The 57,671-nt window shown below is 53.6% G+C and carries 44 protein-coding genes and 1 tRNA gene (2 of these 45 cut by a window edge); 33 read left to right on the top strand and 12 right to left on the bottom strand.

What is annotated here, in order from left to right; genetic code table 11:
* The 3 genes from ACZ5EH_RS00460 to ACZ5EH_RS00450 all read left to right on the top strand — a co-directional run.
* A protein-coding gene (locus ACZ5EH_RS00460; protein ID WP_464276175.1) for a FadR/GntR family transcriptional regulator crosses the window boundary here: on the top strand, positions 1-286 show its 3' end. The gene continues 446 nt to the left of window position 1, outside the view; 286 of the gene's 732 nt are visible here — the last part of the coding sequence; its start codon lies off the left edge, out of view; the stop codon is at positions 284-286.
* On the top strand, positions 283-1,089 hold the full coding sequence (locus ACZ5EH_RS00455; RefSeq protein WP_464276174.1) for an MBL fold metallo-hydrolase: 807 nt from the start codon (positions 283-285) through the stop codon (positions 1,087-1,089). The genes ACZ5EH_RS00460 and ACZ5EH_RS00455 overlap by 4 nt, the downstream gene beginning before the upstream one ends.
* A 211-nt stretch (positions 1,090-1,300) precedes the next feature.
* Positions 1,301-1,681, top strand: a complete 381-nt coding sequence (locus tag ACZ5EH_RS00450) for an OsmC family protein (protein ID WP_464276173.1) — start codon at positions 1,301-1,303, stop codon at positions 1,679-1,681.
* A gap of 1,358 nt (positions 1,682-3,039) precedes the next feature.
* Here ACZ5EH_RS00450 and ACZ5EH_RS00445 read toward each other — a convergent pair.
* Genes ACZ5EH_RS00445 through ACZ5EH_RS00435 form a run of 3 tightly spaced genes read right to left on the bottom strand, consistent with a single transcriptional unit; the run spans position 3,040 to position 6,558 of the window.
* Positions 3,040-4,476 (bottom strand): sigma-54-dependent transcriptional regulator, encoded by a 1,437-nt coding sequence (locus tag ACZ5EH_RS00445; protein WP_464276172.1) that lies wholly within the window; start codon positions 4,474-4,476, stop codon positions 3,040-3,042.
* Complete coding sequence (locus ACZ5EH_RS00440) at positions 4,461-5,948, bottom strand: ATP-binding protein (protein WP_464276171.1); 1,488 nt, start codon at positions 5,946-5,948, stop codon at positions 4,461-4,463. The genes ACZ5EH_RS00445 and ACZ5EH_RS00440 overlap by 16 nt, the downstream gene beginning before the upstream one ends.
* Positions 5,949-5,970: 22 nt before the next feature.
* A complete protein-coding gene (locus tag ACZ5EH_RS00435; protein ID WP_464276170.1) occupies positions 5,971-6,558 on the bottom strand; it encodes an SPOR domain-containing protein in 588 nt (195 codons plus the stop codon).
* A gap of 247 nt (positions 6,559-6,805) precedes the next feature.
* Here ACZ5EH_RS00435 and ACZ5EH_RS00430 point away from each other — a divergent pair, with 247 nt between their 5' ends.
* From ACZ5EH_RS00430 to ACZ5EH_RS00420, 3 genes are all read left to right on the top strand, one after another.
* Positions 6,806-7,090, top strand: a complete 285-nt coding sequence (locus ACZ5EH_RS00430) for a hypothetical protein (RefSeq protein WP_464276169.1) — start codon at positions 6,806-6,808, stop codon at positions 7,088-7,090.
* Positions 7,091-7,287: 197 nt separating this feature from the next.
* Positions 7,288-8,031, top strand: a complete 744-nt coding sequence (locus tag ACZ5EH_RS00425) for a S1C family serine protease (RefSeq protein WP_464276168.1) — start codon at positions 7,288-7,290, stop codon at positions 8,029-8,031.
* A gap of 10 nt (positions 8,032-8,041) precedes the next feature.
* Positions 8,042-8,857, top strand: coding sequence for a hypothetical protein (locus ACZ5EH_RS00420; RefSeq protein WP_464276167.1), 816 nt, complete (start codon positions 8,042-8,044; stop codon positions 8,855-8,857).
* 75 nt (positions 8,858-8,932) lie between these two features.
* Here the strand turns inward: ACZ5EH_RS00420 and ACZ5EH_RS00415 are convergent, their stop codons facing one another.
* Complete coding sequence (locus ACZ5EH_RS00415) at positions 8,933-9,544, bottom strand: VOC family protein (RefSeq protein WP_464276166.1); 612 nt, start codon at positions 9,542-9,544, stop codon at positions 8,933-8,935.
* 96 nt (positions 9,545-9,640) lie between these two features.
* A complete protein-coding gene (locus tag ACZ5EH_RS00410) occupies positions 9,641-10,600 on the bottom strand; it encodes a bifunctional helix-turn-helix transcriptional regulator/GNAT family N-acetyltransferase (protein WP_464276165.1) in 960 nt (319 codons plus the stop codon).
* Positions 10,601-10,719: 119 nt separating this feature from the next.
* Here ACZ5EH_RS00410 and ACZ5EH_RS00405 point away from each other — a divergent pair, with 119 nt between their 5' ends.
* From ACZ5EH_RS00405 to ACZ5EH_RS00340, 14 genes are all read left to right on the top strand, one after another.
* Entirely contained in the window at positions 10,720-11,733 is a 1,014-nt protein-coding gene (locus ACZ5EH_RS00405) for a polysaccharide deacetylase family protein (RefSeq protein WP_464276164.1), read from the top strand.
* A 12-nt stretch (positions 11,734-11,745) separates the two neighbouring features.
* Positions 11,746-12,909 (top strand): iron-containing alcohol dehydrogenase, encoded by a 1,164-nt coding sequence (locus ACZ5EH_RS00400; RefSeq protein ID WP_464276163.1) that lies wholly within the window; start codon positions 11,746-11,748, stop codon positions 12,907-12,909.
* A 682-nt stretch (positions 12,910-13,591) separates the two neighbouring features.
* Positions 13,592-13,873 (top strand): hypothetical protein, encoded by a 282-nt coding sequence (locus ACZ5EH_RS00395; RefSeq protein WP_464276162.1) that lies wholly within the window; start codon positions 13,592-13,594, stop codon positions 13,871-13,873.
* Positions 13,874-14,012: 139 nt separating this feature from the next.
* A complete protein-coding gene (locus ACZ5EH_RS00390) occupies positions 14,013-14,903 on the top strand; it encodes a phosphate/phosphite/phosphonate ABC transporter substrate-binding protein (protein ID WP_464276161.1) in 891 nt (296 codons plus the stop codon).
* Positions 14,904-14,972: 69 nt separating this feature from the next.
* Positions 14,973-17,951 carry an ATP-binding protein gene (locus tag ACZ5EH_RS00385; protein ID WP_464276160.1) on the top strand — a complete coding sequence of 993 codons (2,979 nt, stop codon included), beginning with the start codon at positions 14,973-14,975 and terminating at the stop codon, positions 17,949-17,951.
* Positions 17,952-18,668: 717 nt separating this feature from the next.
* Positions 18,669-21,020: a type VI secretion system Vgr family protein gene (locus ACZ5EH_RS00380; RefSeq protein ID WP_464276159.1), complete on the top strand. Its 2,352-nt coding sequence runs from the start codon at positions 18,669-18,671 to the stop codon at positions 21,018-21,020.
* 11 nt (positions 21,021-21,031) lie between these two features.
* A complete protein-coding gene (locus ACZ5EH_RS00375) occupies positions 21,032-23,656 on the top strand; it encodes a type VI secretion system Vgr family protein (protein ID WP_464276158.1) in 2,625 nt (874 codons plus the stop codon).
* A 6-nt stretch (positions 23,657-23,662) separates the two neighbouring features.
* A complete protein-coding gene (locus ACZ5EH_RS00370) occupies positions 23,663-25,996 on the top strand; it encodes a type VI secretion system Vgr family protein (protein ID WP_464276157.1) in 2,334 nt (777 codons plus the stop codon).
* Positions 25,997-26,000: 4 nt separating this feature from the next.
* The gene (locus ACZ5EH_RS00365; RefSeq protein WP_464276156.1) at positions 26,001-29,813 is read left to right on the top strand and encodes a DUF2169 family type VI secretion system accessory protein; all 3,813 of its coding nucleotides are present in this window, start codon (positions 26,001-26,003) and stop codon (positions 29,811-29,813) included.
* Entirely contained in the window at positions 29,810-30,874 is a 1,065-nt protein-coding gene (locus ACZ5EH_RS00360) for a pentapeptide repeat-containing protein (RefSeq protein WP_464276155.1), read from the top strand. Before ACZ5EH_RS00365 ends, ACZ5EH_RS00360 begins: the two co-directional genes overlap by 4 nt.
* Before the next feature lie 105 nt (positions 30,875-30,979).
* Complete coding sequence (locus ACZ5EH_RS00355; protein ID WP_464276154.1) at positions 30,980-31,636, top strand: DUF3540 domain-containing protein; 657 nt, start codon at positions 30,980-30,982, stop codon at positions 31,634-31,636.
* A 30-nt stretch (positions 31,637-31,666) separates the two neighbouring features.
* On the top strand, positions 31,667-32,074 hold the full coding sequence (locus tag ACZ5EH_RS00350; RefSeq protein WP_464276153.1) for a DUF4150 domain-containing protein: 408 nt from the start codon (positions 31,667-31,669) through the stop codon (positions 32,072-32,074).
* Positions 32,075-32,123: 49 nt separating this feature from the next.
* Positions 32,124-32,606 (top strand): nuclear transport factor 2 family protein, encoded by a 483-nt coding sequence (locus ACZ5EH_RS00345; protein ID WP_464276152.1) that lies wholly within the window; start codon positions 32,124-32,126, stop codon positions 32,604-32,606.
* Between the two features lie 364 nt (positions 32,607-32,970).
* Positions 32,971-34,881, top strand: coding sequence for a hypothetical protein (locus ACZ5EH_RS00340; RefSeq protein ID WP_464276151.1), 1,911 nt, complete (start codon positions 32,971-32,973; stop codon positions 34,879-34,881).
* Positions 34,882-34,958: 77 nt separating this feature from the next.
* Here the strand turns inward: ACZ5EH_RS00340 and ACZ5EH_RS00335 are convergent.
* A tRNA-Asn gene (locus ACZ5EH_RS00335) sits at positions 34,959-35,034 on the bottom strand.
* 205 nt (positions 35,035-35,239) lie between these two features.
* Here ACZ5EH_RS00335 and lysS point away from each other — a divergent pair.
* The 9 genes from lysS (at position 35,240) to ACZ5EH_RS00290 (ending at position 45,418) form a co-directional block, all read left to right on the top strand.
* The gene (gene lysS, locus ACZ5EH_RS00330) at positions 35,240-36,835 is read left to right on the top strand and encodes a lysine--tRNA ligase (protein WP_464276150.1); all 1,596 of its coding nucleotides are present in this window, start codon (positions 35,240-35,242) and stop codon (positions 36,833-36,835) included.
* Between the two features lie 48 nt (positions 36,836-36,883).
* The gene (locus tag ACZ5EH_RS00325) at positions 36,884-38,110 is read left to right on the top strand and encodes a lipoprotein-releasing ABC transporter permease subunit (RefSeq protein WP_464276149.1); all 1,227 of its coding nucleotides are present in this window, start codon (positions 36,884-36,886) and stop codon (positions 38,108-38,110) included.
* An 84-nt stretch (positions 38,111-38,194) separates the two neighbouring features.
* Positions 38,195-38,884, top strand: coding sequence for an ABC transporter ATP-binding protein (locus ACZ5EH_RS00320; protein WP_464276148.1), 690 nt, complete (start codon positions 38,195-38,197; stop codon positions 38,882-38,884).
* Positions 38,868-41,552: an outer membrane protein assembly factor BamA gene (gene bamA / locus ACZ5EH_RS00315; RefSeq protein ID WP_464276147.1), complete on the top strand. Its 2,685-nt coding sequence runs from the start codon at positions 38,868-38,870 to the stop codon at positions 41,550-41,552. The genes ACZ5EH_RS00320 and bamA overlap by 17 nt, the downstream gene beginning before the upstream one ends.
* A gap of 146 nt (positions 41,553-41,698) precedes the next feature.
* The gene (locus ACZ5EH_RS00310) at positions 41,699-42,211 is read left to right on the top strand and encodes an OmpH/Skp family outer membrane protein (protein WP_464276146.1); all 513 of its coding nucleotides are present in this window, start codon (positions 41,699-41,701) and stop codon (positions 42,209-42,211) included.
* 7 nt (positions 42,212-42,218) lie between these two features.
* On the top strand, positions 42,219-43,253 hold the full coding sequence (lpxD, locus tag ACZ5EH_RS00305; protein WP_464276145.1) for a UDP-3-O-(3-hydroxymyristoyl)glucosamine N-acyltransferase: 1,035 nt from the start codon (positions 42,219-42,221) through the stop codon (positions 43,251-43,253).
* Positions 43,254-43,295: 42 nt separating this feature from the next.
* The gene (fabZ, locus tag ACZ5EH_RS00300) at positions 43,296-43,751 is read left to right on the top strand and encodes a 3-hydroxyacyl-ACP dehydratase FabZ (RefSeq protein ID WP_464276144.1); all 456 of its coding nucleotides are present in this window, start codon (positions 43,296-43,298) and stop codon (positions 43,749-43,751) included.
* Positions 43,748-44,566, top strand: coding sequence for an acyl-ACP--UDP-N-acetylglucosamine O-acyltransferase (gene lpxA, locus ACZ5EH_RS00295; protein WP_464278353.1), 819 nt, complete (start codon positions 43,748-43,750; stop codon positions 44,564-44,566). The genes fabZ and lpxA overlap by 4 nt, the downstream gene beginning before the upstream one ends.
* 18 nt (positions 44,567-44,584) lie before the next feature.
* Positions 44,585-45,418 carry an LpxI family protein gene (locus ACZ5EH_RS00290; protein WP_464276143.1) on the top strand — a complete coding sequence of 278 codons (834 nt, stop codon included), beginning with the start codon at positions 44,585-44,587 and terminating at the stop codon, positions 45,416-45,418.
* A gap of 58 nt (positions 45,419-45,476) precedes the next feature.
* Here the strand turns inward: ACZ5EH_RS00290 and serS are convergent, their stop codons facing one another.
* The gene (gene serS / locus ACZ5EH_RS00285) at positions 45,477-46,751 is read right to left on the bottom strand and encodes a serine--tRNA ligase (RefSeq protein ID WP_464276142.1); all 1,275 of its coding nucleotides are present in this window, start codon (positions 46,749-46,751) and stop codon (positions 45,477-45,479) included.
* A gap of 294 nt (positions 46,752-47,045) precedes the next feature.
* Here serS and ACZ5EH_RS00280 point away from each other — a divergent pair, with 294 nt between their 5' ends.
* Positions 47,046-48,050: a hypothetical protein gene (locus ACZ5EH_RS00280; protein WP_464276141.1), complete on the top strand. Its 1,005-nt coding sequence runs from the start codon at positions 47,046-47,048 to the stop codon at positions 48,048-48,050.
* 48 nt (positions 48,051-48,098) lie between these two features.
* Here the strand turns inward: ACZ5EH_RS00280 and ACZ5EH_RS00275 are convergent, their stop codons facing one another.
* The 5 genes from ACZ5EH_RS00275 to ACZ5EH_RS00255 form a co-directional block, all read right to left on the bottom strand.
* Positions 48,099-49,574: a small ribosomal subunit Rsm22 family protein gene (locus ACZ5EH_RS00275; protein ID WP_464276140.1), complete on the bottom strand. Its 1,476-nt coding sequence runs from the start codon at positions 49,572-49,574 to the stop codon at positions 48,099-48,101.
* Complete coding sequence (locus tag ACZ5EH_RS00270; protein WP_464276139.1) at positions 49,564-51,195, bottom strand: ASKHA domain-containing protein; 1,632 nt, start codon at positions 51,193-51,195, stop codon at positions 49,564-49,566. Before ACZ5EH_RS00270 ends, ACZ5EH_RS00275 begins: the two co-directional genes overlap by 11 nt.
* 9 nt (positions 51,196-51,204) lie before the next feature.
* On the bottom strand, positions 51,205-52,074 hold the full coding sequence (locus tag ACZ5EH_RS00265; protein WP_464276138.1) for an EamA family transporter: 870 nt from the start codon (positions 52,072-52,074) through the stop codon (positions 51,205-51,207).
* Positions 52,075-52,128: 54 nt separating this feature from the next.
* Positions 52,129-52,494 carry a response regulator gene (locus tag ACZ5EH_RS00260; protein WP_464276137.1) on the bottom strand — a complete coding sequence of 122 codons (366 nt, stop codon included), beginning with the start codon at positions 52,492-52,494 and terminating at the stop codon, positions 52,129-52,131.
* A gap of 253 nt (positions 52,495-52,747) precedes the next feature.
* A complete protein-coding gene (locus tag ACZ5EH_RS00255) occupies positions 52,748-55,561 on the bottom strand; it encodes a PAS domain-containing protein (RefSeq protein ID WP_464276136.1) in 2,814 nt (937 codons plus the stop codon).
* Between the two features lie 264 nt (positions 55,562-55,825).
* Between ACZ5EH_RS00255 and ACZ5EH_RS00250 the strand changes: the two genes are divergently transcribed.
* The 3 genes from ACZ5EH_RS00250 to ACZ5EH_RS00240 all read left to right on the top strand — a co-directional run.
* Positions 55,826-56,431: a helix-turn-helix domain-containing protein gene (locus ACZ5EH_RS00250; RefSeq protein ID WP_464276135.1), complete on the top strand. Its 606-nt coding sequence runs from the start codon at positions 55,826-55,828 to the stop codon at positions 56,429-56,431.
* 238 nt (positions 56,432-56,669) lie between these two features.
* The gene (locus ACZ5EH_RS00245) at positions 56,670-56,852 is read left to right on the top strand and encodes a hypothetical protein (protein WP_464276134.1); all 183 of its coding nucleotides are present in this window, start codon (positions 56,670-56,672) and stop codon (positions 56,850-56,852) included.
* A 221-nt stretch (positions 56,853-57,073) separates the two neighbouring features.
* A protein-coding gene (locus tag ACZ5EH_RS00240; RefSeq protein WP_464276133.1) for a DUF3089 domain-containing protein crosses the window boundary here: on the top strand, positions 57,074-57,671 show its 5' portion. It continues 410 nt past the right edge of the window; 598 of the gene's 1,008 nt are visible here — the first part of the coding sequence; it begins with the start codon at positions 57,074-57,076; its stop codon lies beyond the right edge, outside the window.

The following is a 57,671-nucleotide window of genomic DNA, read 5'->3' as shown; positions in this document are numbered from 1 at the left end:
CGCGGATTTGGGCTTTCATATGGCGCTTGCCCGGGCCTGTCATAACACTGTTCTGTTGCGGCTGTTTTCAGAGTTGCACCACCCCATCCGTAGATGGATGGAGGAAAAAGCCAAGCACGACTGGGGCTTTGATCGCGTGCTCGAGGAACATGAGGCGCTTCTCAAGGCGATAGAGGCGCATGATCCTGACGCGGCGCAAATCGCCATCCAGACCCATATCAAGGATGCAGGCAACAAGCTGGTGGCCGCTGTCCTTGGCAATGAGCCGCCGGAGCCAGGTGCGTGAGCCGCCATGTGGACATAACCCTTGTGGCCAACGCCGGGGTCTTGGTTTCCTGCAATGGCGTTGGGCTGCTGGTGGACGGTATGCATCATGAGGAGTGCCATCCTTTCAGCAAGGTTGCAGAAGGTGATTTGCAGCGCATGCAGCAGGGCCAAGCACCGTTCGAAAATCTCGATTACCTGCTGTTCACCCACGAGCATCCGGATCATCTTACACCGCGCCTGGTGCTGGAACATGTGCAGCGCAGAGCGGTGCAAGGGGTATTCTTACCGGACGAGGAGCACGGATCCCCCGCGCTTGGCGCGTTGCTCCATGTTCTATGGGAGCAGGGTATTGCGCACCAGACGTTCTCATTGGAGCCGGGGCGTTCGCGTCGCGTGGGACTCGCCCCTGGCATGACACTGACCGCCATCGGCACGCGCCACATGGGGGCGCAATATAATGATGTCCGCCACGACAGCTTCCTGCTATCGCTTGGTGACATCAACCTCCTGTTTACTGGAGATGGTGATCATGTAGCGGCGTTCTACCAGGACTCTTTGCAGGGTGTCTCGTTAGATGCCGTCTTCGTGAACCCCCTTTTCTATCATAACGACAACGGGCAGCAGATAATAGAGACGGTCTTTCGCCCCCGTCATGTTGTGATATACCATATGCCTTTTTCCAAGGATGACACCCTTAATTTCACCTACATGGTGGGGCGGGATACGGCAAAACATGAACGTTCCGGCATTGAAACCCATGTACTGCAGGAAGAAGGGCAGCAGATTCGATTGCACCCCCGTATGCAGCGCGTGGAGGCATGAGGCCTTCCTGTCGCCCCTGAGACCAGTGTGCAATAGAGGGGGTATCGGGTAGGGGTATTCAATTCTTTGTTCCTTCTCTCACCTCTCAATAGAGATATCCTTTACTTGACCTCCCTACCTTGTCATTCCCTCCCCTTGGTTTTACCATTTCCCCTATCGTGTTTGTTAAGGCGCTGTTTCTCCATAGAAATTTCAACAAAAGAAGACAGATATGATTATTGCGAAAAGTACCGACAAAGGATTTATCACTGAATTCACCGATGGCCAGCATACCGCCCTGGCTGATCCTCCCGCGGATAAAGGCGGCGATGGCGCTGGTTTTAGCCCTTTTGCCTTGATTGAGGCCGCCTTGGCAGGGTGCCTGGTCATTACCATGCGTATGTATGCTAAGAATCACGATATTGAGTTGGACAATGCAGAAGTCTCCGTGACTGTGGAGCCTGGCAGCGATGGCGCCAACTATGTTTGCGTTGCCAAACTTCCAGAGGGGCTGTCTCCGGAACAGAAAAAGCGTTTGCAAGCGGCCATGAAGGGGTGCCCCATCCATGGACTTCTCACCAAGCCTGCGACTTTTGACATGAAAGTCGAATAGATACCAGAACCTTAAAAGGGCGGCTCGCAGACGTTTGTTATGACTGGGGCCGCCCTTTTTTATTGTATGTGTACTGCTGTTTTCTTTGTCTGATGCTGGATTCCCGCCTGCGCGGGAATGACGGGGAGGGATGGCGCTACTTTTCTTATGTGTGGGGCGTTTTCCAGCGCCACCTGTTATGATGTCGCAACATGTGCCCTTGATAATGGATTGGGTGGTAGCTCGCTGTCATCCCCGAGGATTCAGGGATCCAGTATTGTCGTTTAGCGTCGTTTGACGGGGCCCCATGTGCTGCAAACGTCTCTGGATTCCCGCCTGCGCGGGAATGACAGGGAGGTGGGGCGCTACTTTTTTCATGTGTGCGACGGCTTCCAGGGCCACCAGGAAGGGAAGGCACAGGGGGCGCCTCATGCACAATATGCACAATCCTTTGCCAGCACACGCTGTCATCCCCGAGGATTCGGGGATCCAGTATTGTCGTTTAGCGTCGTTTGAAGGTGCCCCATGTGCTGCAAAAGTCTCAGGATTCCCGCCTTCGCGGGAATGACAGGGAGGGGTGGCGCTACTTTTCTTATGTGTGCGGCGGTTTCCAGGGCCACCAGGAAGGGAAGGCACAGGGAGCGCCTCATGCACAATATGCACAATCCTTTGCCAGCACACGCTGTCATCCCCGAGAAATCGGGGATCCAGTATTGTCGTTTAGCGTCGTTTGACGGTGCCCCATGTGCTGCAAAAGTCTCTGGATTCCCGCCTGCGCGGGAATGACGGGGAGGGGTGGCGCTACTTTTCTCATGTGTGCGGCGGTTTCCAGCGCCACCTGTTATGATGTCGCAACATGTGCCCTTGATAATGGATTTGATGGTTGCTCCCTGTCATCCCCGAGAAATCGGGGATCCAGTATTGTCGTTTAGCGTCGTTTGACGGGCTCCCATGTGCTGCAAAAGTTTCTGGATTCCCGCCTGCGCGGGAATGACGGGGAGGGATGGCGCTACTTTTCTTATGTGTGCGGCGTTTTCCAGCGCCACCTGTTATGATGTCGCAACATGTGCCCTTGATAATGGATTTGATGGTAGCTCCCTGTCATCCCCGAGAAATCGGGGATCCAGTATTGTCGTTTAGCGTCGTTTGACGGGCTCCCATGTGCTGCAAACGTCTCTGGATTCCCGCCTTCGCGGGAATGACAGGGAGGGGTGGCGCTACTTTTCTTATAGGTATTGCGGTTTCCAGGGCCACCAGGAAGGGAAGGCACAGGGGGCGCCTCATGCACAATATGCACAATCCTTTGCCAGCACACGCTGTCATCCCCGAGGAATCGGGGATGCAGTATTGTCGTTGTCTTTCAGGAGGATGGAGGAAGGTTACAGTCCGTATTTGTCGATGCGAGCAAGCAGGGTGGGGCGTGATACGCCAAGCAGTTTGGCAGCCCGGGAGCGATTGCCCCCTGTCATATCTAGAGCCTCGCGGATGAGCAAAGATTCAAAGTGCCCCTGCAGTTCTTCATAGGGGCGCGCATGGGTGCCGTGCGCAAGTTCCAAGCGAAGCCAAGCGCTTACGGTTTCATCCACATTTTCACGGGCCTGTTCCGCAGCCACGTCGCTCAGTCCCAATGCCCGGTTCACATCCTCGGGCTCCAAGGGGGCGCCGCGGTTGAAAATCACTGCCTTGTGCATGGTGTTGGCCAGTTCGCGCACGTTTCCTGGCCAATGATAAGCCTCCAAAACCTGTCTGGCTTCAGGCGTAAGGGAGGGCACACCCGATTCAGCCCTGGCTGCATACCGCTTGAGAAAGTGCTCCGCCAGCAGGCTGATGTCGCCTCTTCGTTCGCGCAGTGGGGGCAGTTCCAGAGTCACCACCTCGAGCCGATAGTAAAGGTCCTCACGGAAGCGCCCTTCTTCTACAGCCTTTTGCAGATCACGATTGGTGGCGGCAATGATACGCACATCCACAGGAATGGGCTGACGCCCCCCCAGGCGTTCTATCTGACGTTCCTGCAGCAGGCGCAGCAATTTTGCCTGGATGCCCAGGGGCATGTCTCCAATTTCGTCCAGAAATACCGATCCATGGTTGGCCTGCTCAATTTTTCCCACACGCCGGGAGGAAGCGCCTGTAAAGGCGCCTTTTTCATAACCGAATAATTCGCTCTCCAACAGGGTCTCGGGAATGGCCACGCAGTTGATGACCAGGAAAGGCTTGTTTGCACGCGGGCTGTGCTGGTAAACGGCGCGCGCCACCAGCTCCTTGCCCGTTCCGGATTCGCCAAGGATCAGCACCGTGGCGTCGGTGGGCGCCACCCGCCCGATGGATTTGTAGAGCTCCTGCATGGATGGGCTGCGTCCGATGATGACATCGGTGGCATCCACGGCCACGTCTTCCATGCTTGTGGCGGATTCATCTACGGCGGCGGGGTCCACACTGACTTTGGCGCGCATGAAGCGCCCCGCTTCCAGTGCCTTTTCTATAACTTCAAGAATATCAGGTATGTCGAAAGGCTTGAGAACGTAATCAAAGGCGCCCATCTTCGTGGCTTCGATGGCTGTTTCAGTGGTGCCAAAGGCCGTCATGATGATCACTGGCAGCTTCGGGTCCAGATCGCGGATGTGGTTGAAGGCTTCGAGTCCGGACATGCCTGGCAGCCGAAGGTCCTGGATAACCAGGTCGGGTGATTGGTCACGCACCAGTTCAATGCCTGTTTCCGCATTCGGCGCGGTGAGCATCTCGTGCCCTTCGCTCCCCAGCAGACGGTCGAAGCTGGTCCGCAGTTGTGGATCATCGTCGACGATCAGGATCTTAGCCACGTTTCCTTTTCCTTGCAGGGCAGGCCAAGCACAAAGGTGGCGCCTTCACCTTCCTGGCTGTTCAGGTGCACCCACCCGCCGTGCTCTTCCATGATTCTGGTTACTATGCTCAGTCCCAGGCCGGTGCCGTCTTCCTTGGTGCTGAAAAAGGGCTCCAGGATGTGGTCCCGCACCTTTTGCGGAATGCCGGGTCCATTGTCTCGTATACGCAGGATGCAGACGCGCCCCCATGGTTCTACAAAACCTTCTTCTTCGCTTACCACTATCTCGCCGCCTTTATCGCCCATGGCTTCGCAGGCGTTGAGCAGGATGTTCATGATAGCTTCTTTAAGCCGGTCCGGATCGCCCATGATCTGGGGCAATCGTGCGTGACGTTTGACCGAGACAGCTACGTTGAAGGTCTCGAATCTGTGGCGCAGAAGCTGCAGTGTCATGTCCACCACATCAGAGGGGCTGACTGGCTGCACCTGCAATTTCGGGGGGCGGGAAAATTCGAGGAAGTTGCGCAGGATGGCGTCTATGTGCCGGATTTCCTCGCCAATGACGTCAAAGTCTTCTTTCTGCAGATTGTCCAGCTCCAGCCCTCGCTCCAGGGTGAAAAGCCGCATCTTCACCGAGGTAAGGGGGTTGCGGATGGTGTGGGCCACACCTGCCGCCATCTTGCCCACCACGGCCAGCTTTTCGGTCTGGAGCATCTGCTCCCGGCTCCGGTCAAGCTTGGACTGGACCTTGTCCACGTTTTGCATCAGAGCGTGCATCTTGTCGCTGAGAGCTTGCAGTTCGTCGCCTTCTCTGGCCGGAGTGTCACCTTCGCCATAGGCGAGTTTACGGATAGGGCGTATTATTTCGCGCAAAAAGACAAGCGCCAGAAAAGCGCCTAGGAGCACAGAGCAGGGCAGGGCTGCCAGGGCCAGACTGGAGACCCAGCGGGCTGATTTGCGAAAGCCTTCTTCGCTGGAGATAATGAGGTTTTCGTGCAGTCGCTTGTACGCGTCGCACAGTTCGTAAACCTTGGCGAATTCCTCACGCACCTTGGGGTGCAGTGTAGCGCCTTCGTCACCATTGCCCTGCCGGTAGAGCTCCACCACCTTGTCGCGGGAAAAGGCAAAGTGAAGATAGGAAGACTCGATACGGTTCAACAGCTCGCGACCACGATCACTGGTGGTTGTGTCCCTGGCTTTGTCAAGCAAGGTGCGGAAGCTGATCTTGAGTTCTTCCAGGCGTTCCAGCCAGTCCTGGTTGTGGCTCAGGTAATAGTAGGTGACCAGCCCTTTTTGCTCAGCAAGCGCTGTTTCCAGTTTTTGCGCCACGGTCAGGGCCGCGATTTCTTTGGAAACAGTCTCCGTAAAAAGGGATTGCGTGCGGTGCACATACCACAGCGTCACGGCTGAGCCAGCCATGTTTACGGTAACCAGCATGAGCAAAGTAAAAAAGATTCGTTTACGGATGCTGACGCCGTGAATGAAAAGCATGGGGATATGCTCTTTGTGCAGGCTAGCGGGCTATGACCGTAAGATCTTTCAAACCATGGGATTTGACCAGGGTGCTGCGCTCTCGGCTTGCTTCGTTTGATGTGTCGAATGTGCCGATGAGCACCTGTTGCCATACACCAGCTGATCCGGAGTCCCAGGGTTTGACAACGACCCCCCATATCCCCGTGTCGGCGAGGTAGTCGGCGCGCTTTTGCGCCAGTTCCTTGGAGTGCCATGTGCTGTCAAGCAAGTAATAAGAACGGTCGCCGCTACCGTAATACGAAGCATTTTGCGGGGGCGGATACGGACGATATCCATATACGTATCCCTTGGCCTTCATACAGTCTTCAACTCCGGCGGCATAGGTGTCCTGTTGCAGACGATCGGAAGCCTTGAGCGCAGAGACGCTTTTTTTACAGTGGCTGAGGTCTTCCTCCCAACTGGAGAACGGCTTGTGGGGGTGGTAGTAGCTGAGGTCCTGACGCTGTTTCTGGCAGCCAGCTGTCGCCAGAGCACAAAGAAGAAGCAATGCTAGCAACGCTGCAAAGCGGTTGCCGGTTGAAGCCTTTTTTGTAGGCGTATTTTCAGAGAAAAATCGACTGCGAATCATTCATGCCCCCACTTGAATAAACGGAGTTTCTTGGTGAACTGGTTTGTGGTCCATTTGCCGCTATGTTGGAATAGCCGAAAGGGGCGATGAGAGCAAGCTACCCAGGAAATAACAACAAAACATCTCCTGTTTTTTTTGGAATGAAAGTTGCTAGCGAAACTATAACGGAAGGTAATACTGGCAATAGTGACGGGAAATCGACACTTCAATAACCATCAGGATGATGGTGGACTCAGGAGGCTGGGACATGGCCGCTATAGATATGGCAGACAATGGATGGGCCGTCAGGATACGTGGATGCAACCAGACAGGGCGAGTGGTTCGCATCGTTGTGAACGAGGGCGAACATGGTCGCTGTCAGGTACACGTTCCTGCCCTGGGCGCTGTGGTGGAAGTGGATACGGACGACATCATGTTGCTTGGAGATCGTTCTTTGGAGGTTCATTCCCGAAGGCTGCAAAAAGTGGAGCGTGATGCACAAGCCTATTTGGAGAGAATTTCGGCAGAAAGTTTTGCGCCGGGCCGCGCCTGATGCGCCATTTGAAGCCAGGCCGATACTGAATCCGGAAAATATTCTTGTTGGTGACGCATTTACCGGCGTGTTGGCTTTTTTTGCAGGCTGGTTTACTATACTAATAGTAGTAATGTGTACCGGCCAATCCAGGAGTTTGCGTTCCACTCCGGCCGGGAAGGCAGTACTCCCAATATGCCAAACGGAGGGGGCGAGGTATGAACACTGTTCGTAAATACAGACCCGTATTCTTTGCGTTTATCAGCCTTGTACTGGTGCTTCTCAGCTCCATGCCGGCCATGGCCATAGACGCGCAACAACTTTTTCAAAAAGCAAAAGATTCCGTGGTGGTGGTCTTTTCATTGAATGAAGAAGGCAATCCCACGCGTTTCGGTTCCGGTTTTCTTATCCGGCGTGGCGATAAGGTCGCCACCAACTATCATGTCATAGCAGGCGCGGCGAACATCAAGGTAAAGCTGCCTAACGGCAGTGTCATAGATGCGCGTTCCGTGCTGGCGGAAAGCCCGAAGTATGATCTGGCCATCATTGATATCCCCAACCTGGGCAAGGGCTTGCCCCTTGCAGGAGGGCAGCCGGCTGAAGGTGAAGAGGTCATTGCGATAGGCCATCCCAAGGGGCTGGAGCGTACGCTTTCCACCGGTATTGTCAGTGGTATTCGTATGAAGGGCGACACCGTTGTTTATCAGATAACGGCGCCTATTTCTCCAGGAAGCAGCGGCGGCCCCATTCTCAATGCCTCGGGTGAGGTACTGGGGCTGGCTACGTTTTACGCACAAGGCGGGCAAAACTTGAATTTTGCCATCCCCTCAAACTATATCAATAAACTCCTGGGTTCTTCCTACAAGACCGCAAGGGGTTCAAAGTCTGGTGGTGGCGTTAGTTCCGGAAGCTCTCTGGGCATCCAGAAAAGTGACGGTGGCATCACCATCTTTGCAAAATGAAAAAATGTTCATGAAACGAATCCTGACCTGCAACGCGGCCGTTTTTACGGCCGCGCTTTTTTTGGTGGCGGCGCTTTCTCCGTTATCCTCGGCCGCACAGGGGGGGCCTCAATGGACGCCACGTGTCGAAAGCCTGCTTTCTCTTCCGTATCCTTCCCCGCCAAAGGTGCTGCTGGATGCTTTTCTTGGCATCCCGTACCGCAGTGATGGCGCAGTTAACCTGCAGGGGCGTTTTACTCTTTTTGCCGATCCTGGCGTTGTCTTTGACACCTCTGGGCTGAATTGCAGTGGTTTTGTGCTGGTTGCATACAGGCTGATCATGCAGGCGCCCGTCAGTTTGGAAGCGGCAAAGCAGGACCGCTTGCAAGACAGTGGCCCTGGCGCAGCAAAAGGGCAGGATTGGGATTTTGGTTGGGATTTCATACAAAATCTCACGGAAGGGTATTCACCGCGACTGCTTATACCCCAGGGGGAAACGCCTTTGCCGCAGAGTGGTGTGGATGGCGCCACCCTGAGAGGGTTTGCCCTGCGGGATGCTGCCGCCTGGCGCGCCGCCATCGCACATCTGCGCCCCGGCGAGCTGGTGTTGCTCAGCATGAGTAAGCCGTGGAACAAGAACGGCTACTCACTTTTGCACCATCATGTGGCGTTGCTGTTGCCCACTGCAGACGGCGGGCGCTGGTATTACCACGCTGTAGGCAAGGGGGGCGTTACCCGCACGCCGCTGCATGACCCCGCAGCACTCAAAGGCCTGCTCGACAAATACCCCGCATCCTCACTAGGGGAGCGCAAGGTGCTTATGCTGGTGGTAGACCTGCCGCAGTAAGCTGCATGGCAGCATACGCTACAAAGGGAGGAGCAAGGGCCTGTTTCTATGAAAGACATTTTGCCGCAGGCTCTTTTACTCTTCTTTGGTGCGCATCCCCCGCCAGACGTTGCGGCTTTCGTCCCTGAACTCTTCCCCCTCACCAGGATATATCTGGCGCTCGTCTTCGGGGACGGGAATGGGGTCCGGCCAGTGTTGCGGCCGCGGCCAGGGGCCTTCCAGAGCTAATTTTGCCGGATGTGGATCTATCATGCGGGGGGTGCGTCGCACGTCCACCTCCGGAACGGGGGCGCTGAATTCGATGGGGATGTTGTTTGGGTCAAAGGAGTAGAGTGAATGGATGAATCCATGGTCCACGATCTCCGAAGCCCAGAATCCTGCTCCTTCCAGCCGAGCCTTGAGCTCCCAGAGGTCATTGTCGTCCACCACGCCTAAGGAAACATGGTCAAAGGCCACCGCCCCTTTCACGGGCATGCCATGATCTTTTTCCGGGATGGGGGTGGCGTCGGGCCATTCAAAAAACGCGATCATATCCTGTGGTGAAATAGCGAAAAAATAATGGCGGTAATTGGCGCCGCCGAGTCCTGCAACCATGGGCAGTCCCAACAAATCACGCCAGAATCGGATGGTGGCGTCGATGTCGCCCGTCGCCATGGCAAGATGGTTGATACCTGTATATCGGGGCATGTTTGGCCTCCCTGTGCTTTGTCTGCAGAAGTTCAGGTTGGGCATATCCCATAATGCAAGGGGCGGGAAGGCATTTTCCGAAGTTGTATTTTGCCTTTACGAGATGCTGCCAAGCGCAAGCTCCCAGCATTCCTCTGTCACAGGGCACCCTCCCATGTCTCCGGGTTTTTGCCCTGTCTGGGTAAAGCCGGAGGCTGCGTACAGGGACCGTGCCGGCAGCAACGTGCTGATGGTCCAAAGATAAATTCTATCGTATCCCTGTTCTTTTGCAAAATTCACAGCATTGCCTACCAGCATTTTACCCACTCCCAAACCGCGGGCGTGGGGCTCCACCAGCAACCAGCGCATTTGGGCCTGGTTATCCGGTTGTTCAACAATCGCTACAGAACCCAGCGGCTCGCCCGCACGCTCCGCAATCCAGAGACGGCTACGTGTTTTTGGTCGTTGCAGGTACTCGGCAAGCCCCAGCAGCACATACCCTTCGAAATCAAGGCCAAATCCGCAGGTGTGTCCGTAGTATTCACCGTGGCGCATGATGACCCACCCCATATCCCCTGAGCGAGCTTCCCGCAGGTGCACAGCAGGGCGCGGCGCATCGCTTTGCTGCAGCATTTGTTCTATTTCGCTGAGAGATGCCCGAAATCTGGCAATGCCGCGGGCGTCGAGATGTTGCAACAAGCCGGCGGCCTGCTTGTTTGATGCCTCCTGGAGTGCATTCAGAATTTCGCCCCCTTGCGCCGTAAGGGAGAGTGGGACGGGTCTGCGTCCGCTGCGTTCTTCCTGACGGTTGATAAGCCCGTTTTTACGCAACTTTGCAAGGATGCGTGAAAGCTGCCCCCTGTCCATTTCCAGGATTCGCGTCAGTTCCACTGCGCTCACGCCAGGGGCGCTTGCTATCTCGTATAATACACGCACTTCACTGAGCCCGAGGGAGCTGTCCAAAAGCCCGCGGTTCAAAAGTCCAAGGAGTGTGGTGTAGAAACGGTTGAAACGCCGGAAGTGGGCCACGGCATTGTTTCTCAGTTCAGCCTCGGACGCGAGCGTATTGTCAGCCATAACGCCTCCAGATCTTAGTTTTGTGAACACTATACTTGTTGTGTTGATAGTGTCAATAAAAGGCATAGGCTTGTACAGAGGGCATTGCCTTGTCAGGGGCAAGGCGGTAAGTTGCGGGCATGGAAAAGGATACGAAGAATTCTTCCGGCACCGCCCTTTTACCGGGAGGGGCACTTTGCATTTCCCTTGATTTCGAGCTTTTCTGGGGGGTGCGGGACAAGCGTTCTCTGGATGCCTGGGCCCTGCGCCTGCTCAATGCCAGGGAGGCTGTAAAGCGCATGCTGGATATTTTTGCCGCCTATGGCGTGCAAGCCACCTGGGCGACGGTTGGCGCGCTTATGTGTCGTGGAAAACGCGAATTTTTGGAGTATTCTCCACAGGTTCGTCCGGCGTATGATAACCCGCGACTTTCCCCGTATGGCTCCACGGAATCACTAGGAGAAAGCGAAACAGCGGACCCGTACCACTTTGCTCCTTCTCTTGTGGCGCGCATTCGCGATACGCCGGGGCAGGAAGTGGGGTGCCATACCTATGCCCATTATTATTGCCAGGAGCCTGGCCACAGCGTGGCCGCTTTTTCCGCTGATGTGCAGGCGGCGCAGAATGTTGCGGCGCTCCATGGTCTGAGGCTGCAAAGCCTGGTTTTCCCACGGAACCAGGTGGGGCAGGACTGTCTGGATGTCTGCCTTGCCAACGGCATTTCCGCCTACAGAGGGCGGGCACGGTTCTGGGGTGAAAAGGGCAAAGACGCATGTTCCCGAGCTGCCAGGTTGGCAAATGCCTATTTTCCGTTATCCGGCAGTGGCGCCTGGAGGTTGGAAAATACCGCGGAAATGGCTCCGGTAAATATACGCGCCAGCCATTTCTTGCGCCCCCATGCGCCAGGGCGCGCTTTTTTGGAGCCCGTAAAGCTGAAACGGCTCGAAGTGGCCATGGAGGCTGCATCCCGCAAAGGGCGCGTTTTGCACCTCTGGTGGCACCCCCATAATTTTGGCGACGAGACCGAGGCCAACATGGCCGCATTGCGTACGTTGCTGGAAAAATGGCGCACGCTGCACGAGAAAAAAGGCATGCAATCGCTGCATATGGCCGGATTGGCGGCTCTTGCAAAAGGGAACATTCCCGAAAAGTGACGAGGAGCGCGTATGCAATTCACCTTTGCCACGGCAGGAGAGATTCTTTTTGGCGCTGGAGTGCTGGAACAGGGCGCCATAAAAATGAAGGAACTGGGCAAACGCTATCTCGTGGTGACGGGGGGGGATACCGGTAGAGCCGCCCCTTTGACCCACGCAATGCTGGTTCAAGGTCTGGAAACCGTTCTGTTCAGTGTGGCTGGTGAACCCAGTGTACCCGTGGTGGAGCAAGGCGCACGTGTCGCGCTCACTGCAGGTTGCGACGCAGTTGTCGGATTTGGTGGCGGCAGCGCCATGGACGCGGCCAAGGCCATTGCAGCGAAGATGACGAATGCAGGAGAATTGCTGCAGTATATGGAGGTGATAGGTGACGGTCAGCCATTGGAAAATCCGGCAGCGCCCTGCGTTGCCGTGCCGACCACGGCTGGGACGGGCGCAGAGGTCACGCGTAACGCCGTGCTTGTCTCGCTCACTGACAAGGTGAAGGTCAGCCTGCGGCATAAGAGCATGCTGCCGCGGCTTGCCATTGTCGATCCGGAATTGACGGTGGGCATGCCTCCTTCCGTCACTGCCTCCACGGGGCTGGACGCCCTTACGCAGTTGATGGAGGCGTATGTTTCGCGGAAGGCCACTCCCATCACGGATGGTTTCTGCATGGAAGGGCTTGTGCGCGCGGCGCGCTCATTACCTGTTGCCTGGGAAAACGGCAGTGACCTGGCAGCCCGTGAGGCAATGCACCTGGCGAGCCTGTTTTCCGGTCTGGCGCTGGCCAATGGCGGCTTGGGCGCTGTGCACGGTCTGGCTGCGCCCTTGGGTGGGGCTTTGGGAGCGCCCCATGGCATGATTTGCGCTGCAGTATTGCCCCATGCGCTACGTGCAAACATCAGGGCGTTACAGAAAAACGCTTCTGATTCCTGGAATGTGCGGATTCTTGGCCGTTTTCAGGAGCTGGCAACCATTGTTACGGGCAGTGCATCCGCCACGGCGGAGGATGGAGCAGACTGGGTAGCCGCCTTGTGCTCCCGTTTTGGTGTGAAAGGACTGGGTGAGATGGGGCTATCTGAAGACGAATTGGATGCGATGACTGCGAAAGGGCAGCGCGCAAGCAGCATGAAGGGCAATCCAATTGCACTTTCCGACGCTGCAGTACGTGGAATCCTGGAAAGCTCGCTGTAACTACGGCGAGCACCTTGCCTCTTTCTGCTGTTGGGGGCGTTCTTGCTTTTGGAAGAAGACTGTAGCGTCCTGAAGTTATGGAAGATGGAGGAGGGCGCGGCAGTGATTATTTCACTATATCGTGATAGTGGCCGCGTTTGTGTATTTCTTGGGATTTGTATTTGCGGAAATTGACGTTTGACACGCCGGAACCGCCTCGGCGATGCCGTCTGCGCAGCAACAGCACGATAAGCAATATAACAAGCACTCCTCCCAGGGAATAGAGAATCCATTCCATCATGGTCACGTACCTCTGTTGCACGGGGCGGAATCCACTTTACGTGGAATCCGCCACAACGCATTTGCGTTGTGGGTCATATGCAGCGTCACGGCCGTTGGCCGGCGCCATAGTGGTAACGGGTTTGTAAAGTGTATCTGCGCATCGTCTGGGGGGGGATATAATCCCCTACTTGTCAAAAAGGGGCGAGCCCGGAGTAAAAAGAATGATGCGAGCATACACTTGCGGCCCGACCAGTTCAATGTCTCATTCAGTACAGCGATAGCCGTTGAAAATCCAGCCCGTGAATATTTGCTAATTAAAACGAGCAGAAAGCTTAGCTGGACGTGGAGCAGACAGGCTGAAGATGTCTTGGCCCTGGTATTGAAATAAGATATGATGAGAAAAAAACAAGAGGATTGGATAATGCCGCAACGCAATACGCCACTGCGCGCCATACGTGATAAATGCCTGGAATGTTCCGGAGGGAATAAGCAGGAAGTGCAGGAGTGCGTCATCGCACATTGTCCACTGTATCCGTTTCGCATGGGCGTGGATCCCCAGGCTCAAGGTGTATTGCCCGGGATAGTTGCCTCGGAAGGTGCCGATATTCCAGACGGTCGTGGCAAGGCAGATGCTGGCGACAAAGACGGTGCCAGCGGAGGACCGGCCGGGGCAAAACCGCAAAAACAACATTCCTTGTTTTGATGTACGCCCAGAGAAAAAAAGGGCAGAGATGCCAAACGGTCGCGGAATTTTCACCAAAACGCCATGAAACTCCAGCGCACAAAAAGCATGGCCTGATTTTCATTCAAGGTCAGCTTATGGTAATGAAGGGGAGATCGTGATGCGTTTGCTATCTGAGACAATTCGTACCCAAATTGTTATGCGCCTGCTTTTTGCTTGTGTGTTTGCCTTGCTTCTGGTTTTTGGCCCCGGCAGTCTGCGGGCGGAGCAACAACGCCTGGTGTTTGCCTCTACGCCGTGGAAAGACCCGGCAACTTTGCGTGAAATACATGCGCCTCTCATGGTCTACCTTGCCAGAGTGTTGGATGTGGAAACAGTTTTTCATGTGGCCGCTGACTATGAAGAGCTGTCGGATCGGCTCAATGCCAAGACTGTTGACGTGGGATTCTTTTCTTCCAATGCCTATGTGCAGGCCAGGAAGGCTTTGCCGGAGTTGCAATATTTGGCAAGTATCCGTAAACGCAATGTCTTTGGCGAAATTCAGGATCACTACCGTGGGTATATCGTAACGCGGACAACCTCGCCCATCCGGAAGATCGAAGATCTTAAAGGCGCCACTTTCGGCTACACGGATCCACAATCCGGGTCTGGCTATCTGTACCCGCGGCTGCTTCTCAGGAAAAACGGTTTCGATCCGGATAATGATTTTTCACGGACCTTCATGCTCAAAAAGCACGACAAGGTCATCAAGGCTGTGCTGCAAGGCTCTGTCGATGCTGGTGCTGTCTACGACGATGCCTTTAGAGATGCCGACAGAAAAAATCCCGGCATGTTGCGCATAGTTGCCAAAACTCCGGAAATCCCCTTTGATGCCTATGCTGCAGGGGGACATGTGTCTCAGGAAATGGTTCAGGCCCTGCGCAAGGCGCTGGTGGAATACGAGAATGCTCCTGAGCGGCGAGCGGATTTGCTTGGCAGCCCCCATAGCTTTGCAGTCCGTGACGATTCCTTCTATGATATTGTCCGTGAAGCAAACGAGAGCAAACCCTGATGCCGATTCGTATGCTGCAAGAGCAGCGAGAAACATCAAAATTGAAAAAAAACTGCAGATACTGAGCCCATGAAGCTCGTTCCTCAGATACTCACACTGGTTTTTCTGCCTCTCCTTATCCTAGGGGGGGCATATCTTTTTCAGACCGAATCCCTTTTAGGTGTTCTCGATGACAGCATCCATCAAAGCCTGGAACAAACCCGGCAGGATTTGCTGTTCAAACTCAACGACGCCCTGGAGCAGCAGTCCAAACTGGGAGCGCTGCTGGCCAATGGGCCTGAGGTTGTTCCAGCGCTCAATGTCGGTGATGCGGATGTCCTTTACCAGCGCTCCAACGCTTTTGTCGGCGACAAGATCGATTACGTCTCCTTTATTGACAGAAATGGCGTAGTTATAGCAAGGGGGCACCAAGAGTTCGTTTTCGGTGATGACGTCTCCGGCAATCCAGTTATCAAAGCGGCATTACAAGGAAATACCCTTCAAGGCTTGGGGCGTTTCGACGGCAAACTTTATCTCTACTACGCACAGCCAATACGGCTTTATGAGGAACGCGTACTCGGCGTTCTGGTGCTGGGGCGTTCTCTTGAAATTTTTCTCGATAATTTTGCAGCTTCGAATGCCGATGTGAATGTTGCAGCATGGAGTAATGATAAAAATTATCATACGACCGCGCCTTTGGATGCCCTGGGAAAATGGGACAGACTGGATTTTACCTACCAGGAAGGCGAAAGCGCGGTGCGTTTAGCCGTTTTCAAGAACTATATTGCCCGTCGTGGTCAGCTTGAAGCTTTACGACTGAACACCATTGCCATTTCCGTGGCCCTGATACTGCTCCTGGGGCTTTGTTCCTTTTATTTTGTGCGCAGGCTGATCAAGCCTATCAAGAAACTTGCGTTGACCATGCGTTCATCTTCTGTTGGCGAAGTGGATTTGAAGGGGCTGACTGTCCCTTCCAATGAAGTTGGTGATTTGGCTAAAGCCTTCCAAAACATGATGCTGCAACTGGGTGAAAAGCAGAAATCGCTGGAAAACGCAGAAGCGAAATACCGCAGCATATTCGAAAACTCTTTGGCCGGCATCTACCAGAGTACACTGGCGGGACGCTATATCAGCGCTAATAACGCTTTGGCCAGAATATTGGGCTATGCTACGGCAGACGAACTTCTCCGGGAAATTACAGATATCGGCAGGCAGGTCTACCCCAACCCTGCCGAACGAGAGCATGTGCTCACATTGCTGCTTTCCAGCGGATCCTTGGAAAACTACCCCCAGCAGTACGTATCCAGGGATGGGCAAAAAAAATGGGTCCTGGAAACGTGTTGGGTGGTGCGTGACCATGGCGGGCAGATTCAGCACCTCGAGGGGTCGATCATCGACATGACCGAACTCAAGCGTGCCGAGAAACTTGAGCGGGACAAGGTTGCCGCAGAGGCGGCGAGCATGGCCAAAAGTCAGTTTCTGGCAGCCATGAGTCATGAAATTCGGACCCCCATGAACGCCATTGTGGGCATGGCGGAGCTGCTGAAAGACACTCCCCTGGATGAAGAACAAAAGCAGTATCTGCACATATTTGATGCAGCCAGCGAATCCCTCTTGGGTCTCCTTGGTGATATTTTGGATATTTCCAAAGTTGAAGCAGGGCAGCTGCACCTTGAAAACATTCCTTTCCAGCCTGCGCCACTTGTCGAGGCGGTTTGCAAGGTCTTGGGGCCCAAGGCGGCGGAAAAAGGCCTGGAGCTTCGTGCGGATATTTCGACCTACATTCCTGAATACCTTTCCGGTGATCCCACGAGACTGCGACAGGTGTTACTGAATCTTGTAGGTAACGCCATAAAATTCACACATATTGGTGAAGTGCGCATTGCTGTTGAACCCCACGGAGCCGAGCAACCTCAAGAAGGGGAGCTCTTTTTTATACATTTCAGTGTAAAAGACACAGGAATCGGCATAAAAAGTCAGAATCTGGAGAACATCTTTGAGCGGTTCACCCAGGGTGACCCCTCCATTACCCGCGAATATGGCGGCTCCGGGCTGGGGTTGGCCATCTGCAAACATTTGGTGGAGTTGATGGGAGGCAATCTCTGGGTGGAGAGCCTGGAAGGCCGCGGCAGCGTCTTCCATTTCACAGCAGCGTTCGGCTGCGTCGACAGTGCGTCGCAAATGGATATGGCGATCATGTCTTCCGATGGGGAAAGGCGCAAAGACAGCAGTAGAGTGGCGGGCAGCTTCAATAGCACGTTGGCAATGCCTTCGCAAAAGGAAGAGGAGGGCGATTCCCGCAAGGAAAAGCTCAGAGTGCTGCTTGTTGAAGATTCAGAATATAATGCTTTTGTTGTGATTGCCTACCTGCGCCAGGCCGAATGCAGTGTGGATATTGCCCGCAATGGCGAAGAAGGGGTCGAGCTGTTCAAGCGTAACCGCTACGGGCTTGTGCTCATGGACATCCGCATGCCGGTTCTCGATGGTTTTTCAGCCGCTGAGATGATTCGCGAATACGAGCGGGAGCAAGGCCTTGAGCGCACGCCGATTGTGGCCATGACAGCGCAAGCCTTCATTGAGGATCGGGAGCACAGTCTTGCTTCCGGGTGCGACATACACCTGGCCAAGCCCATACGGAAAAAGGTGCTGTTGGATATCATTTCGCGCTTTACTACCGTCCATGGGAAAGATGACTCCCGCTTGCTGGAAGATGGTGGCGCCGAAGCGACAAGTTGTGCTCCGCTTCGTGATGAACCTCTTGCGGAATACCCTTCTGAAGGTCCCATCGAAGTAGAAGTCGATCCGGATTTTATTGATATCGCCCCCCGCTATCTGCAGGCGACGCGCGATAGTGTGGCGGAATTGCGGAGCATGCTGGGAAATGGTGACATTTCTTCGATTGCGCGCTTGGGGCACCAGATGAAAGGTGAAGGTAAGGCCTATGGATTGGCCCCTGTCAGCGATTTTGGCTCCATGTTGCAACAAGCCGGCTTGACGGGAGACAAGGCCGAGGCCGAAAAAGCCGTAGATGGCTTGGATGATTACTTGTCCAGGGTTGAACTGGTCTGATCCCCCTTCCTTGATGTCTCTCTATTCTCTGAAATAACGCTTTTCTGCGATTTCATTTTGTTTCCAAAGTAGCGTGCTGCGCTGCATCAATGCAATTTTCCTCTGTGTTACAGCGAGTGCTGAAAAGGCATGGCTCTGATTCTGCTCTGTACCTCCATGACATTTCGTAGAAAAACATTCCTGATTTTTTTCAGGATTGATCGTAAATAGTGAAAGACTGATAAAGAAGGATTAAAAAATGCTATTTAGGTTTTACCCAGCATAGTTTGGAGAGGTAGATAACCCTTTTTATTGATTCTTGAAATCTCTAAAACCTTGATGCGGTCGTTGCAGAAAAGTCGAATATTGCGTGATGCGAGCATGGATGCGGGACATCCTCTTTTGAAAACTTAAAGGAAAAAATGCTTGCCCAAAAAATATCTATTTGTTAACAATTGAATAAAAATTAATCATGTTGTTATAATTCGTTGCTTGTCTTGTGTTCTTTGGAAAATTCAAGTTCTGTCTATACTATCAGTATCCAGATGTTTAGTGTTTGCAAGAAAGAGTAAATATTGATCTGCAGAATACTAACGCTGATTGAAAATATAGATGTATGAGGTTTTCCTTTTCCCTGCCTTGTTCTATTTTTGCATTTGTTTTGCTTGAATTGTATTTGAAGCTGTTCTGGCATGGCTGTTTACTATCGACCTGAATCGCAAAGCAAGATCAGACAATATGCAAACTGTTGAATTTGAATTTGCCTGTTTAAAAGATCAGGATGCTACGTTTAGAGTGCTTTCCTTTCACGGTGTGGAAAGTATCGATTCGTGTTTTGCTTTTGATATTTCCCTTACGACAGCGAAATCGGGGTTTGATCCGGATGCCTTGCTTGGAAAAAAGGCATATCTGGAGATTGCTGTGGGAAGCTCCAAGGTCCGTAAATACGGGGTTATCGATGTACTCCATGTTTTGCGGGTTATTGGCGACACGGTATATCTTGATGTTATTTTGGTCCCCCAGCTGCAACGGCTGGGGTTGAGCCATAATTACCGCACGTTCATAGATCAGGAACTCAAAGATGTTCTGACTAATGTACTGCAAGAAAATGATCTGCAGTCTTCTGACTTTGAATTCCGGCTTAACGCTGCCCCCCCGAAAACTCCATATCTCTGTCAATACAATGAAAGCGACATGACGTTTTTTACACGCAGGTTGGAGCATAATGGGCTCTCGTATTTTTTTGAGTATACGGAAAACGGGGACAAATTGGTTGTTGCCGACAGCATTGGCAGCCGGCAGGACGTTGACGGAGATGCTGCTGCCTTGCGTCTGATGTTCGCTCCTGCTGGTTCTACACAAGCGGAGCATGGACCTGGCGTGAATCGCCTGTCGCGCAAGGTTGTCGCTGTTCCTGCAAAGGTGCGTCTGACGGACTGGAATTACGAACGTTTGGATTTGAAACTGGAAGCGGAGCATGATGTTGCAGCAACCGGGTTCGGCGAGGCGTACACCTATGGCGACGCAGCTGCCTCCCTTGGTGATGTAAAGCAGCAGGCGCTTTTCAGGGCGCAAAGCCAAGCCGCAAAAGGGGATCGGCATATTGGCATTTCCACGTCGCCCCTTATCTTGCCTGCGCAAAAATTTTCTTTGCAGCAGCATCCATTGGACGCATGTAACACTGACTATATTCCCTTGCGTGTTGAACACTGGGGTGTTGCAGAAGAGCAGGGTGGAGCAGACGCAGAACCCGCTCAATCCAAGCAGACTGCAGGCTATCGGAATCGTTTTGCAGCTGTTTGCGCCGACCAGCAATACCGCCCCTTGCATGATACCCAGCCGCCCAAGGTTTGTGGAGGGGTGCATGCGTTTGTGGAAGCTGAGGGCGACACTTACGCCCATCTCGATGATGCGGGGCGTTACCACGTCAAGTTCGGTTTTGATGCGGCGTCCCGGGGCAAATGCAAATCGTCTGCCCCTGTACGTATGATGAGCCCGCATGCAGGGGTGGGGTATGGCTTGCACTTTCCGCTATTGGGCGGGGCTGAAGTGCTTATGGGGCACGAGCAGGGTGACCCGGACCGCCCTTTCATTATGGGGGCTCTGCCCAATGTTAAGGCGACGGGGCCGGTGGTGCAAAAGAATACCAGCCAGGCGCATGTGCATACTCCCGGGGGCAATAAGCTGAAATTTGAGGATAAAGAGGGCGCTTCCGGCTTGATGCTGTTTTCCCCCATGGGAGGGGCGGGCATAGGCATTGGCGCTCCTCCCGCTACCTTGGCGAATGCCGATGAAGCTTCAAATTACGATGACGCAGAGCCTCCGCCACAAAATAATGACGCTTCCGGGGACGATAAAGACTCCGGTAAAGACACAAAGGACATGTCCGGCAATTACTTTGACAAAAATGGCTTCAACTTCTGGACATCGCCGGGCCACGAGCTTTCCATTACGGCCAAACACAGCGCCACTGTCATCTGCGGAGTGACTTACAACTGCTATCTGGGACTGAAACTTGCTGTCTCGGCCGGTGTTGTTGTTCCTTCCTTTTCGTTGGTGACAGGCAACGATGTCTCCATTTTTGCCGGCAGTAAAACCGAGTTCAACACCATCAAGGTGCACAACATCATAGGAAAGAAGGTTGCCTGCGCGACAAGGACACGCATCAAAGGTGTCTGGGATTCTTTGAGGGACAACCTCAAATCCGCTTCCGAAAATGAAGATGGCACGGTTGGTGATGAAGAGGGTGTTGTCGATAAGCAGACCGATGTCAGGGGAGAGGAATCCGAAGGCACGGGCGATGAGAACTCAGTGAAAAAGTCGGAAAAAAACCTTGTGGAAAACAAAGATAGCGTAGAAGGCCAGGTGGAAGAGGCGAACGAGTCTGAAAGGCAAATTGTCATAGAAATATCTGAGGGCAATGGGGAAGATACCCAACTGACAGACAGTGAAGATGACATGGGTGAGTCCCGTAACAGAGAAACCGGCAATGAAATTCATGTTTTTGGCGAGGATACTGACACCCATGAAAATTTTGACGCAATCAAGGGCAACACCGCCAAAGTTGCTGGAGAAAACGGGACTATTTGAGGGACTACCTTATGCCGGACGCCTCGGAAACAACCATGCGCTTTACCTTGGACGGTTTTGCTGACGATACGTTTCACGTTGTGCGATTCAACGGTACGGAAAAGTGCAGCAAATTGTTTACGTTTGAAATTCTGCTGGCCGCACAGGACGCCACACTCGACCTTGCCAAAGCGCTTGCCGCCAAGGCTACCTTGAAGGTGCGCCCCCCGAGTTCCAATGGGCAGAAAGCGGAAGAAGCGGTTTTCCAAGGGGTATTGGCAAGTGCGGAGAGCCTGCAAGGCGCGGGGCTTTACACCCTCTACCGCGTGGTCATGATGCCGCGCTTGCAGCGCCTGTTGCTGGCCACGAACAACAGGATATTTTTGGAGAAAGACCTCACCGCCATTGCCACCGAAGTGCTGGAAGGCGCTGATTTCGCACAGGGTGTGGATTTCGAAATTTCGTTCAAGGAAGAGCACGAACCGCGCGAGTATACATGTCAGTATCAGGAGTCTGATTACAATTTTCTGGCCCGAAGACTTGAGAATGAAGGTGGTTTTTTCTTTTTTGATACAGGGGATGGCGGGGACAAATGTGTGATTGCGGACGCCCATGTGTTCAAGGATTGTCCTGGCGGCCCTCTGGACTACCTGCCTGGTCCGAGTCCGGAACATGCGTCGCAACAAAAATTTATTCATGAATTTGCGCGCAAGTTTACGGCAAAGTCCGGCATCGTGGCCATCAGGGATGTGAACTACCGAAAGGATATGCACCACATTCTGGCGCAGCAGAACGTACATCTGGGCACACAGATAGGGAGTGCGCCGTCCGCTTTCGGCGAAGTCCATCTGTTCGGCGCCAACGTGAAGACAACCAAGCAGGGCAAGAGGCTGGCCACCATCGCTGCCCAGCAACTGGCCTGCGAACGCGAGCAATTTTATGGGGCGAGCCATTGCCCCTATTTCCGGCCGGGCAGGACATTCACCCTGAAAGGGCATGATAATCAGTCCTTCAATGCCAAGTATCTACTGACCAAGGTGGTGCACAAAGGGCATCAGGAAGGCCTCTTGGCCAGGACTTTGGGCGTTAAAATCGCCTCTAGTGAAGATCAGAAGGAAGAAGCTGGCTACAGCAATACGTTTACAGCGATTCCCAACGATGTGGTGTTCCGGTCGGAGAGAAGGACTACGCGCCCCAGTATCCATGGTATTTTGAACGCCACCATTGATGCACAGGGTTCGGGCGAATACGCAGAGATAGACGACCATGGCCGTTACAAGGTCATCCTGCCTTTTGACCGTTCCGGCCGCAAGGATGGCAAGGCCTCGGCTTGGCTGCGGATGGCGCAGCCCTATGCCGGAAGTAACCACGGCCTGCACCTGCCCCTGCATAAAGGGTGCGAGGTGGCGTTGATGTTTCATGACGGAGATCCGGACCGGCCCGTCATCGTGGGCGCCCTTTCCAATCCGCACAACCCCTCGCCTGTCACTTCCAAGGAACCGGCCCACAACACCCTTTCCACCGCCCATGGCAACAGCATGATCATGGGGGATGTTCGCGGGAAGCAGCATTTGCGTCTGCATAACACGGACAGCAAGACCACAGTGCGCCTGGGTGCCAATATGATGCCGCCAGCCCTCGCCAATGAGGCGATGCAAAAGCAGGGTGCATCCAAAGACGGGGATGGCGACAGTGGTGGAGAAGGAAACAAGGGCTGGGCCAGCGATCAGAGTGCTGCCAATTTCTTTAAATCGAACGCCTTCAATTGTGACAACTACGGGGATGCCTCGCAACAAGGTTCCGATGCCGCAAAAAATTGGTTTCAAAGGACCAAGGTGCTGGACCCTTCGGAGAAGCCCGGCAAGCACGGTCTGCAGTTTGATACACCGGATTGGATCTCCATATATGCAGGAACCCAGTCGAGTGTTTTTTTCGGAGAATATGGAAGTGCTGTTTTTGGCAGCTTTAATTCCGCCAATATCGGCATTCCCCTGGGCTATAAACTGGGAACCCTCAGCCTGTTCCCGGGCATCATTGGTGGCTGGGAAGCCGCGAAGGCCACCAAGGATTTTGGCTTGGGCGCTATTGCGCTGGCGGGGGCCTTGCCCACCAAGCTGACCATGAACGTGGCCTTGGCCCTGACCTGGAATATTCTGGAAGCCACTACTCTGATCAAGGCGAAGAAGGAAATCAACCTGTTCAAGAAAAAGGTTGAGGGCGAGACTAGCGAGGCTTCAAAGTCCGCCAAGCGTATTCAGGCAAGCAAGCAATACCTCATAGAGCAGAAAGTACAGGTGGTGGATGAAAAAATGCGGGCCGAGGTTTCGAGTAACGCCCTGAAAGGGGAAGTGGATAAGCTTGAGAACGATGTAAAAACCGCATCCGAAGAAGAAACCAGGAGCGCCGGAGAAAAAGCCGAGCTTGTCAGAGAGAAAAAGCAGCTTGCAAGCGAAAAGGAAACCCTCAGTGGCTCCGTTACCAGTGGTACCAATGAGTCCGCAGCCTTATACGAAGAACTTGAGGAGTTGTATGGAGAATACGAGTCGGTAAAAGCCACTGTGGAACGGCTGGGCGAGACCAAAGAGGAACTCATGGGCTTGGAAGAAGTCACAGCCGGTGAAGTCAACAGAATCCTCGGCGAGTACGGTGCATTGTAGGGTGTTATGAGTAAGAGAACCATCAGATTTTCCTTTGATTGTAAGGCTTGTGGAGAAGACGACCTGCGGGTGATCCGGCTGAAAGGTTCGGAAGGCCTGGGCGTTCCTTTTGCCTTTGTGCTGGACCTGGCTGGGAAATCCGTGGATGCGGAAGCCATGCTCGACGCGCCCGCAACGCTCACTTTGCAAGCAGGGCAGCGCAAACAGACCTATGCGGGCTGTCTGGTCTGGTTCATGGAGCGGGGGCGCGTAAAAGGAATGCACCGCTACCGCGCTTTTTTATCGCCAGTGCTTACACGCCTGGAACGCAACGTCACCAATGCTGTCTACGTAAAAAAATCAGTGCCTGATGTGCTTAAGGATGTGCTGTCAAAATCACGCTTCCAGTCAGGCCTGGATTTCGACTTCAAGCTGAAGGAAAGCTACGACAAGCGTCAGATGACCTGCCGCTACCAAGAGGACGAGCTGCAGTTTTTACATCGACTGACACAGCGAAGTGGCATCTATTATTTTTTTGAGCCTGGAAAAAAGGAAGGCGAGAGCCAGAAGTTGATTTTTGCCGACAGCCCGGATGCCCATGAGGCGCCTGACAAGGACGCCACCCTGACGTTTCTGGAAGCCTCGGGCCTTGAGCATGAAGTGCAAAAAAACGCCATCCATACGTTTTCCCTGAATGCGCGCCAGACAGTGAAGAAGGTGGTTGTGGACGACTACAATCCCGAGACGCCTGATCTTGTAGTGCATGGCGAGGAGGAAGCCGGCAAAACGGCGGGACAAGAGCGCTTCTTTGGGGGATTTGTGAGCGCTCCTGTCAGCCCGAACTCCATTTCTGCAAAAGCCAAATGCCGCAAACAGATTCTGGCCTGTCGGGCCAAAACGTTTACGGGCGAGTTGGATGCGCCTCTTGCGCGCAGCGGTTTTTGCATCAAGCTTGAGAAGCACCCGCTGGATTCCTTCAATGCGGACTACCTGGTCACAAGCGTGCAGCATGAAGGCGTGCAACCTTTGGGGGAAGGGCAGGGCGCTTCGGCCAAGGTTTCTTACAGCGCCGTATTCACGGCTATCCCTTCCGCAACCCCTTTCAAGCCCGAATGGACCGCTCCTGTCCCCCGGATTGCGGGCGTGCTGTCCGCCGTAATAGCGGCTGAGGGGTCAGGGAAATACGCCGAGGTGGATGAAAAGGGACGCTATCAGGTCATTCTGCCCTTTGGGCAGAATCCGGACGAAACCCCCAAGTCCGCAAAGATACACATGCTGCAGCCATACGGGGGGGGCGATCATGGTTTGCATCTGCCCCTGCATAAAGGCACCGAGGTGCTGCTCACTTTTTTACAGGGCGATCCGGACCGCCCCATAATTTGTGGAGCGGTCCCCAACGTCAATACTCCCAGCATGATAAAAGGTGAGGAGAAGACCAGGCACAGGCTGCAAACTGCATCGGGGAACAAGCTGGAGCTTGATGACAACTCGGGCAACAACTACCTGGCTTTGTCCTCACCGACGGCGGATTCCACCTTTGTGCTAGGCACCTTGCCCGAAGACGTACACAAAAAACACATGCAGCGAGTTCAGAACAATGCGAACCAGGTTCTGGGGAGCGGTAACGGTGATAACCAGAGCGCCTTTCAAAAATGGTGGAGCAAACACGCGTCCGCAAAGGGCAGTGGCAAAGGCCTGCATATGATTACCGACGGTCTCCTGGGCATGGATGCGGGCATTTGCAATACGGTCACTATTGGTGACTCGGAGAAATGCATTCTGGGCAGCGCTGTAAAGGACGTATTGCTGACTGATCTCAGCCTGACGTGCGGGCCCAGTATCGGAAGCACCTTGGGAAAAAAATACAAGGGTACGGCTTTGGACCTGCACATTGTGCGGGCGGAAGGAACCAAATTAGGATTTAGTTTCGCCAATGTTACCGGTGACGTAAAAGAGGCTCTTGGTGAAAAAGGTATTGTAGCAAAGGATTATAAGAAGGCGGTTGGAGAAAAGAACAAGGCCGTGAGCCATGAAGGCAAGCTCATAAACAAGAGAAAAAAGCTCACCGAAACAAAAGAAAAACTGCACGGTAGCATCCAGGAAATAGCTGATAGCAAGGAATTACTGGGAGTGGAAATCGAAGACCTTAAGGGCGATGTTGAAAAACTCACAAACGAAAAGAACGAAGTGAGTGAATCGATCAACAGGATGGCCGCCCAGAAAAACGAACTTAAAAATGCCATTGCGCGTTTGTATGAAGAACGCGCCACACTTGCCGGTGATGTGATGCGGATAGGCAGCACGCTGACCGTCTTGGCTGAAAACGGAGATGAAATCTTCGGACTTGAAGAGGACATCTAGCGACATGAAAGTATACAAGGACCAGCAGCATTCTTTGATGCTCAAGCCTTTTGGCATGGCCGGCAAGCAGTACTGCGGCGTGACGGTTTTCGTCTATTTCGATCTTACTTCCAGCTCTTTGTTGAAGGAACAGCAGCTGTGGCAAGAAACGCCGCAGCAGTTGGGCAAGGACGGAATATTGGATATGGGCATGCCCAAGCCAAGGGGGGAGTTTCTGGTCTATGGCTGTTGCCATGCCCCCAGCGGTTCTTTATGCAGGGCTTCCAAGGTCAACGTGAGCGTGGCCAACGTGAGCAAGACGCTTTATGTCTTCGGCCCCCGTTATTGGACGCCGCTTGGGAGCATTACCGAGCCCGAGAGCTTCAGCTCGATTCCACTGAATTACGGCAGCGCCTTTGGTGGCCCCGAGTATGAGCGGAACCCCCTGGGCAGAGGGTTCAAAACCATGGAGCGTCTGCCTTCCGGCAAGGTAAGCCACCCGTTGCCCCTGGTGGAAGACCCCAGGCAGCTTATCGGGTCTCTGGATTTTTGTCCCGAACCAGCGAGTTTTCAGCCCCTGAATATGACCTGGCCCCAGCGCGCCAGGATGACGGGCACTTTTGGCGATGCATGGTTCAAGTCGCGTTGGCCCGACATGCCCGACGACATGGACCCTTTATTCTACAATACGGCGGCTCCGGATCAGCAACAATCCGCCTGGTATGCTGGAGATGAGCGTATTGAAATAACCAACATGCATCCGGACATGCCCCTGATAGAGTCAAGGCTGCCGGGCAAACGCATCCGCCTTTTCCTGACCATGTTCAAGGATTATGACCGCTACAAAAAAGCGGATGAAATGGACATGGAATTTGTGGAAGTGCCCCTGCATATCGATACCGTGACGTTGTTTCCTGAAATCATGCGGGGAGTTGTGCATTTTCGTGGTTCTGTCGCCAGTCAGGACGACGAATACCACGATGTTGTGCGGGCGTTTATCAGTACTGAGGAGCAACACGAGCCCCCCAAAGACATTGAATACTTCCGCGATGAACAACTGAAGCGTCTGGACAGGGGCGTGAAGGTCGATATGGCGCCCTATCAGGAAGCAGGTAAAAAGCTTTCCAAGCTGGCGCTGAAGATGAAGAAGTTGCCCAAGGAAGTGGAGCGGATCGGCAAAAAGGCCCTGGGCGATGCCCCTTACATGCCCCGTACCCCTGAGGAGTTGGGGGCCATGAGCAAAGACAATATGGCCATGGGGATGGCCACGTTGGACAAGCTGGAGGGCGTTGCCAAGTCTTTGCATGAAAAATTTGGACATAAGGCTGCCATCGACCTGAAAAAGTTCGACAAGATGCGCGCAAAGCTCGGTGGCATTGGGAACAAGCTCCAGGCCAGCGCTGATAAGGTCGCCAAGACCGCCAAGGAACTCCAGGCGGAAAAGCAGGCATCTCTCGCCGAGGCCGACAAGATAACCAGGGCGGCGTGTGATCCAGAAATTTTGAAAACAGCGGAAATCACTCCGGAGATGGCAGAGCGCTCCAAGGTGCCCCTGGATGGTTTCAAACTGCCCAGCTCCAACAGAGGGCCGTACCATGAGCGGGGCTTTCCTCTTGTGGTGGAGGCGCGCAAGCGCCTGGAAAAAGACGCCGATACGCAGGCCAGACTACGGGAACTCGGATTTGACCGCGAAACCATCAAGAACGCCTGGCTTGGCATATTGCCCGAGCCGCGCGAGGATAAGCTTTCTCTCTGGCGAACGTTGCCTGATGCACAGCCTGTGGATCCGGCGCCCCCGGATGATGATTTTACCATTCCAGCAGGGCTTGTCATGCCCCGTTTTGACGGGCGTCGGCTGACGCGCGTGCTGCTGCGCACCAATGCTCCTTCCGAATGGAGCGCTCCCGGACTGGAGGAGCTGGTGCCGGATTCCGCTAACGAACCTTTGGCCCTTTACCCGGTAGCCGACCAGGCGCACTGGGTCCGCGTGGCTGATGAACTCCAGGCTCTTTACGCTGAGCAGGAGCTGGGCGACGCATGTGGTGTGATATCCCTGGCAACACCGGACGAGAAACCCGATAAAGACGCACTGGAGGACATAGGCAAGGCCGGAGTCTTTCTTTGCATCATGCCCGCCGGTACGGGAGAAAAGTCTGCTGCCTGGCAGCCATGGGCCGATACATTTCCCAATGCCAAACTGCTCGCCCTGCCGGAGGGGCGCACAGTGTTCGAGGCCGAGGGGGCAGGCCACGGTCTTCGCAAGCTGGTGATGGATGCATTGCCCAAGGAATTTGCGAAACTGCATTCCATTGATTTCGATGTCCCTGAAGAGGCGGGCAAGGGCAGTCTGGGCCTGCCGCCGATCAAGTTTCCGGATATTGACCTTGGGGCAAAGGCCGATGGTTTTCGCGAACAGGGCAAGGCCAAGGTGGCCCCCAAGGTGGAGAAGCTCACGGAACACCGGGAGGCCGCCCTTGGAAAACTGGGCGACATGCTTGCCGAGGGCGGGGACAAAAGCGCCATGGAGGAGGCTGCCGCGGCTGCAGAAGGTTCGAGTAAATCCATGGCTGATGAACTCAACAAGTTCATCGCCAATCGAAAAGACTTTTTACAGGGCAAAGGCTATCTGAACGCAGATCAGATAGCCGCCATGGATAAGGCCCAGGCGAATTTCAGCAGCGTCGGCAACAAGCTGGATGCGGTGGAAGCCAATGGCGAAGCCATGTTTGCCAATCTGGACAAGCGTGTCGCCGGAGCCAACGAACTGTTTGCGGCCAATCGCATCCCTGGCATGAGCCTGGAGGAGATGAAGGCCAAGGGAATTGATCCTGACAGGCTCACCCCTTTGACCAGAGAAAAGGTCATAGTGATGCTGGAGCGCAATGAAAGTTTGGCGAACCGCGATTTCAGCGGCGCAGATCTTTCGGAGCTGGATTTTTCCAACAGGGACCTGCGCAAGGCGCTGTTCATCAAGACCAAGCTCAAAAAAGCGGTTTTTGACAACGCCACCCTGGACAAGGCCATTTTTCGGGAAGCCGACCTGAGCGAAGCCTCCTGCAAGGGCACGAGCATGCGCCTTGTCTCCATGACCAAATGCAAATGTAAAAAAGCCACCTTTGCAACCGCCAATCTGAACAAGGTGAATATCTCCGGCTCGGACCTGACAGAGGCCGATATGAGCGAGTCTTCATTGCGGCTGACCACTATCCAGAAATCTAAACTGAACAAGGCCAATTTCAGGGGCGTTACACTGCGACTGGCCATGATCAACCATACGGACCTGAGCGATGCCGTGCTTGCTGGCTCGAATTTGAGCAAAGGCATGGTTGTAGACGCCACGCTGCACAATACGGATTTTTCCGGCGCCACCGTTAACCGCATCATGTTCAAGCGGGTCAAGGGCGAGAAGGTTATCTTTGCAGGGGCGGACATGAGCCACGCACGCATGACGGGAAATAACGAACTTGCCGGCGCGAACTTCACAAACACCAAGCTGGACAACGCCTGCCTGCGCCAGTGTGATTTCTCGGGCGCAGACTTTACCGGCGCCAGTATGAACAAGGCGTTGGTGGAATTTTGCGACCTGAGTCTGGCCAAGCTCCGGCTTGTGTCAGCCAAACGCGCCAGACTGCTGAAAACCAACCTGGAGTCCGCAGACATGGCCGGCATGAACCTGCTCATGGGATCGCTGCGAAAATCAAGACTGGTCCGCACCGACCTCACCGCCGCCAACCTCTACTGTGTGGATTTCTTCAAGTCGGTCATGCATAAAACCGTCCTGGACAGGGCAAACATCAAGCGCACGCTGCTGCACAAGCGGGAGGACCTGCTGCCATGACCGCGAGTATGACAAGAGAAGAAGTGCTGCACGCCATCGCGGATAACCAGACCCTGGCGGGCGACCTGCGCGGCGTTGATCTCTCTGGCGCGGATCTCAAAGGAGGGCGTTTTTGGGGCGCCGACCTGACCGGTGCGAACTTTGCCGGCGCCCACGTCAATCTCACGGGATTCAAGAAGTGTGACTTCACGGGCGCTTCGTTTCGCGGTGTGCGCTTCGAAAAGATGGACCTGCGCTCCATGTGCTTTCGTAAGGCTGATTTCCGCGACGCGCACTTTCACATGTGCTTTTTGAACAAGGCCGACTTCTCGGATGTTGATTTTTCGGGAGCGACCATTGGCTGGTCCATGCTCAAAAACGCCACCCTGGACAGGGCGGTGTTCCAAGGCACCACCATCCTCAAATGCATGCTGCAGCATACCGGCATCGAAGGCGCAGATTTTTCCGGCGCCAGTTTGGACCGTGTGAACTTCAAGGAAGCTGATTTTACAAAGACAAAACTGCGGGGCGCCAAGCTGCACACCGTGGGCCTGCGTGGCTGCAATCTGAGCAAGCAGGACTATTCCTCCATGTCCTTCACCACGATACTGTTCAGCGGGTGCAATCTGACAGAAACGAATTTCAATGGCGCGAATCTGACGTACTGCAATTTCAAGAATGCCGACCTCTCCAGGGCCACGCTCAAAAAAACGGACGCCAGCTATTGTAATTTTCTAGAAGCCAACCTGACGCAAGCAGATTTGAGCCACGCCAGCTTGGAGCAGAGCGTGCTCAATGAGGCTGACCTGACGCAGGCCGATTGCACCAAGGCTTGTTTCAAAACAGCGGCCCTCAAAAGAGCCACCTGTCTCAGGACCATGTTCTACAGTACGGACTTGCGCTTTGCGGATTTGTCCCACGCGGATTTGACCGAGGCGACCTTTGAGGGAGCGTCCATGTACATGGCTCAGGTTCATAATGTTAACGATCAGAAAACAGCCTGGCATGGCGCAAAAGATACACTTTTGCAGGGACATGACAAAGACAGGGAAGAGGCCGAGAACTGGGTGCCCCTTCTGTAAAAAGGGGCATTTCGACTGGTAAACGTCCCATGGGTAGTATTTGCGACGTGGATTGCAGAATGTAATGGGGTGTGCAGCAAGACCCTGAAGAAAAAGAGAGCTGTTATGGATAATCTGGCGAGAGAACTGCACAGCCAGGCCGCCAGCCTGGTATATGGCAGGGTGGTGGCCTGCAGCGGCGCTACCTATAGTGTGGCCACACAAGAAGGATCCATGACCTGTGAACGCGCTGACGGATGTCTGCTCAAGCCTGAACCGGGCGACATGGTCCTGCTGGCCACGGTTGAAGACAGCACAGGCTATGTCTTGACAGTCATAAAGCGCGCTCGGGCAGATAAAGGCCCTGCGCAGATCGATGTTCAGGGGGGAATGAATATTCATACGGCTGGGGGCGATTTGACTCTGGCTTCGGATCAGGATCTCTCCCTGATCGCATCCCGGGATGCCTCAATCCTCGGGAACAAGCTTTCCGTGGGGGCGCAGAGCGCCGAGTTGCGCGCCGGCAAGGTGTCTGTTGTCGCCCGTGTACTCAGCGGCGGTTATAAACGGATATCCCTGGTGGCAGACAGTGTGGAACATGTGTTTTCCAGCCTTACACAGAAACTTACCAATTCCGTACGCATGGTGAAGGAGCACGACGAGACGGTGGCTGGCTCGGCGCGCCTGGCCGTGGAAGACGATTATGCCGTGCAGAGTAAAAACGAAGTGCACACGGCTGAGGAAATCGTTAAGATCGACGCTGAGGAAGTACATCTTGGCTAGTATTTTCTTCTCGAAACAAGGAGCTTACGCATGTTCATGATGACCATGGGCGCCGGCACAAAGCTGGGCTTTCCTGATACCTGCAAGACACCTTTGGCTGCCGGGGCGCCCGTTCCTATTCCCTATGCCGATGTTGCCATGTCCATCAGTAACGAACCTGCTGCAGACAATGTTTTGATCTGCTGCATGCCTGCCATCAACCAGCTCTCCCAGGGACTTGTCAGCAACGGCGACGAGCCTGGATGCATGATGGGGGTGGCCAGCCAGCGCATCGACGGCGAGGCCGTATATATGGTAGGGTGCATTACAATTTTTACAGACGGTGTCCCGGCCCAACGGCTGACCAGCGTAACCGGGCAGAACGCCACGGGTGTCTTGCCCAATGCACCGGGCATGGCCATCGTTCCCAGCCAGGTGACTGTGCTCACATTGGGGTAATGTGCTTCAAGTCGAATCACCATTTATAGATGCAGTAAAGGAGAACCAAGTGAATCAGGAGAGCAACGCCAGGAAAAAAGAAGTTCTGGAGCGTTTGAAGGCTTTGTACGCGGCTTTTTCCAGAAAGGACATTGAGGCTATTCTCTCCTTTTTTGCTCCAGACCCGAATGTCGTTGTTATTGGTGCTGCCGAAGACGAGCGTGTGCTGGGCCTGGATGGTATCCGTAAAATATGGCAGCGCCTGATTGAAGAGCCTGTGCGTATAGATGTCGCCATCACCTGGCATAATCTGGTGTGTCGTGAGACCATTGCCTGGTTTTGTCTGGAGTTGCGCTACACCATGCAGATGGACGACGAGGCGACCTTGAACCTGATGACGCGGGGGAGCGGTGTCATGGAAAAGCGGGATGGCGACTGGCTGATTTGCCAGTATCATGCTTCGCGGCCCACACCCGCGCTTTCCACCAAATATTCGCTTGATTACTTCTCTTCTAACTCCGGCGCAAACTGCCAGGTTACAAAAGAGGACTGATAGCCTGGCCTTATGCGCCAGGTGAGTTGTTGCCCCTGCGGTTATTATCTGCTGGGGCAGTTTCCTTTCTGATGGTGTGGAAGCTATAGGTATCTTTCGATTTTTGCCCTCTGTGTTTTTGCAAAGGCATAGCATTTTTCCCCCCGCATTGTGACAAGGGACTCCCCCTGTTACTCCTTGACTATTTTGCGCCACGTCTTCTAAAAACTGCCCAACGTCATGTCTGTGCTGCGAAATTGAAAAGTTCGCGGTCCAAGTCAAAAAGAGTCTGAGCAGATTCCGTTGGTCAACGAAACAAAATGAATGTGCATAAAAATGATTTTTTCGAGGCTTGTGACTCGCGTGCAGCCGGTGGAGAAAAATTGTGAATCATCAAGTGGACCCAGCCTCGAATAATATACCGCAGTCCTTACGCCACCTCTCCAGGTTTCCTCCTCTCTTCGGCCGCGTAGCAGGCAAAGTCCGTTCTGCCAGCGCTGTCGTCGTAACATATCTGCAGGATCCGAAGTTTGCTCTTCTATGGTGCCTTCTCTGCAACGCACTCACTGTAGCGTTCACCGTATGGGGATTCGGGCGGGGGTTTGACTTCACCGACGAAGCTGGCAACACGATAAGTGGTGAATATCCCGTTGCACTAACTGCTCGTCTCACGGAGTTCGGCTATCTGACAAATGTGCTCTATCGACTTGCGGGTGGAGACATGTTCACGTTCAGATTGTTGGGCCTTGTTGCACTGTTGCTGGTAGCCAGCTTTTTTTGCTGGGAAATGATGCGATTTCTCCGCAATCGGATGATGCATTATGACAGGGTGACGGCTGTCTGTGTTTACTCAGCGATGCTCACCTCCTCTTTAGGTTTTTATTGTAAGTGGTTTCCAGCGCCGAATTACTACTTGGTTTGCCTGGTAGGGCTCTTGGGAGCAATTGGATCATTGCTTTTTTTAGTCAACAATAGAGAAAACACTCTTTCCTTTTACTTGGGGAATATTTCACTGGCATTGTTTGTGACCATTGCCGCTTTGGGGCGTATTACCTCTGCAGCATTCTTGGTTGTTTTGATTGTAGCTGGCATTGTGTGGCGGTATCGCTCCCAAAGGAAAATGCTGATTCGTTCGCTTTGTACTATAGCTGTTGTTGGCATTGTCGCAACTCTCGCATACATGGAATTTGTTGCTGGAGGAATTAGTGATGTTGTTCAGGCGTATTCAGGATTGTTAAATGCTCCTTTAGATTATTCTGGGCATTCTTCTGCATCAATCTTTGGATTTCTTTTTCGAGGGCTAGACTATTTTGTAACCATATCTTTTGATTATTGGATAATGGTGATAATCTTTCCATCTGTTGGCGCACTGTGCTTTAGGCTGTTAAAAAAGCAATGGATAGCTGTCGTCACGGTGGTTGTTTTATTTGCTTGGCCTCTCCATATATATAAATCACGCTATTATATCGATGCGTCAGATTATACTGCAACAATTTTTATTCTTTCGTTTGTGAGTCTTGTCTTTTTTGTTGTTTTTTTGGGAAGCCCTAAAGATTGGAAGAGTTACTTCTTAAACCTTTGTTATGGTTTAGCTCTTGCTGTTTGTTGCCTGCCTCTGGCTTTTGGCTCCAACGTCCCCGTCGAGTGGCATGCCTCTCTCAGCCTGTGTTTTCTTGTCGCAGGAACATTTGTTGTAGCTTCAATACCAGCAAATACTGCTATAGTACGAACGACAGCCGTGGCTTGCTCTGCATTTGTCTTAATCGTTATCCTCGTTTCCCTTACACACACCCACCGTCAAGGGGCGCTTTGGGACCACACCGTGTCCACCGATCTTCGAGGAGATGGCCACTCTCTCAAATTACTTCCTGCAATGGCCAAGGTTATTCCTGAACTAAGAGAGGTTGCCGCTGCACATGGGTGGACAGCAGGCACGCCCTTGGTGGATTTTTCAGGAGGCTATGCGGGGATCGCGTATGTATTACAGGCACGGCCGACTGCCTTGTCCAGAATTTGTACGGGGTATGGAGAAGCATCTGAATATTGGGCTGCCTGTGTCGTCGACTCGATTCCTGAGCAAATCCGTTCTGAATCCTGGGTCACAACAAGCAACCTCCCTCCCGAAAAAGGAGGGCTGAGCACTGCATTCATCAATCAACTTTTGCCTGGTTTTCCAAACAAGTATGAAGTCGTTTACGAATTTCCTTCGGTGTTCCATCCTGGTATAGAACCGCCATATACCATTAAGCTGTGGAGACCGGTTGTTTCCAGCGAAAAGGAGCGCGCATCGTCATAAGAAAGGGGGGTGGGTGTCCTACAGGCTGACGACATAAAAAAAGGGACTGAGGTTTTCACCTTAGTCCCTGAAATTTATGGCTCCCCGGGAGGGATTCGAACCCCCGACCTAGTGGTTAACAGCCACCCGCTCTGCCGGTTGAGCTACCGGGGAATATGGCGTGCGGAAGCATCCGTACGCGAGAGGCGGAAGATAGCCGTACAGGCACAGGCCGTCAAGTATTTTTTTAAGGTTTTTTTGGAGCAAGGAGGAGTGTGCGCTGGAAGCTGTCTTAAGCTGGGTTTCTTGACGCCTTTCTGGGTTTAGCATAAACGTAATCGCTTCGAGTGTACAATTCCCCTTCATGTGGAGTGATCCTTTGAGCAAGCAGGAAAAGCAGGGCAAGAAGAAAATCGCCCTGAAGATAAAATCCCCCAACGCAGATTATTTTATGCCCATGGTGGAAAGCCATGCGGCACGAAACGAATTTAACGAAGTAATCCGCTCCCGCGTGGAAAAGGCCTGCACTTTCTTAGATGCAGGGCTGTCTCTGTATCCGAATGATTTCAAGAAAGTGCACGGTATTGAAGAAGCAGTGGCGACGCACGGTGGCAAGACCACCGAGGAGCTTGCCGAGCTTGGTGAAGATTACATCTTTGCAGGGCGTATCGTCTCGCTGCGATCCTTCGGTAAGGTGACCTTTTTCCATCTGCAGGATCAGGGTGAACCGCGTATCCAGGTCTATGCCTCGCGCGATGGTTTGGGGCAGGAAGCGTATGCCAAATTCAAAAAATTGGATATTGGCGATATAGTTGGTGTGCGTGGTGGACTCTTTCGCACCAAGACAGATGAATTTACGGTGGATGCCAAGGAAGTGCGGTTGTTGTCCAAGTCCATGCGCCCTTTGCCTGAAAAATTTCATGGCCTGAAGGATGTGGAAACGCGCTACCGGCAACGCTATGTTGATTTGATAGTGACGCCCCGTACCAAGCAGATTTTTCGCACACGTACAATGATTGTTCGCGAATTGCGTCGCTTTTTGGACGACCAGGGCTTTTTGGAAGTGGAAACGCCCATGATGCAGCCTCTGCCTGGAGGAGCCACTGCACGCCCCTTTACGACGCATCACAATGCTTTGGACATGCAGCTGTATATGCGCATTGCGCCCGAGCTGTATTTGAAGCGTTTATTGGTTGGGGGCTTTGAAAAAGTTTACGAAGTCAACCGCAATTTCCGTAACGAAGGAACTTCGACCCAGCACAATCCTGAGTTCACCATGTGTGAATTCTACTGGGCCTACGCCACGTATCAGGACCTGATGGACCTGACAGAAACGCTTTTCGCCAACATTGCCCGTGTGGTGACAGGGGGCGAGACCGTCGTGGATTACCAGGGAGAGCGGATTGATCTGACGCCCGGCACCTGGAAACGTGTAGGCTTTCATGAGTCACTGCGTGAAATAGGGGGCGTTTCTCCCGAGATTTACGAGGACTACGAAAAAGCCAAGAAATACGTCCAGGAACGCGGTGAAAAGGTGATAAAGGGCGAAGCTCTGGGTAAGATTCAGGCCAAGATTTTTGATCTTGAAGTCGAGCCTAAATTGATCCAGCCGCATTTCATCTATCATTATCCAACGGAAATATCCCCGCTGTCACGGAGGAACGAGGACGATCCCAACGTGACAGATCGCTTTGAAATGTTCATAGCCGGGCGCGAGATGGCGAATGCCTTCTCCGAGCTCAACGACCCTGTGGACCAGCGCCAGCGCTTCGAGCAACAGGTGAAAGAGAAAGAGGCGGGCGACGACGAAGCCCACTCTATGGATGAAGATTACATCCGCGCTCTGGAATATGGCATGCCCCCTGCTGCCGGTGAGGGGATTGGCATTGACAGGCTTGTGATGCTCTTCACCGATTCACCCAGCATCAGGGAAGTTATTCTCTTTCCTCTGCTGCGCCCAGAAGCTGAAGGGTAGGCTGCGCAATTGTCTATGGGCCAATCCTTTCACACGTAAGTGGCGGCCATGCGATTCGAAATTTTCATCGCGCTGCGCTATCTCATCAGCCGGCGCCATCATTCCTTCATATCTGTCATTTCCCTGGTTTCCGTGTTGGGAGTGGCCCTGGGTGTTGGGTCACTCATAGTCGTCCTTGGGGTTATGAACGGGTTTTCCACAGACCTCAGGGATAAGATTCTGGGCGTAAATGCACATGTCTTGGTGATGAGCTATGAAGGCGGCATCACCGATTATGAAAAAATAACCCAGGAGACACGTGAAGTCCCAGGTGTCTTGGGTGTGACGCCCTTTATTTATTCAGAAGTCATGCTTTCTTCGCCCTCCGGGGTCAAAGGTGTCGTGTTGCGCGGGATCGATCCTGCGAGCGCCGGGGATGTGCTCTCCGTGACCAAGGACCTGAAGGCTGGGGCTCTGACCGATTTGGAAGCCGATGATGGCCCCCCTGGGGTGATATTGGGGCAAGAGCTGGTGGATCGTTTGGGATTAAGCCTTGGGGGGCGTGTCAATCTGCTTTCTCCTGCGGGTAAACAAACCGCGGCGGGGTTTTCACCTTTGGTGCGGCCGTTCAGGCTGACGGGTATCTTCAGCACCGGCATGTTTGAATACGACACGACGCTGGCGTTCATCTCTCTGGATGCAGCCAGGAATCTGCTCGGGTTCAAGGACGTGAAGGCAACTGGCCTGGAACTCAAGGTGGACGACGTGTACAAGGCAGACACCATTGCAAACCAGGTGCAAAAGAAGCTTGGACCGCCATTTTATGCCCGGAACTGGATGGAGATGAACGCCAACCTGTTTGCAGCGCTGAAGCTGGAAAAGGCCGCCATGTTCATTGTCCTGATCCTGATTGTCGTTGTGGGTTCTTTTTCCATTATTACAACGTTGGTCATGCTGGTTATGGAAAAGACAAAAGACATTGCCGTGCTCATGAGCATGGGGGCGCAACGCGACCAGATTCGCCGAATATTCATGCTGCAAGGAACGATAATCGGCTTTGTTGGGACGGCGTTCGGGTTCGGCCTTGGTGTGCCGGCAAGTTTGCTTTTAAAACGGTATCAGTTTATCAAATTGCCCAAGGATGTGTATTCCCTTGACCACTTGCCGGTATTGCTTGAATCCACAGATTTGATATTGATAGCTATTGCCGCCATGGTATTGTGTTTTTTGGCGACCCTCTACCCGTCGCGTCAGGCTTCGAAACTGAGTCCTGCTGAGGCGTTACGCTTTGAATAGTGGTTATGCGGGCAAGATGCTTGTTTTGTTGTGTATTTTTTTTGACAAATAGGTTTTGCCCTCGGCTGTGAAACATGGTACCGGATGGTTGCTCCAGTGTTGTATGATTTGAAAAAGGTATGTAAAGAGTTTCAAGGTCCAACTGAGAAGCTGATGATTCTCAACGGTGTGGATCTATGCGTGGCAGAGGGGGAATCCATAGCGATTCTGGGGGCTTCCGGATCAGGGAAGACAACTTTGCTGCATTTGATGGGCGTGTTGGATACGGCGACGGCCGGAACGCTCATGTTTCAGGGCAAGGATGTGACAGGGTTGAGCGAGGAGGATCGCGCTCGTATTCGAAACCGTGACATCGGCTTTGTGTTTCAGTTTCATCACTTGCTTCCTGAGTTCAACACCTTGGAAAACGTAGCCATGCAAGCATTGATAAGCGGCGTTTCCCGGGGTAAAGCATTTGAGATGGCGGACGAGGCTCTTGCTCTGGTGGGCCTTGAAAACCGCCGGCGGCACAAGGTGACAACCCTCTCGGGAGGGGAGCGCCAGCGAGCCGCCATAGCCAGAGCAGTGTTGTTGAAACCCAAGGTGCTGCTTGCCGACGAGCCGACGGGCAACCTGGACGAGCACACCGGGGATAAAGTGGGGAATTTGTTATTGCATCTTAATCGGGAACTGGGGACCACGCTTGTTGTGGTGACACATAACTTCACCCTGGCCGAGATGATGAACCGCCGCCTGGAACTGCGTTCTGGAGAACTCTATGCGCATGCGAACTAGCCGCACTGTCCTTTTTTTCACCATTCTCGCGCTGTTTATGCTGACCGGCCGTGCCTGGTCACAAACCTCACCGAGTAACATCAAATTTATGGTGTTGCCGTTTGAGGTCAATGCAGAGCCGAGTCTGGACTACCTCAATGCGAAGCTTCCGGAAATGCTTGGAGAGCAGCTTGCTGCTATGGGTTTCCAGGTGGCGCCACAGTCGGATGTCTACGCGCTGATCAAGCAGCACAACATCAGCTATGTCGACAAAGCTTCGGCAAAGAATCTTGCTGTCTACGGTTCTGCGCAATACGGAGTTTACGGGAGTTTGAGCCAGGCAGGCGAGAGCCTGTCGCTGGACGTTCGCTTGGTGGACGCCACAGGGATCAAGCCTGTCAAAGCCATTTACGTTACCCGCCAGGGCAAGTCGAACGTGCTGCCTGCCCTGGAGGAACTGGCTCGTAAAATCAAGGCCGCAGTCTACGTGAGCGACATCATCACTGAAGTCGAAGTGCGCGGCACTGAGACCTTGGATGACGATGTGGTGCTTATGCGCATGAAATTGCAGAAAGGTGATGTGATGGATCCTGCTGCAATCAATGATGACATCAAGCGCATCTTTGAACTCGGGTATTTCGACGATGTGAAGATCAGCACCGAAGATGTGGCCGACGGCGAACGCCTGGTGGTGGAAGTGGTTGAAAAGCCGCGTATCCAGGCTATTAGCGTTCAAGGCTCCAACGACATAGACGAAGATGACATCCTTGCTGCCATGAGCACCAAAACAGGCAGCGTGCTGAACCCCAAAATTCTGGCGGATGATCTGGCCAAAATCAGGGAACTCTATCGTAAAGACGGCTACTACCTTACAGAAGTCAATTACAGCGTGGAGAACACGGGGAAAGGCACTGCGCGCCTCGTCATCTCTGTAGACGAGTCCAATAAGCTGTACATTTCCGAAGTGAATCTCGAGGGGAACACGACCTTTGATGACAGCGATATCAAAGATGTCATGGCGCTCACCGAGCGCAACATCCTCTCCTGGCTGACGGGCACGGGCGTCTTGCAGGAAGAGCTGCTGGATCACGATGCCGCGGCAATCGAAGAATTCTACGCCAACCATGGTTTTCTTGATACGAAAGTTGGCCAGCCTCAGGTTGACTTCCTTGAAGACGGTATCCACATCACTTTTCAGATTGCTGAAGGCAAGCGCTACCGTGTCGGTGAAGTGACCTTCTCGGGTGACCTGCTGGTTGAACCTGAGGAGCTGTACGAACGCATCGACCTGGATACCCTTGCCGAGGAAAATGATTGGCTCAACCGCAGCGTTCTGCGTACCGATACCCAGAAGCTGACCAATCTGTATAACGACCTTGGTTATGCTTTTGCCGAAACAGGTATTGATCTCGACCGCAATGAAGAAGCCGGCGTCGTCAACGTTGTCTACAAGGTCAACAAGGGCGGCAAGGTCTACATCCGCCGGGTGACCGTGGAAGGCAACACCAACACCCGCGACAACGTCATCCGTCGTGAAATGGCGCTCAATGACGGCGACCTCTTCAACGGCTCCAGGCTCCGCTACTCTGCGCAGCGCCTTGAAAAACTCGACCTTTTCGAGTCCGCCGATATCGAAACCGTACCTACCGACAATCCCAATGAAATGGATTTGAAGGTCAAGGTTAAGGAAAAGAGCACAGGCACCTTGTCCGGTGGTGTTGGGTACTCCAGTTACTCCGGCGTATATGTTGGTGGTAAACTCGCTGAAAAGAACCTCTTCGGTAAAGGCTACGAGGCCAACCTGCAAGCTTCTTTCAGCTCCATCGACACCAACTACATCCTGAGTTTCACCAACCCGGCGCTCTTTGATTCCAAGTTTGCAGCCGGGTTTGACGCTTACTACAAGACCTACGAATACCCAGACTTTGATAAGCGGACCATTGGTGGCCGCATCAGGTTCTCCTACCCTCTGGGTGACTATACCTCACTGCTTTGGGCTTACCGCCTTGATAACTACAATATCAGTGATGTGGACGACAATGCTGCCGACGCCATTGAAGACATGCGGGGCGACAACTGGTCCAGCGTATTCACTGCCTCCGTTATTCGAGATTCTTCGAACCGCTCGATTAACCCTTCCAGTGGTTCCAAGAACTCTCTGACTCTTGAGTATGGCGGCGGCGTGCTCATGGGCGATGACAACTTCATCAGGGCCTTGTTCGATACCAGTTGGTACTATGAACTGCCCTGGTTCAATGAGCACATCTTCCATGCTCACGGTCAGGTAGGTGCTGTCTTCGATCAGTTCGGCGATGACGAACCCCCGGTCTTTGAGCACTTCTTCCTGGGCGGCATGGAATCCATCCGCGGTTATGACTCAAACAACATTGGTACCCGCGACTCTCGGACCAACGAACTCATCGGTGGTAGCCGCGAGTGGTTCATCAACCTCGAGTACATCTTCCCGCTGTGGAGCAATCAGGGGCTGGTCGGTGTCGCCTTCTTTGACGCTGGTGACAGCTGGCGGCCTGATGAAGAAGACATGGACGTCAAAAAATCCGTCGGTGCCGGTATCCGCTGGTTCTCCCCCATGGGCCCCCTGCGCCTCGAGTACGCTTACGGCATGGACGACATCTACGACCAGGACGACCGCCACAAGATCGAATTCTCTGTCGGTCAGTTCTTTTAAGCAACGCTATGCAAGATCAAGCCGCCGGGTTCATAGACTTTATGGACGCGGCGGCTTGTTGCCGTTCTGGAGTATAAATTCGGTTTAATCCAGATCGATCTCAATCCAAGAAAAAATTAACGCAAGCATCAAAGGAGCAACTTCTTATGCGTAAACTCATTTTGGCTGTCTGTATTTTCGTACTGCTGCCCAGTGCAGCTTTTGCTGAACTCAAGATTGGCGTCATCAACTTTGAAGGTATCGTGACCCAGTCCAAGTACGGACAGAGCGCCAGAAGTAAGATGCAGGCCAAAGTGAAACAAATCGAGAGCTCCATGCAGCAGTCGCAGAAGAGCCTGGAGGACTTCCAGAAGGAAATGAGCAAGCAGAGCATGGCTCTTTCTCAGGAAGCCCAGAAGGCCAAGATTGCCGAGTACCGCCAAAAGGTCATGGAATTTGAACAAAAGCGCCGTCAGTCTCAGGAACAGCTCTCCAAGGCTGAGCAAGAGATTTTTCAGCCTGTCATTCAACTGTTGGTGAAAGTAACCCAGGACTACGCCCGTAAAAACGGTTACGATCTGATGCTGAATGCCAAGAACAGCGTTGTCTACGCCAGCGAACCCCTTGACCTGACTATGCAGATTCTGGCGGAGTTCGATAAGGCTTCTGCAGGAAAGTAAGCAGGATATGAAGACCACACTCACGGCCCTTGCTGCGGCGTTGGGCTTGGAGATCAAAGGAAATGATACTGTCATCTCCGGGGTGAATACCCTGGAGATGGCAGGTCCTGAAGACCTCAGCTTTTTGGCGAATCCAAAGTATGTCAAGCTTTTGGATTCGTGCAAGGCCGGGGCCATAATCGTAGACAAGTCGCACGCAGAGCATGTTGAACGTGCTTTGATCAGCCCCAATCCCTATCTTGATTTTGCCCGCGCCATAGAATTTTTCTCCAAACCGCAGGGCTCTTTTTCCGGAATCAGCGACAAGGCCCATATAGACCCCAGCGCGGAAATTGGCGAAGGCTGCACCATCTACCCCTTTGTCTACATTGGCCCTCGCGCGGTTATTGGTGATAACAACGTGCTTTTTCCGGGCTGCTATGTTGGCGAAGACTCCAGCATAGGGCGGAACTGTCTGCTGTACCCCAACGTTACTCTCATGGCCGGCACCGTGTTGGGCGACAGGGTGATTTTACATGCCGGGGTGGTTCTTGGCAGCGACGGTTTCGGGTTTGCTCCAGGTCCTGATGGTTTGCGGAAAATTCCGCAGATTGGTGTGGTAAAAGTTGGTGACGATGTTGAAATTGGCGCCAATACTACAATAGACAGGGCCGTGCTCGAAGCGACTTCCATTGGATCAGGCACGAAAATCGACAACCTGGTGCAGATAGGCCATAACGTGGAAGTAGGGCGGCACTGTATCCTTGTTTCCCAGGTGGGTATTTCCGGAAGCACCAAGTTGGGCGACAGGGTTACCCTGGCCGGTCAGGTCGGCCTTTCCGGGCATCTTTCCCTTGGCAACGGCGTGACTGTGGGGCCCAAGGCCGGTGTCTCCAAGGATATACCTGAAGGTGAGACCTGGGGGGGCATCCCGGCTGTTGATCGCCATACGTTCCTGCGATCTGCCGCGACGATCTCAAAATTGCCTGAGATGCGTAAGCGGTTGAATAAATTAGAAAAAGAATTTCAAGAAATTTCGAAACGTCTGCAAGAGGGCGAATAATATTGATGCTCCAACTTGGGGCTGTGATGGGAGAAGTGACGAATGACTCAGGTATCCATGGTTGAAATCAAAGAAATTATGCAGCTTCTGCCGCATCGCTATCCCTTTCTTTTGGTAGACAGGGTTGTTGAGTACGATTCATTGGGCAGTATTCATGCAATTAAAAACGTGACGGTGAATGAGCCTTTTTTTCAAGGACATTTCCCAGGCAACCCGATCATGCCAGGCGTTTTGCTGTGCGAAGCTCTTGCACAGACCGGCGCCATCCTGCTTTTCAAAAGCACCCAGGATTTCTCAAATAAGCTGTTTCTTTTTGCTGGTATTGACAAGGTTCGCTTCCGTAACCCTGTTACGCCGGGCGATCAGCTGCACCTGTACTGTTACGACATTCGTAGCAAATTCAATGTGTGGAAAATGAGCGCCCGCGCAGAAGTGGACGGACAGACTGTAGTCGAAGGTATCATTTCAGCAGCGCTTGTGGACGGGAGCATAGAATAGTGCCTCAAATTCATCCTACTGCATTGGTGCATAAGGACGCTGAAATTGCACAGGATGCCGTAATCGGCCCCTATTGCAATGTTGAAGGCGATGTCGTCATCGGTGCAGGAACACGCCTGGATGCCTATGCACAGGTCTTGCGCTACACCACCATTGGCGCAGGTTGCCGTATCCATTCCTTTGCCTCGGTTGGCGGTGAACCCCAGGACCTCAAATTCAAGGGCGAAACCACGCGTTGCGAGATCGGCGACAAAAGCGTTGTTCGCGAATATGTTACTGTTCACCGCGGTACTGAAGGGGGCGGTGGCATTACGCGAATTGGCTCCGGCTGTTTGCTTATGGCATATGTGCATATTGCCCACGATTGCCTGCTCGGCAACGGGGTTATCCTTTCCAATGGCGCCATGCTCGCCGGGCATGTGATTGTGGGCGACCATGCTGCTCTTGGTGGCATGACAGGGGTGCACCAGTTCGTGAACATCGGTGAACACTCATTCCTCGGCGCTAAAAGTGGCCTGGGACAGGATTTGCCGCCGTATCTCCTTGCTACCGGCAGTCGCGCAAAGCTGCATGGCCCTAATCTTATAGGCCTTCGGCGGCTTGGGTATTCCCAAGAGCTTCTGGCCGCGTTGCGCAGCGCCTACAAGCGCATCTGGCGCTCGGATATTCCTCGTCAGGAGGCACTTGCGCAGGTGGAAGAGGAATTCGGCCAGATGCCGCAGGTCAAGTCTCTGGTGGATTTCGTACGCGGCAGCGAACGCGGTGTTGTTACCGCCAGCACCAGGAACGGCGACGACGCAGACGCCGACGCCTGATATCCGAAAAGCAGCCAAATGTCCCGAAATGGCACGGCAGACTGCCTCGGGCTTATAGCAGGGGCAGGCCAATTTCCTTTCCTCGTTTTGCAGGCAGCCCAGCAGCAAGGGCTGCGTGCCGTTGCTGTGGGGTTTAGTGGTCATACCGACCCTGCTTTGTCTCAAAAGGCCGATGCCTGGTCACTTCTCCATGTAGGGCAGCTGGGCAAGTTGCTCAACTTTTTCAAGAAACAGGGCGTAACAAAAGTTTTGTTCGCTGGCAGCATCGACAAGCCAAAAGCATTGGATGTGCGACCTGATTTTCGTGCAGCCAAAGTGCTTTGGCGTATGCGGGGCAAAGGAGACGACGCGCTTCTGCGAGGGATAATCGCAGAACTGGAATCCGAAGGATTCCAGGTTGTGCAGGCAGCGGATTTATTGCCCGGACTGCGCGGGGGTAGAGGCGTGCTTTCTTCGCGCCCCCCAACTGAAGAGGAGTGGGATGATTTGCGGCTTGCCTGGGATGTGGGCGAGCGCGTTGGCAGTTTGGATATTGGACAGTGCGTTGTTATCAAACGTGGCGTTGTGGCTGCTGTAGAGGCCCTGGAAGGCACGGACGCAGCCATAACCAGGGGTACTGATCTGGCCGGACCGGGGTGTGTTGTCCTGAAACGCTGTAAGCCTGGCCAGGATGAGCGAGTGGATCTCCCTGCAATAGGGCTGGACACTGTACGAACCCTTGTCGCTGGTAAAGCTTCCTGCCTGGGCTTTGAGGCCGGCAAGACCCTTTTCTTTGATCAACAGGCTGCGCTTGATCTGGCTGCCAAAAACAAAATCGCCATTGTCGGGCTGGACAAGGGCGATTTGTCTTGATCTTGAGAAGATAAAAAAAGCTGCTACTGCAATTCGCAGTGCAGCAGGATGACGTTTGTCATTCTGCCTCGATTTTTTCCACACCCATATAGGGAATAAGTGCTTCCGGTATGCGCAGTGAGCCGTCTTCCAGCTGGTAGTTTTCTATGATGGCGACAAGCGTGCGGCCAACCGCAAGCCCGGAGCCATTCAGTGTGTGCAAGTACTGCGATTTCTTGGCATCTTTCGGCTTGAAGCGAATGTTTGCGCGTCTTGCCTGAAAATCTTCAAAGTTGGAGCAGGAAGAAATTTCGCGGTAGGCATTCTGCCCTGGCAGCCAGACTTCCAAGTCAAAGGTCTTGGCCGCAGAAAAACCAAGGTCGCTCGTGCACAACTCTATCACACGGTAATGTAGCCCCAGTCTGCGCAACACTTCTTCTGCATGTCCCCGCAATAAATCAAGTTCTTCGTAAGAGCGCTCTGGGTGCGCAAAGCGAACCAGTTCTACCTTGTTGAACTGGTGCAGCCTGATAAGCCCTTTGGTATCTTTGCCGTAGCTGCCAGCTTCTGACCGGAAGCAGGGCGTGAAGGCGGCATAAGCAGTCGGCAGGGCATCTTCGCTTACCACCTCATCACGCAGCAGGTTGGTGACGGGCACTTCTGCAGTAGGGATAAGATAATGCTCCATGCCATCGATCTTGAACAAGTCTTCTGCAAACTTTGGCAACTGGCCGGTCCCGGTCATGGTTTCCCGGTTGACGATCACAGGAGGGAGCACTTCGGTATAACCGTGTTCGCCTGTATGCAGGTCCAGCATGAAAGTGGCCAGGGCGCGTTCCAGTTTGGCAGCCCACCCGTAGTATACGGCAAAACGTGAGCCGCTCAATTTGGCAGCACGTTCAAAGTCCAGTCCGCCCAGGGCAGGACCGAGTTCCCAATGCTCTTTCGGCGTAAAGCTCAGCTCCGGTTTTTCACCCCAGGTGGAAATCACAGGGTTGTCATCTTCACTGGCGCCCTTGGGTACGGTCTCGTGCGGCATGTTCGGCACGCTCATGAGCCATTCGTCAACACTGCGAGACAGTTCACTGGCTTCTGCGTCCAATCCTTTAATTTTTTCGGAAAGCTCACCCAGAGATGCTAAAAGCTCGGAGGCGTCTTCCCCGGCGCGCTTTTTTTTGGCAACTTCTCCGCTGGCCTGGTTACGCTGGCTTTTGAGGGCTTCAACTTCCTGCAAAATAGCACGGCGGCGTGAATCAAGAGCGGTGAACTCGCCAATGTCCAAAGACGAACGACGATCGGCCAGCATGGTCGCAACCCGCTCTGGATCTCGCTGCAACAACTTCAGATCGAACATGAAAAGCTCCTGTGAATGTGTATGAAATACGCCGTGAAGGCGGCGTGGAACCATTTGTTTATACACCCGGAGGTGGCATCGTCAACAGGCAAGCAGCATGACGTAAAGCAAAGCAAATATGATGCGGCATATTGAAAAAAATCACATCTGCACTTTATTAATTATGCCACACAGCGTATTATGTAAGAGAAAAAAACAAAGTAATAAATGCCCATCTCTTTCGAAGCTGGTTAACAAGCTACTGGAAGGGCGGCATGTCGAATAGTGTCGTCGTGTGTACTCATGGAGGCGGATATGGAAACTCTCATTGCAAGTCAGTTGCAGCATTTTGCAGAGGTTGGGCGTGCTACCTTTATCGGCTGGTACCTCATTGGACTGGCAATATTTTTTGCTTTCCTGGCATTATTGCTTGGCAAGCAAGCATTTGCAATGCATCGCAACCTTTCCCTGCTGCTACGCTCATTTTCTGAACCAGCCATCCAGAGCAGTCGCTTCTTCTCCCAGGCCTGGCAGGAATACTCGCATACTTTTTTCAATGATCTACATGGAAATTACAAGACAACACGAGCTGCAGCAATTTATTTCAACCCTGAAGAACAAGTGGCAGAGGCTTTGGGCTTGCGTTGGTGGCGTTTCACGCCTGCTGTATTATTTGCCTGCGGCATGCTCATGCTGCTTATCCAGCTTGTCTACGGGTTGATAGGGTTTGATCTGTCCACCACCGATGTTGTCATGGAGAGCCTGGAGCATGCCTTCATGTCCGTTGCCAATGGTTTGATAGCCCTTGGCGCCGCCATGCTCTGCAGCCTGGCAATGTTCTTTTTGCTGCGCTTCACCATGAGCGTTTTACTGCGGGAGGTGCGATCCCTGGCTGCTATGCTGGACAGGCGCTACCTCATTTCCACTTTGGAAGAGCGGGAAATCACCCTTGCCGAGTATGCCAAGACGCTCACGCGGATAGTCACAACGTTGTTTTCTGAGGGGAAAGGGACAAGGTCTCTTACCCCCGGTGCGCTCTCAAAACAGCTTTTGGAGCAGATGGCCCGCACCAATACATTGCTGGAGCAACTTGCCACGACGCAGGGCGGTGAAGCCTCTGGCAAGGCAATGGCAGAAGCTTTGCGCCCTGAACTGCAGCGTATGGTCAGGAGTCTGCAGGAAGGTGCAGGGTACAACGCTGCCCCTGCTGATTTGACTGCGGCATTGCAGAATGCCGCGCAAACCCTGCAGCGCTCGCTCAATGCCTTACAGAGCGATCAGGAGGCTCGTCTGCTGAAGTCGCAAGGACCGAAGCAGTAAGCCTCCTCTCCGCCTGATTATTCTGGTGGAGGACTCCAGGTGGTAGGATCAATCCCCCTTGCGCGGTTTTTTCCCTTTTCCTGAGGTTGGGGCGTTTGCTTTGCCCCGTGGCGGACCGCTCTTGGAGCGAGGCCCCTTGCGTGCTTGTGGCGCCTTGCTGTGTGATTCCCGATCGGAATCTCCCGCATCAGGGGCATTTCTGCGCGTATTTGGACCTCGGCCGCTTCTTTTAGGAGGGGCAGATTTCCTGGCTGCCTCTTCGCTAGCCGACCTAGTATTGGATGATGGTTTGGGACGCGCCTTGGTAGGGGCGTGATCGCTTTGCTCCGCCTGTGGCAGCCGAGCACGTGGCACGCCTGACTTGGGGTCAAGCTGTTTGCCGGGGAGCATCTCATATTCACTAAGATCGCCCTGTTGCAGAGAGGGGCGCCCTTGTTCTTCTATGATCAACTGCCCTCGCTTTGTACATGCATAGTAGCCGAAATGGCCTTGCTGTTGGAGACGCAAGGGGTTGGACAAAATCCGGGCCTTGTCTTCCTGCCGTGCTGTGACGGCGGAAAGGTGTATAAAGCTCATGGCCAAGGTTTCTTTGGGCAGCCCGGCTTTATCGGAAAGTTCTCGCAACCATTGGGGGATGCCCTCCGGGGTGCAGCGAAAGTGGCACCAGGAATTGGCGCGTCTGGCCAGCATGGGGCAAAGGTTTTGGTGTGTGCAGGGGGAAAGCGACGTTAAGCCGAGGTCCTGAGCAGCCTTACGCAGAAGGGATACCAGGCGTCCGCCGAGCCGGGTTCCGGGCTCCACAGCCAGCAGATGCGGCTGGCGTTTGGCATGCAGCCGTTGCACAGCATATTCGGCAATGCGGACCACCCCGGCTTCCATGGGATCGTCACCGCCCCACCGAAGCTCGTTGAGCACGTTTCCAAAAAAGATCATGTCATATGGCAGGCCAGGTGCGCGCAGCGCCTGTTCCAAGGGCGCTTCAACCAGTTCCAGCGTCCAGCGCTCGCTCCCTTTGCTGATGATGTTGAACAGTTCCTCACCAATTTTCAGGGCTTTTGCGGTGCGGTCAACGCAAACAAAGGTAATATTTTTTTTACGCAGGTCTGGTCGGGCTGCCCACAAAGCCATGGGCGCAGTCAATGGGCCGGAGCCAAGATCCAGAATCCGCGCCCCATCATGGAGACGCAACCAGAGGCCCGCAAAGAGGCGCGCCTGCCTGTAGACGTTCCATGGCAGGAAATAGCGGATATAGGCGGAAAGAGTGCGTGGTGTTTGCAAATATTTGCCGGTGAGGCCGCCGCGTTCACTGGTGAGTTGTTCGGAAAGCTCACGCACGGCTCTGGGCAGGTCTGCCAGATGTTTTGTCTTGAGCGGCATTACCTGTTCCAAGGCAGGGCCAAGATCGTGCAGCACCTCCAGGGAGTCGTCGCGAAGGCGAGGCAGCATGGGGTATGTTGTATCGCGTCTGCCAGGAGCAGGGCGTTCCGCATCATTTTGTGGGGATTGTTTTGTCTCAGGGCACATAGGTAAATGACATCCTTTGGAAATATTCTTCAAAAAAGCCAGGCTCTCCGGCCAGGTCCAGCACGCGTATGTTGTTGGCCAAAGCAGCGCCCCAGGCACGGGTTTCAGGTCGGGTGAGGAAAAGGGAAGCTCCGGCAAGGGAAGCATTGCCCAGCAGCTGCACACGCGAGCTTGAACCTGGTGGAATAAAGCCCAGTTCCTCCAGGTTTCGCGCGCCTGTATGCTGCCCCAAGGCGCCAGCGACAAAGATTGTATTCAGTTGATGGGCTCCCAGACCGGCATGATGCAGCAGGCGGCTCAGCGCTGTGTTGCAGGCGGCCTTCACCTGTAGAATGGCTTCAATGTCGGCAGAAAGCAACCTTGCAGGTCGTGTTTTCTGGCCAATGGAGGGTAGCAAGAGCCCTTTTTCAAGCTCCAGGCCCAGGGCGAGTTTACGCGCCAAGGGAGAAATGCTCGCAGTTTGGACAGTGGCAAAGTGCCCCTTTTCATTCAGAAGACCAGTGCTGCGCAAGCGTTGCAACAGGGATAAATACCCTGCGCCAGTGATGCGGGGGGGTAACCCTGCAGGCAATTCGCCGGGAATACATCGCGCCACAAGCCCCATGGGGGTAAGATCGAAGCCGGCAACCGCGCCAGGCGTTGCCACGCCTCCGTGGCTGAGCCCTATACCTTCGATGGCAGGGCCCAGGGCGACGCTGGCGACAACTGCCGTTTTGTCGTCGAGCATCAGGGCAAATTCGCCATTGGTGCCGAAATCCGCGAGCAGCCATGGGTAGGCGGGGGGCGCAACATCCGGTCCTGAGCCAAAGCGGATATGCGCCAGGCCTGCGCTGATGTCGCCCCCTACAAATGGGGAAAACTGGGGGGGGATGTAGGCAGGCGGTAAACTGCAGCTTACATTGAAGGGCGGTGTATCGGATGCACACAGATCCACTGTTTCCCCTCCGAAATACTCCAGGTGGTAGGGCGCATGGGCAAGCCCGTCCAGCGACTTTCCCAGCAGCAGGCAGGTCATGGCCGTGTTGCCGGCAATACATAACTCTTGTACGGGAGGGATGTCCTGGAGAATCTCCCCTAAACGATCAAGCACCAGCCTGCGCAGGCGGGCAGCGTTCTCCGGAGTAGCGGCGTAGGCCAGCCGCGACATGACTTCACTGCCTGCTCCCATTTGTGGATTCAGCTCGCTGCCAGAGGGGAAAGGCTCCGTAGAATCCGGGTTTAAGGCGTCCAGAATCTGCCAGTGCATGCTGGTGGTGCCAAGGTCCACCGCCATGACCAGCTTTGCAGCAGTTGCGGCAGGGATATTCACCCCTGCACGTTCGCGGCGCGGAGGCGGCGGCAGCTCTATAACCTGCCCTTCTTGGGGAACATGGCGACACCCGAGCCGCCACCCAGCGGCAAGTTCTTCAGGCGTCAGCAGTTCTTCATCTTCTGGCAATGGCGCTGGAGGATGCGAAACAAAACGCATGGCGCACCGGCCGCAACGCCCCAATCCGGAGCACAGGGCAGGGGCAGGCGCATGGCCGCTGGTGTAAACCGCCTGGGCCAGGCTGGGGGCGCTGTCTACTGCTACCGGATATTCCTTGCCGGCAGAATCACGAAAAACAAATGTTCGGGACATGGCGGTATTCTACCCTAGAAGCGCGATCAGCGCAGCCCCCATGCTCATACAGGCAGCGCCCGCCAGTCGTGAGCCGATATGTTCTTCCTTGAAGACCAGGCCGCCGTATATGACGCCAAAAAGACCGGAAAGTCTTTTGACGGCGATCATGTACGCTGCCTGGGCCAGGGCTATGGCCTGGAAATGGAACGTGACATGCCCGAACATGACGATTCCAGCCAGAATCCCGGGCCCGGGGCGCTTCAGCAACGCTGCAAGACTGACTTTGCGCGTCAGCACCACCGCAGCGATGAACACGGTGTTGTGAATAAGAAAGAAAATGCACATGGCATACACTGGATTTGAATGGAGGATGAGCACTTTGCCGAATACGGCATTGAAGGCGAAAATTACGGCGGCCAATAATACCAGCACCGTACCACGTTCTTTGAAAATCGCCTTGAAGGGTTGCAGTAGTTCGCCAGGCTTTGCGCTTTCGATTTTTAGTATGTAGCTGCCCATGACGATGGCTGCTATGCCAATGAGCCCGTACAGGCTTGGTTCTTCTCCAAGAAAAAGAAACCCCGTGAGGATGGTGACCGCCGGCGTGATGGCAAGAAAAGGCAAACTGAGGGACAGCGGCGACAAGGCAACGCCATTGACGTACAGGCAATAGCCCAGAAGGTTCAAGGGAAGCAAAATGAAAAGGTTCGACCAAAACCCGGGCTGCAGCTGGGTATGGGGCGTTAACAGCACTGCCACCAGGAAAATTGGCAGGCTGTAGAAAAGAGGATAGGCCGCCAGCTCCAAGGGTTTTAGATCACTGAGAAAACCTTTGATTACAGCGCCTTCTGTCGCAGCCATAAAGGCTGTTGCCAGAGAAAGAAAGAACCAGAGCATGGGGAACCCGCGTTGCGGGCACGACTCCTTGAAGGGCTAGATAGTGGAGCGGACTTACCCTTGCAGGGTGTTTTTTACTGTGCTCAGTAACTGTGCGGTATCTATTGGTTTGGTGAAGGTGGCAACAACTTCGAAAATGTTGGCCAGTTCAAGGATGGACTCCGGATTGAAGGACTCCCCCCCGGATATGGCGATGATTTTTTGTCCTTGCTTTTCCTTTATGAGTTCTCCCATCACCTGAAGTCCGCCCATCTTGGGCAGGAAAATATCAATGATACAAAGGTCTACATCATTCTCGCGGTATAGCTGGAGCGCTTCTTCCCCGTCGGCGGCTTCGATTACCTCGAAACCTTCGGGTTCGAGTACTCCCTTGAGCAATTCCCGAATCATGGGAGAGTCGTCTACGACGAGAATGAGCATGGCAGTAGTCCTTGGGTTCCCGAAAAAGCTATCATTGATCCCGGTACATTTTCCAAAAAACATTTATGAAAGCAAAAGCTATGCTGTCAATACATAGAACTTACTGAAAGCGCAAAGTGATTATTATTTGCTTCTTTCTGAGCGATACGGCCCAGAAAATGATGCTGCGAGATAAACATGCCTGTTTTTAGTAGTGAATGCCAGGAAACGAGGGCTCGTTGTAGTTTGATTGTGGGCAAAGTAGCCTCAGTATTCATGCTTCCGGTTGGTTTTCAAGCATCTCGCAAACGGTTTTGAGTGCAGCGTCAAGGGATTGCAACAACTTTGGAAGGTCAAAGGCGGCGCTGCCATTGGTCGCGGCTTCAATTTTTCGCGCCAGGGCGCTGACACGGGAAGCGCCGACGGTCGCTGAGGTGCCTTTGAGATTATGCGCCAGACTGGCCATTAGTGGTAAATCCCAGTCTTCAAAGGCTGCGCGCAGGTTTTCAATTTCCTTTGGGGCATCGCGGAGAAAATGTTTATCAAGTCTTTTGAGCAGTTCCATGTTGCCCTGGAGCAGCTCAAGCGCCTTTTCCCTGCCGCCAAGGTGTTCTTCTTCCAGATTGTCAGACTGTGTCAGAGTATTTCGCGGAGCATTTTCAGCCGGTCTGCGCTCCAAGACACGTTGCATTTCTTGCAGCAGCAACGCAAGGTCAATGGGTTTGGCAACATAGCCATCCATCCCAGCATCGAAAAAACGTTGTCGGTCTTCTTTGAAGGCGTGGGCCGTAAGCGCGATGACTGGAACAGAAGCAGGGGTCAGCAAGTTCTCCGTTTTGCGAATGGCCTGGGTGGTGGCTACGCCATCCAGTTGGGGCATCTGGATATCCATGAGAACGATATCGAAAATGTCGTTTTTCAGAGCCTGTAGGGCATCACGCCCGTTTGCCGCCTCCTGTACGGTATGGCCTTGCTTGGTAAGAAAAGAGCCCGCCAGTTCGCGGTTGAGGGGATTGTCTTCAACTACAAGGATGCGCAAAGGCTCCATGAAAGGCAGTTCGCGAGAAAGCTTTAGCTCGCGTCTGTCTGCCTCCAGGGCGGCAGGATCACCAATCTTGAAAGATAAATCGCAGCGGAAAGTGCTGCCAATATCTGGAGAGCTTTGGATGCTGAGTTCACCCCCCATCAGGTTGACCAGCAGCTTGGAAATGGAGAGTCCCAGTCCGGTGCCGCCAAATTGGCGTGTGGTGGCGTCATCGGCCTGTTGAAAACTGTCGAATATGACTTTCTGTTTCTCCTCCGGAATGCCGATGCCCGTATCGCGCACGGTAAACGTTACGCAAACAGATTCCGGGTCTTTGGAAGAGCATGACGCCACATCTAGTACCACGCTGCCAGCGTTTGTAAATTTGACGGCATTGCCCAACAGGTTGGTCAGCACCTGTGCAAGACGGTCCCTGTCTCCCTTGACAACAGGGGGCAGATCATCGGCCAGGTGCAGCGTTGTCTTCAGTCCTTTGCTGCGCGCCTGCAATTCATGGGTGTTCCAGACAGATTCGATCATGTGGCGTAGGTCGAAGTCATGCTGGTCCAGATGCATCTTGCTGGCTTCGATTTTTGAAAAATCCAGAATGTCATTGATGATGCTCAAAAGGGTTCTGCCGGCATCATGCACCATTTCAAGCGCACGTTTAGGGGGGAGGCTGCTTTCGTCGCGCAGGGTCATGTCCGCCATGGTGATGATAACATTTAACGGGGTACGGATTTCGTGGCTCATGTTCGCCAGGAAGACGGACTTGGCGCGGGTGGCTGCTTCTGCCTTATGTCTTGCGGCTTCCAATGCTTCCTGGGTTCGCTTGCGCTCGGCTATTTCCGCTTCCAGTTGTTGCACCGCCGTGCGTAGTTTGCTGGTGCGCTCCTGTACATAACCTTCCATTTCAGCATGGGAATAAAGCAGCATTTCCACGGCCTGGCGGCGTTCAGTGATATCGCGCGCTATGCCGGTGAGCCCGAGTACGTTGCCTTCCGAATCGTGGATAGGGACCCGCGCCACTTCCAACCAGCGTTGCTTGCCGCTGGAATCATGAAAAGATTCCTCGTAAGTGGTGCGGCTTTTACCTGAGAGGGCCTGGGCGTCGCGCTCATCGAAAATACTGCCTTCTTCTCCAAAAATTTCTTCGTGGCACAGCCCAATGATTTTGGTGGCCTGCATCTCAAAGGTGGCGGCAAACGCCTCGTTCACTTCCACAATAAGGTTGTTCGCGTCCTTGAGCCAGACAAGGTCTGGAATATTGTCCAGAATGGCCTTCTGATACCTTTGTGCATGGCGCAGCGCATTTTCCGCCTCGGTGCGGGCTGTTACATCAATCCCCAACACCATAGCCAGGGGCGAGAGGTCCATATCTGTCATCGGGTGCGCATACACCTGAAAAACACGCCCCTCTGGCGTACGCCACAACCATTGCTGGGGTTGCATGTCAGAGAAAAAAGAATAGGGCTTACACGCGGGGCACAGTCCCTGGACGCCGGGTAAAATGTCATGGCAGGCCTTGTAGCCGGGTTTGCCAAATGCCTGGCGGAAGTAGCGGTTCGCATAGTGTACGGAGTGGTCGGGGCGTACCAGCAACACATAGCCAGGCAGGGATTCCAGATAGAAAATCTGACGTTGTTGCTCACGGCGCAGGGCAATGCCCTGCATCCTTTGAAAGGTGATGTCCCTGGTGACCATGACCATGATCCCCCCCTTGAGCCCGGGAGGTATGGGCTGCAGCCTGTGCTCGTAAAACCGGCCACCCTTTTCATCTTCAAAATAGAGGGCTTTTTTACGCAGCAAGGCCTCCTGCACTTGCTTCATACGCGATTCGCGAAGTTCGGCAGGCATAAGGGTCTCCAAGGGCACACCTGTCAACTGGAAGGGGCGCTTGCCTGGGGCGTACAGGTCTGCGGCTGCAGGATTGGCAGTGGTGATAACTCCCTGTTCATCCAAAAGAATGGCAGGGTCCCCCATGGCCAGCAACATGGCCATTGCCAGGGCAGCGCTTGAACTGTCATTCTTGGTGCAATCGTTGTCTGGCGCGTTCGATCCCATAAAAAAGTCCGTTGTATGTCCTGTTAGCCCGGGTGCCTGGGGCAGAGCATCATCTGTCGGTACCCTTGGCAGGCCTCAGGGTCAATACGTATCGGTGCGATTTGGGCAGGAGGACAGTTTTTCCATGGAAAACTCCGGTGGCTGATTGCCAATAAAAGATTACGATGGTAATATGTACCAGCGTTTTTCATGATTGAAAAAGTATTGTAGTGCGCATCGCTGGAAAAATAGTTTGTTTTATCTGTCAGGAAAGGGGGTTGGACGATGGAAGGGAATACGGCGCTCAATCTGGCGGAAGCCCGCGAATTTCTTGGTGTGAGCGAAAAAACACTGCGCAACTACTGCAAGGCAGGAAAACTCCCATTTCATCAGGAGCGAAATCTCCGTGGTGTCATGGAGTATCGCTTTAGATTGGCAGACCTCGAAGCTTACCTGCAACAGCGCGGCAATGCGGGGAGAAACGATGGAAAAGTGCGTGGCGCCCAAGGCAACGGGGGCGTTGCAAATCCCGAGATTGCCAACGTCATAAGTTCTGACGTTCCAGCGTTTTCTGTACAATCAGGAAGCGTGTCCGGGGCTGGCCAAGCTGCGCACCGAAGGCAATATACAAACTCTTCTGAAGCTGAGGACGTTGCTGCAAGCGGGAACGGTACGCAGGCTCCAGGCGTAGCTCTGGGCGCAGGGGCCGCTGTATATGCCGACCAACTCATCGCTCACTTGCGCCAGGAGGTCGACTTTCTAAAGGAGCAGCTACAGGAAAAAGACCGCCAGATGGCTTCCAAAGACCGCCAGCTGGAGCGGCAGCTCGAGCGCATAAGCAACCTGAACGAAACCCTTGCCACGTTGGCGCAAGACGTTCTCAAACGGTAATTTTTGTACCCCCGACCGGGTGTTTTACTAACGCACTGCTTGACACTGGCAATGCCAAGGGCATATTGTCCAGATTAACTTTAGAATTTCTATTCCATAATTTTTGATTTTCTTTGTTTTTTTTGCGGAATCTTTCGTGTTTTTTGCTGTCTCACCCGGTCCCACCATGACGCCATCGTGCCGTCTGCCGGGGAAGCAGCGGAACTATCCCGGCACACCTCCGGGAAAGGGGGCACCGATGTACGATATTACCCATCTACTGGACCGCCACCGCAAGGATATGGCTGCCCTGGAAAGCGAGCAGAAAAGAAATCAACGCCAGCGTGAATCAAAATTAAGGGCTCTTGAGAAGCTTACGCGTCAAGCCATGCGCCTGAATCAGGAGCATAGTGATCGCGAGCTGGACCGCGACGTCATCTAAATACGCATAAGGCACACCCATGTGTGCCGGCCACGCCAATCAAGCCAGGCCTTTTTCTTTTTAGAAAAAGGTTCACTCCTTTATTCCCTGCACGGAATAGGGTTTTCATCTCATCTTATACTTATTCTTGGGTGTTTACTCTTGCAGCCTTGTGCCGGCGGAAGTACTTTTCCTGAGTGAATTTTCATAATGTACAGTCCATTTAACAGGAGAGAAATTGCATGCCGCAAAAGGGTATAAAGCTGGTGATACTGCTAGTGCTTTGTGGGGTTCTGTGCACGCAGATGGCTTATGGGGAGGAACAGCTTGCTCCCTTTGCTCCCGCATCTGCGCCGCCTGCGCCAGATTACGCACAGAGCGAAAACTGGCTTGCTCTCCCGGATGGGAACGCGCAGGGAGGGGTGGATGTTTTCTGGGTGTACCCCACGGTACTGGAGTCCGGCGATTCCTGGCTTATGGATATACATGATAAGGAATTGCAAAGGGCAGCCCGCTGGACTCTCACGACCCAGGCATCTGCTTTAGATAAGGGAGCGAAGTTGTATGCTCCTTTATACCGACAGATGCATGTCGCCGGTTTGCGGCTGTCTACAGAGAAAAAAAATGCAATCATGGCTTATGGGCAGGAGGATGTCTGGGCTGCCTTCAGCTATTACCTTGAGCACTACAACAAAGGGCGCTCTTTTATTATTGCTGGGCACAGCCAGGGGTCGAATCTGCTAGTGAGTCTGCTCATTGAACATTGGGGGAAGACCGGTGCCGAAGATCGGTTGGTTGCTGGATACTTGATAGGATGGCCCTTTACCCCTGATGATCTGC

Source organism: Desulfovibrio biadhensis, assembly GCF_055388615.1.
Note: the sequence above shows the minus strand (reverse complement) of the source record. Positions and strands in the feature narration are given on the sequence as shown.

Bases quoted from the DNA above. Each gene is read 5' to 3' on its own strand.
- ACZ5EH_RS00450 (WP_464276173.1), top strand. From the start codon at position 1,301: ATGATTATTGCGAAAAGTACCGACAAAGGATTTATCACTGAATTCACC.
- ACZ5EH_RS00440 (WP_464276171.1), bottom strand. From the start codon at position 5,948: ATGCTTTTCATTCACGGCGTCAGCATCCGTAAACGAATCTTTTTTACT.
- ACZ5EH_RS00435 (WP_464276170.1), bottom strand. From the start codon at position 6,558: ATGATTCGCAGTCGATTTTTCTCTGAAAATACGCCTACAAAAAAGGCT.
- ACZ5EH_RS00430 (WP_464276169.1), top strand. From the start codon at position 6,806: ATGGCCGCTATAGATATGGCAGACAATGGATGGGCCGTCAGGATACGT.
- ACZ5EH_RS00425 (WP_464276168.1), top strand. From the start codon at position 7,288: ATGAACACTGTTCGTAAATACAGACCCGTATTCTTTGCGTTTATCAGC.
- ACZ5EH_RS00420 (WP_464276167.1), top strand. From the start codon at position 8,042: ATGAAACGAATCCTGACCTGCAACGCGGCCGTTTTTACGGCCGCGCTT.
- ACZ5EH_RS00415 (WP_464276166.1), bottom strand. From the start codon at position 9,544: ATGCCCCGATATACAGGTATCAACCATCTTGCCATGGCGACGGGCGAC.
- ACZ5EH_RS00410 (WP_464276165.1), bottom strand. From the start codon at position 10,600: ATGGCTGACAATACGCTCGCGTCCGAGGCTGAACTGAGAAACAATGCC.
- ACZ5EH_RS00405 (WP_464276164.1), top strand. From the start codon at position 10,720: ATGGAAAAGGATACGAAGAATTCTTCCGGCACCGCCCTTTTACCGGGA.
- ACZ5EH_RS00400 (WP_464276163.1), top strand. From the start codon at position 11,746: ATGCAATTCACCTTTGCCACGGCAGGAGAGATTCTTTTTGGCGCTGGA.
- ACZ5EH_RS00395 (WP_464276162.1), top strand. From the start codon at position 13,592: ATGCCGCAACGCAATACGCCACTGCGCGCCATACGTGATAAATGCCTG.
- ACZ5EH_RS00390 (WP_464276161.1), top strand. From the start codon at position 14,013: ATGCGTTTGCTATCTGAGACAATTCGTACCCAAATTGTTATGCGCCTG.
- ACZ5EH_RS00385 (WP_464276160.1), top strand. From the start codon at position 14,973: ATGAAGCTCGTTCCTCAGATACTCACACTGGTTTTTCTGCCTCTCCTT.
- ACZ5EH_RS00380 (WP_464276159.1), top strand. From the start codon at position 18,669: ATGCAAACTGTTGAATTTGAATTTGCCTGTTTAAAAGATCAGGATGCT.
- ACZ5EH_RS00375 (WP_464276158.1), top strand. From the start codon at position 21,032: ATGCCGGACGCCTCGGAAACAACCATGCGCTTTACCTTGGACGGTTTT.
- ACZ5EH_RS00370 (WP_464276157.1), top strand. From the start codon at position 23,663: ATGAGTAAGAGAACCATCAGATTTTCCTTTGATTGTAAGGCTTGTGGA.
- ACZ5EH_RS00365 (WP_464276156.1), top strand. From the start codon at position 26,001: ATGAAAGTATACAAGGACCAGCAGCATTCTTTGATGCTCAAGCCTTTT.
- ACZ5EH_RS00360 (WP_464276155.1), top strand. From the start codon at position 29,810: ATGACCGCGAGTATGACAAGAGAAGAAGTGCTGCACGCCATCGCGGAT.
- ACZ5EH_RS00355 (WP_464276154.1), top strand. From the start codon at position 30,980: ATGGATAATCTGGCGAGAGAACTGCACAGCCAGGCCGCCAGCCTGGTA.
- ACZ5EH_RS00350 (WP_464276153.1), top strand. From the start codon at position 31,667: ATGTTCATGATGACCATGGGCGCCGGCACAAAGCTGGGCTTTCCTGAT.
- ACZ5EH_RS00325 (WP_464276149.1), top strand. From the start codon at position 36,884: ATGCGATTCGAAATTTTCATCGCGCTGCGCTATCTCATCAGCCGGCGC.
- ACZ5EH_RS00320 (WP_464276148.1), top strand. From the start codon at position 38,195: ATGGTTGCTCCAGTGTTGTATGATTTGAAAAAGGTATGTAAAGAGTTT.
- bamA (WP_464276147.1), top strand. From the start codon at position 38,868: ATGCGCATGCGAACTAGCCGCACTGTCCTTTTTTTCACCATTCTCGCG.
- ACZ5EH_RS00310 (WP_464276146.1), top strand. From the start codon at position 41,699: ATGCGTAAACTCATTTTGGCTGTCTGTATTTTCGTACTGCTGCCCAGT.
- lpxD (WP_464276145.1), top strand. From the start codon at position 42,219: ATGAAGACCACACTCACGGCCCTTGCTGCGGCGTTGGGCTTGGAGATC.
- fabZ (WP_464276144.1), top strand. From the start codon at position 43,296: ATGACTCAGGTATCCATGGTTGAAATCAAAGAAATTATGCAGCTTCTG.
- ACZ5EH_RS00290 (WP_464276143.1), top strand. From the start codon at position 44,585: ATGTCCCGAAATGGCACGGCAGACTGCCTCGGGCTTATAGCAGGGGCA.
- serS (WP_464276142.1), bottom strand. From the start codon at position 46,751: ATGTTCGATCTGAAGTTGTTGCAGCGAGATCCAGAGCGGGTTGCGACC.
- ACZ5EH_RS00280 (WP_464276141.1), top strand. From the start codon at position 47,046: ATGGAAACTCTCATTGCAAGTCAGTTGCAGCATTTTGCAGAGGTTGGG.
- ACZ5EH_RS00275 (WP_464276140.1), bottom strand. From the start codon at position 49,574: ATGTGCCCTGAGACAAAACAATCCCCACAAAATGATGCGGAACGCCCT.
- ACZ5EH_RS00270 (WP_464276139.1), bottom strand. From the start codon at position 51,195: ATGTCCCGAACATTTGTTTTTCGTGATTCTGCCGGCAAGGAATATCCG.
- ACZ5EH_RS00265 (WP_464276138.1), bottom strand. From the start codon at position 52,074: ATGCTCTGGTTCTTTCTTTCTCTGGCAACAGCCTTTATGGCTGCGACA.
- ACZ5EH_RS00260 (WP_464276137.1), bottom strand. From the start codon at position 52,494: ATGCTCATTCTCGTCGTAGACGACTCTCCCATGATTCGGGAATTGCTC.
- ACZ5EH_RS00255 (WP_464276136.1), bottom strand. From the start codon at position 55,561: ATGGGATCGAACGCGCCAGACAACGATTGCACCAAGAATGACAGTTCA.
- ACZ5EH_RS00250 (WP_464276135.1), top strand. From the start codon at position 55,826: ATGGAAGGGAATACGGCGCTCAATCTGGCGGAAGCCCGCGAATTTCTT.
- ACZ5EH_RS00245 (WP_464276134.1), top strand. From the start codon at position 56,670: ATGTACGATATTACCCATCTACTGGACCGCCACCGCAAGGATATGGCT.